The sequence below is a fragment of the Ensifer sp. NPDC090286 genome, from assembly GCF_044769565.1.
Lineage (GTDB): Bacteria > Pseudomonadota > Alphaproteobacteria > Rhizobiales > Rhizobiaceae > Ensifer.
Genome location: NZ_JBIVYF010000001.1, coordinates 1,220,420 through 1,274,758 on the forward strand (window position 1 = coordinate 1,220,420; position 54,339 = coordinate 1,274,758).

Below are 54,339 nucleotides of genomic sequence, written 5' to 3' on the forward strand. Positions count from 1 at the left end.
GTCACCGCATAGGAGACATTCATGGCCCTTGCACAACCGGCTTTCGCGCCCGACCGGCAAGCTGCCCGGCAGGAAGAGGCAGTTATCGTCAGGGCGGTGGTGAAGGCCTGCGACCTCTGGAACCTCACCAACCGGGAGGCGGCCCAGCTCTTCGACGTGCCGATCGCCACCTGGAACCGCATGAAGGCGGGCGACTTCAAGGGCAAGCTCGACCAGGACAAGAAGATGCGCGCAAGCCTGATCGTCGGCATCTTCAAGGGCCTGCGGCTGTTCTTCAACGGGCCGCTCACCTATCAATGGCCGAAGGCGGTCAACACCGGCCCGCTGTTTTCCGGCCGTTCGCCGGTCGACTTGATGATCGAGGGCGGCATTCCCGTGATGATGAAGGTCAGGCGCTATCTCGACGGGTTGCGCGGCGGCCTATGATCGCGCTGCCGGAAATCGACTTCAGCGAGCCGGCAACCGTCCGGCTGATCTCGACCGCCTATATCGACGAGCCCGCGGTCAAGCCGCTCGCCGACGATGACGACGAGATCGAGATCCTCAACCGGCTGGAGGCGATGACCTCGGCGCGGCTGAGCCCGCTCGCCCTGCCCGTCGGCGTCGATCCGGCCGAACTCCTGAACGAGACCTTCGGCTACGGCTGGTCGCTGATCAATGCCGCCTTCTGCCATGCGCGGCCGCCGGGCAACCGCTTCAACGGCGAGGAGCGCGGCGCCTGGTACTGCGCCTTCGGCCCGCGCGCGCTTCAGACCTGCCAGGCGGAAATCGTCTATCACCGCACCCGGGCGCTCAGCGAAGCCGGCAGCTTCCACGATATCGGCCGCTACCGCGAGCTGATCGCCGGCTTCACCTGCCGCGTCCATGACGTGCGCGGCGAAAAGGATGCCGCCTATCTTTCGCCCGATACTGCCGTCGCCTATCCCGCCGGCCAGGCGCTTGCCGCCACCATTCTTGCCGAAGGCGGCAACGGCCTGATCTATCCGTCGGCGCGCGACCCCGAGGGCGAGTGCCTCGCCGTCTTCCGCCCCTCCGTCATCCAGAACGTCCGCCAGGGCCGCACCATCACCCTGGAATGGACGGGCAAGGCCGAGCCGAAGATCGTGGAAGAGACCTGAGCGGCCGACAGGACGGCCGATCCTTTCTTGCCACCGCAATGTTGCGGTAATGCGCCCGTTGGAGAAGGGCTCGCTTTCCGGATTTCGGCGCCTGCAGCGGCCGGGCCGGTACGGCAGAAACTGAAAACGTATAATCAAGTTGTTTTTGACGCTTGGCCAAGCTGGACGCGTGTCCCCGTGCCTCCGGTTCCTTGCCCCCAACTCCCTCGCCCGCTGATCGGGAGAGGGAACGGCAGCGGCCCGGCTCCGCCTACCCTTTGGTTTCCCTGCTCGCCCCGCAGAGGAAACCGCTCGCGCCCCCCGGCGCAGGATGTGGACGCCGAGCATGCTGCAAGGTCGCCTTCTCCCCGCTCGCCCCGCGGGGAGAAGGCGACCGCAGACGGGATTGAACGGAGACCGCCGCGCAAGGCCAAAGCGTCGACCGTGAGGACCGAATGACGATTACACTCCTGCCCGTCGATACCGTCGATGCCGATGTCATCCGAAGGCTCGACGTTCACGAAAACCAGATGGATTTCATCGCCAGCAACGACGAATCTCTCGAAGAACTCGCCGAACGCCCCGAATGCGTCGGCTTTGCCGTGATGGCCGAAGGCGCGCCGGTGGGTTTCGCCATGTATGCGCTCGATCCTGATGACGGCAACCACTGGATCTACCGGCTGATGATCGACGCCGGCCACCAGGGCAAGGGCTATGGTGCCAAGGCGCTCGCGGCCCTGCTCGAGCACATGGCCAAGATCCCCGAATGCGGCGACATCTATCTCGGCGTCTACCCGCAAAACGCCCGCGCCCACGCCCTCTACCACCGCTTCGGCTTCCGCGAGACCGGCATGGTGCTTGGCGAAGAAAAGGTGATGCGGCTCGACCGCAACTAGGCAGCGCGATTGACCCTGTCCCATGAATTCGTTCCGGGTGCTACGATGACACCACCGTCAAGAACCCGGAGCAAGCCACCGTGCCGCTGACCAGTCAGATTTCGGCCTATAATCCGCGATGGCCCGATCTGTTTCTCTCCGAGCGGGAGCGCATCACGAGCGTGTTCGCCAAGGCGCTCGTAATGATCCACCATGTCGGGAGCACCGCCGTCCCCGGTCTTGCGGCAAAGCCGGAAATCGACCTTCTGGTCGAGGTCTCCGAGCATCGCGACGTGGGCGATGTGATAGAACACATGAAATCACTTGGATATGTTCGCGGCACGGACCTTTCGCAGGACCACCACTTCTACCGGCGCGACGTCAATGGCGTTCGAACCCACAAGGTCCATGTCTGCCGATCGGGACATTGGCAGATTGCAAGAATGCTGCGCTTTCGCGATCTCCTTCGGCAGGATCCGGATCTCTGTGCCCGTTATCAAGCGTTGAAGCTGCATCTGGAAGCCACGAACCAGCGTGGCATCGGCGAGTATCTCGCCTTGAAGGCGCCCTTCATCGACGCTGCCTTGGCGATCGAGCAAGGTTGACGTGCGGCACCGATTGCCGACGCCCCGCCAACGGGGCACTATGCCGCCTCGAAACAACAGCGGGAGCGGCCCATGCTCGACGGCTCATGCCATTGCGGCAACGGAAAGTGGACATTGAAGGGCGATCCCGGCCCGATCACCGCCTGCAACTGCACGCTCTGCCACCGCTACGGCACGCTCTGGGCCTATGATTACGAAGGCGAGCGCATCGCGGTCAGCGGCGATCTCAGCGCGTACACGCGGGCCGACGAGAAGGACCCGACGCTCGAAATCCTCTTCTGCCCGACCTGCGCCGGCGTCGTCGCCTGGCGCAGCCTCACGCTCGACCCACAGGGCCGACGACGCATCGCCGTCAACGTCAGGCTGGCCGCGCTGGAGCAGGTCGCCCATCTCCCGATCGACCATTTCGACGGCTTCGACACGTTCGAGGACCTGGCGCCGGACGGCCGCTGCGTGCGCGACATGTGGGCGTAGGAGCTAGCACCACCACGAGATGGCAACCTCAGGCAAGAAGCAGTCAGACGGTTCCGACCTGCACTTCAGTTGTGAATAAAGTATAATAACCCCAATAAGTTGTGACGCATATGTTTGAACAAGCGAAGCCGACACGGGCTCCCAAAATGTCGGGCTACGTCTTCCTCTCATTTATCGGCATTGCTGTCTCGCCGGTTCTGCCGGAACTGTTAGGCCTTCCCTACGTCCCCACGCCCAGTTGGATCGCCTGGAGCGGTTCAGCGGCTATCGTGGTCGGCATTCTCGCGGCAGTCTATTTCTTATGGTTGATCACGCTAGGGGCTGCGCGTAATCGCTTTCAGCGCCTGGGTGCAAAGGCAGTCTTGCTGACTTTTGCCGCGCCATTTGTTGGCTTCTGGCTCGGATACCGGGTCGTGGTACTCGGCGCGCCGATGCTCGTTGCTCTCGCCATCGGAGGCGACATCGAACACACCTTCACAGTCGAGTCGACGGAATCGGCCTTCAGATGCTCGAATAGTATTACGGTCGCCGAACTGCCCTTACTGGCTAACAGGTTCTGCGGTCTTGCCAAGGAATTGGCAGGCTCGCTCGCCCCCGGATCACGGGTGTCAATCACAGGGCGGGGCTGGCGATGGGGTGTCTTTGCCAGCGATGTCAGACGGATCGATTGAGCCTCGACCGCTTTTCGCCAACGTACTTGCCTCTGCCGGCAGCGATTGTTGCGCGGCACCGGTTTCTCCGCTACGAAAGGCCATCCACAAGGACCCGGTGAAACTCCGGGTGGCTCTTCTGGCCGCCGATCCGCCAGACAACACAGCAACGCAACTTCTGTACCCACAGGACCGAGCCCCCCTCGGCCCGTTGCATGCAACTGTGAAATTTTCCCATGCGCGCTTTTTCAAACTACCGTCAGGAGTGGTTCTCCAACATCCGTGGCGACATCCTCTCCGGCATCGTCGTCGCCCTCGCCCTCATTCCGGAAGCAATCGGCTTCTCGGTGATCGCCGGGGTCGACCCCAAGGTCGGTCTCTACGCCTCCTTTGCCATCGCCTGTGTCGCCGCCATCACCGGCGGCCGTCCGGGCATGATTTCGGCGGCGACCGCCGCAACCGCGGTTGTGATGGTCACGCTCGTCAAGGAACACGGGCTCCAGTATCTCTTTGCCGCCACGATCTTGATGGGCATCATCCAGATCGCAGCCGGCTTCCTGAAGCTCGGCCGGGTGATGCGCTTCGTATCGCGCTCGGTCATCACCGGCTTCGTCAATGCGCTAGCGATCCTCATCTTCATGGCACAGCTGCCGGAGCTGATCGGCGTCCCGGTCGAGACCTATGTCATGATCGCCGGCGGACTGGCGATCATCTATCTCTTCCCATACGTCACCCGGGCGGTGCCCTCGCCGCTCGTCTCCATCGCCGTGCTCACCCTCATCGCCTGGTGGACGGGCATGGACCTGCGCACGGTCGGCGACCTCGGCGAGCTTCCCTCGTCGCTGCCCTTCTTCATGCTGCCGCAGGTGCCGCTCACCCTCGAAACCCTTCAGATCATTCTGCCCTATTCGGTGACACTCGCGGCCGTCGGCCTGCTGGAATCGCTGCTGACGGCCCAGATCGTCGACGACATGACGGATACGCCGAGCAACAAGAGCCAGGAATGCATCGGCCAGGGTACCGGAAACATCGCTTCCGCCCTCATCGGCGGCATGGGCGGCTGCGCCATGATCGGCCAGTCCGTCATCAACGTTACCTCGGGCGGTCGCGGCCGGTTGTCGACCTTCGTTGCCGGAGCGTTTCTTTTGTTCCTGATCGTCGTTCTCAACGATCTCGTGCGCATCATTCCGATGGCGGCGCTCGTCGCCGTCATGATCATGGTGTCGATCGGCACCTTCTCCTGGCGTTCGATGCTCGATCTCAGGCGCAATCCGCTGCCGTCGTCCGTCGTCATGCTGGCAACGGTCGCAACCGTCGTCGCAACACATGACCTTGCCAAGGGCGTCATCACAGGCGTGCTTCTCTCCGGCATCTTCTTCGCCGGGAAGGTCGCCAAGCTCTTCAGCGTAACCAAAAGCGAGGAGACCGCCGGCACGACGATCTACCGCGTAACAGGACAGATCTTCTTCGCCTCGGCCGAAAGCTTCATCCAGGCCTTCGACTTCTCGGAAACTGACCCAAAAGTCGTGATCGATCTCAATGCGGCGCACCTCTGGGACATCACCGCCGTCGGCGCGCTCGACAAGGTGGTGATCAAGTTCCGCCGCCTCGGCACCGAGGTCGAGGTGCGCGGCTTCAATGAGGCGAGCGCCGACATGGTCGACCGCTTTGCATTGCACGATAAGGACGAACGGCAAGCCGCAAGCGCCGCGCTGCATTGACCAACGACTGCGGCGATGGACTTTTGAGCGCCGTCAATGCGTCGCAATCACCCGCGCCTCCACCGGCTGGTCGATGCCCTTCAGAGCGAGCAGCCTGGTGCCGGCGCCCGCCGTCAGCGTTGCCGCCTCAAGAGCCGTTTCCGGGGAGATCAGAATTTCCCCGGCCTCGGCCTGGGATTCGAGCCTTGCGGCCAGGTTGACCGTGCCGCCGATCGCGGTGAAATCGCTGCGGAATGTCGAGAACTCGCCGATCTCGACCTCGCCGGTGTGAATGCCGACGCCCACCCCGAGCGGGCGTTCGCCGACATCGTCGAGAGCGAGGCGGCCGAGGGCATCGGCGCAATGCCGCTGGATGTCGAGCGCGGCCCGGATAGCGGCTTGCGCATGGTCCTTGCGCAGGATCGGAAAGTTGAAGATCGCCATCAGCCCGTCGCCCATCTGCTTGTTGACGATGCCGTCATGCGCCCAGATGGCTTCAGCGCAGCGATCCTGGAACAGGCTGACGATCTGGCTCAACCGCACCCGCTCGATCCGCTCCGAAAGGTGGGTGAAACCGCGGATGTCGGCGAAGAGGATGGTGGCGCTTGCCGCAACGTGACTCTGCTTCTTCACGTAGCGGAAGGAGCGCTCGCAGATCGTGCAGATGTTCGGGTTCATTTTGCTGCGGGTGATGCCGAAGGCGCGGAACGGCAGCGCCAAAGGCCCGCGGATCGGGATCGGCACATGCATCTGGTCCCAGCATCCCCGGCAGATGCGGGCATCGTGGCTGGCAGCAGGCTGAATGGAAGAGGCGTCTGTCATGGCTGCTCCGGCTCGCCTGACCCGAGGGCGTCAGCGAAGCTTCGGACATTTGCCGCACTTTAGCAACGACTGGATTGGCACGGGGACGTCCGCCCGCACAGCCCGCGACCGTCACTCGGAAAACAGGTTCGCCGCCATGAAATCGACGAAGGCGCGCACCTTGGGCGAGAGATAGCGATTGGTCGGCCACAGCACGCGGAATGTGCCGGTTTCGCGAAGGTAATCCTCCAGCAGCGAGACCAGCTTGCCTTCCGCCAGTTCCGCCGACACGGCAAAGGGCGGCAGGCAGGTGATGCCGAAGGCGCGCTCCGCAAGAAAAATCAGGGGGTCGAGCGTACTTGCAACCGTCGTCACCGGCAGGTCCAGCTTCACTTCGCGCCCGTCACGATGAAGCGGCCAGGGTTCGAGGCGGCCGGAATTGGCATAACGATGATGCAGGCAACGATGCCCGAGCAGATCCTCCGGCACCTCCGGCCGGCCATGCGTGCCAAGATACTCCGGCGAAGCGACGATCCGGTGCCGGAAGGTCCCGAGCTTGCGGCTCATCAGGCGCGTATCCTTGACGTCGCCGGTGCGGATGACCGCGTCAAAACCCTCCTCGATCACGTCGACCAGCCGATCGGTGAAATCGAGGTCGAGATTGATCAGCGGATAGGCGCGCATGAAGTCCGATATGGTCGGCATCAGCAGCATGCCGGCGAGCGGCAGGCTGACGCGCAGCTGTCCGCGCGGCGTCGCATGCGAGCGCGACAGTTGCGCCTGGGCGGTCTCGAACTCGGACTGGATGCGGCGGCAGGTGTCGAGAAAGAAGCTGCCATCCTCGGTCAGCGCCATGCTTCTCGTCGACCGGTTGAACAGGCGCACGCCCATCTCGTCTTCGAGCCGCGCGATCGCCTTGCCGACGGCCGAGCCCGAAAGCCCGAGGCGATGGCCGGCGGCGACGAAACTGCCCGCTTCTGCCACCTGAATGAAAATGCTGAGCGTTCCGAGCTTGTCCATCGCGCGCCAATTACGGAATTATTTTCCGAAGTGATGAGAATACGCGCTCATTTATCCGCTATTTCTCTGCCGATATCCAGATGCCGTCGCGGCCGATGCGCCGCGACGTTCAAATGGAGAGAAGCATGACCACGATCCCAAGCCCCACATTCTCGGCATCCCCCGTTCCGACGACCTTCGTCGTCAACGTCATTCACGCCCATCCGGGCAAGCAGGAAGAAGCCTTCGCCGTCATCCAGGAAGTCGTGCATTACGTTGCCGAACGGAAGGAAGGTTTTCTCTGGAGCACGCTGTCGAAGAGCACGGACGGTGAGACCGTCGTCAATGTCGAGGCGATCCAGGGCACCGGAAATGTCGACGAGTTCTTCTCCGATCCGGTGTTCGCGGAGAAGTTCCGCAAGCTGGACGAGGTCTCGCGCAGCGAGTTTCACATCTATACGGTCGGCGATCTCGTGCTGCCGAAGCGCTGACGCGGGCCTGATCGCGACACCCTGCGCCTTCACGCGAAGACGCAGGGCCTAGAGCGCCCCTGTCATCCCGCCTTCTTGACCGGCGGGATGACCCAGGAGCCGTCGAGAATGGAGGGTGGGCTGTCATCGGGCCAGTAGAGCCGCATCATCAGGATGAACTTGCCCTTCGGCGCGGGCAGCCAGTTGGCCTCCTTGTCCTTGCCGGGCGATTCATTCTGGATGTAGATCTCCGTCGAACCATCCGGGTTTTCCTTGGGGCTGACGCGGGCGCTGATCGAGTAGCGGTTGAGCGGATTGTCGACGAAGAAGTACTTGTCGTCGTACATGGTGATCGACCAGAAACCGCGCACCGGCGGCAACTGCCCCTTGGCGAAGGTGATGACGTATTTGTTCGACCCGTGATAGGCGCGGGCGATGAGCCCATCCTTGGATTTCAGCGAGGTCGGGTAGATCGCGTCCTGCGGACGATTGGCGCCGAGCCCGATCGCCGTAATCAGCGCGCGCTGCAGATAGTTCGTGCCGTAAATGCCTGTTTTGGTGGTAAAGCCCCAGCCGTTGATGTTCTGCACGTCGCCATCGCTGAACTTGAAATGCAGCATGGTGCGGTGGAACGCCATGGGCGGAATGCGCGAGACGAAGGCGGCGTCGAGCTTGCTCTTGTCGAAATCCTGGCCGGGCACGATGCCGATCTCGGCGAACTTGGCGACCGCTTCGCCATCGGCCGCCGTCGGCGGATTGGTCTTCATCAGCTCGCAAAGCAGGGTGAAATATTCGACCGCATCCATGCGGTTGACCTGCTCGCGCACCGCCGTCTTCATGTCGATCGCCGGATCGACCTTGCCGGCCGGCGGCGTCCAGTCCTTGCCATAGGCGCTGAGCGGGCAGAGCTTGCATTCGTCCTGCAGCGCATGCACCGCCGCATAATCCTCCGGCGTGCCGTCGCAATAGATGCGGCCGAGGATCCAGACGATAGCGGTCGGAGACTTGTATTCGGTCACGCCGTCAGGAAGCGTCCCCTGCCAGCCGGGCCCGGTGATCGCATAGGCCTGCGCGCCGCCGCCGGTCGTGCGCCTGCCCGGCACCTGAAACACCGTCGTCCAGCCGTCGAGCATCGGAAAGAGGAAATAGCGATCCTTCATATCGGGGATCGACAGCACCCAGGGCTCCTTGCCAACGTCGACGAAAGCGGTCGTATAAAGCGTATCGGCGTTCGGCGCCGTCACATCCTTGAACGACGCATCGGGATATTGACGCACCTTGATGATGTTGCCCATCGGGCCCCGGCTGCCTTCAGGCTTTGCCACATTGGTGAAGATCCGCCGGGTCAGCTCCGTCGTCACCAGCGGATAGCCGTAGATATAGGCCTCCACCGCCAGCCAGAATTCATCCACGCCTTCGACCGGATCGATCAACGGCGATTCCAGCGCATTTGCGTGCAGAAATGAAACCGATGTCAGCAGACCGGCACCGCCCAAAACGACGGCACGACGCGTCATATCCATGTTCGCCTCCCCCTTTTTCCCTTGGCGCCGGGAGGTTAGCACACACTAATAAGTACGACCAGACATTGTGCTCGCAACATTCATCGCGCGCACTCCGGTGAAGACGCCGCGCTTGCGCGCCCGACCGCATCCAGCAAATCTGCAACACCCATCCGGAGTTATGCGGCGGCGCTTGACGCCCTTCACGTTGCGTCCTTAGATTTCACACGCGCTCCTCGCATGCTGCGGGTTGCGCCATCAGCAGTCAGTCCGTCTGGAGGCCCCAATGCGCCGAGTCCCGTCTCAAAAGAACCATTTCCGAAATTTTGAGAAGCTGATGGACTATGCGCACATTGAATCTGGGCATCCTCGCCCATGTGGATGCAGGAAAGACTAGCCTTACGGAAAGACTGCTTTTTGACACCGGCGCAATCGACAAGCTCGGCAGCGTCGACAGCGGCAACACCCAGACCGACAGCCTGGAACTCGAGCGGCAACGGGGCATCACCATCGCCGCCTCCGTCGTCTCGTTCAGGCTTGGCGATCTGGTCGTAAACCTCATCGACACCCCCGGGCATCCGGACTTCATCGCCGAGGTCGAGCGGGTGCTGCAATCGCTCGATGCGGCCGTCGTGGTCGTCTCGGCCGTGGAAGGCGTGCAGGCGCAGACCCGCGTGCTGGTGCGGGCGTTGCGTCGTCTCGGCGTGCCCTTCCTGTTCTTCGTCAACAAGATCGACCGTCTCGGGGCGCGTCCCGCCGAGGTCGTCGAAGAGATCGCCGGCCAACTCTCGGTCCGCCCCGTCGTCATGTCGGCGGCGGTCGGGGCCGGCAGCCGGCAGGCGAGAGCCGTGCCGGTCGACCTTGCGCAGGAGCCGCATTTCTCGGCGCTTTCGGAGGCGCTTGCCGCCAACGATGAGGCCTTGCTCGACGACTATGTGCTGGCACCTCAGCGCCTGACCGTCGAGCGGTTGAAGAAGGCTTTGGCGACACAGCTTGCCGCCGGCCTTCTGCACCCGGTCTATTGCGGCATCGCCATGACCGGCGTCGGCGTGCCGGACCTGATCGCCGCCATCGACACGCTGTTGCCGGCAAAGGCGCCCGCCGCCGGCGCACCGGTCGAAGGGCGGATCTTCAAGATCGAGCGCGGCTGGGGTGGAGAAAAGCTCGCCTTCCTCAACCTGACCTCGGGCACCATCGCCACGCGGGACTATCTCGCCCTGCCCGGCGGCGCGGCAAAGGTCACCAGCATCCAGCTCTTCGACCAGGGCCACCTGCAGAAGGTCGAGCAGGTGACAGCCGGCCGCATCGCCAAGATCGGCGGACTTGCTCAAGCCCGCATCGGCGATTGGGTCGGCGTCGGCGGCAGTGCTGCCGGGGCGTTTCACTTCGCCCCGCCGACGCTCGAAACCCTGGTGCGGCCAGTGCGCCCGTCGGACAACACGGCGCTCTGGCTTGCGCTCCAGCAACTGGCCGAACAGGACCCGTTCATCAACCTGCGCACCAGCGACGATGCCAGCGAGATGTTCGTTTCGCTCTATGGCGAGGTGCAGAAGGAGGTGATCGAGGCGACCCTGTTGGCCGATTTCGGTCTCGCCGCGCAGTTCGAGGAAAGCACGGTCATCTGCGTCGAAAGGCCCGTCGGTACCGGCACCGGCATCGAGATCATCTTCCGCGAACCGAACCCGTTTCTCGCAACCGTCGGCCTCAGGATCGAACCGCGGCCGGCGGGAGCGGGCAACAGTTTTGCCCTGGAAGTGGATGTCGGCCAGATGCCGGCAAGCTTCTACCGGGCGGTCGAAGAGGCCGTCGCCGAGACGCTGAAGGCGGGTCTCTTCGGCTGGCAGGTGATCGATTGCCACGTCGCCATGACGGCGGCGCGCCAGACATCGCCGGCGAGCACCGCCGTCGATTTTCGCCGGCTAACGCCGCTGGTGCTCGCCGAGGCGCTGTCTTCGGCCGGCACGGTCGTCTGCGAGCCGATTGACAGCTTCCGCCTCGAAGCGCCCGCATCCGTGGTGACGGCCATCCACACGCTGCTCGCGAAATCAGGCGCATCGACGACGGATGCGCTCATCGAGGGTGGCGTCGCCCGGCTCACGGGAACGATCGCCTCGGCCAACGTCCAGGGCGTCCAGCGGCAGTTGCCGGGGCTTACCAGCGGCGCAGGCGTGCTTGAAAGCGCGTTCGATCACTACGCCCCGATCGCAGGCACAAAACCCGCCCGGCCCCGGCTGGGCGCGAACCCGTTCGATCGGGCCGATTATCTGAGGAGCCTGCGATGACATAAGAACACCGCGCGTCTTTTCAGACGCGCGGTGCCTTTATTCTTTCCTGATGATTGTTCCTGTCCGATCAGAAGGCCAGGCGGTTGCTGGACCAGACCGGGCCGAGGCGCTCTTCTTCCTTGAGCGTCGTCGAACCGTAGGAGAAGCGCAGGCCACCGAAGAGGGTGCTGGTGTCGCCGGAAACCGAGGCGCTCAGCCCTGAAAGCTCTTCGTTGGTGTATTTGTAGCCGGCAAAGAGCGTGACCGGGAAAGCGTCCAGCCGGTAGTTGGCCGTCAGCTTCACGCTGCGCAGGTCGTAATCCAGGTCGTTTTCGCTGATGCGATGCAGCGAGCCGTCGACGTCGAAGCGCAGGTTGTCGGTCGCGTAGATGCGGGCGCCGAGCGAGCCCATGTAATGGTCGGCATCGATGTCGTCGAAGTCTTCCACACTCGCCTGGCCGTAGCCGAGCGCGCCGTGCAGCGTCCAGGTATCGAGGAAATAAGCCGCCTCGACACCACCCATGTAGTCGTTGAGGTCGACGCCGATACCCGGGTCGAGCCGTGCGCCCTGCACGAAGACGCCGGCCGCAAAGAGATCGTTGCGGTAATAGCCGTGCAACGCGCCGTCATAGCTGTTGGTGTCGATATCCTCGAAGGAGGCGCGCGTGTAGCCGAGATCGACCTGCAGGTTCATGCCGGCGCCGGCGTCGAAGTTCACCGCGCCGCGCAGATCCCATGCATCCGCATCGATATCGCCGGGCGAGTCCACGGCCGCGCCATAGGACGTCTCGACATAGCCGACGATGCCGCCCGACGCCTGCTCCACCGGCACCTCGTAGGCGTCCTGCGGCCCCACCAGCGGCCCGTCGATATCGGCAGCCGCCGCGATCGAAACACTTGAAAGAAGAAAAATGACGAAACTGCTCGTCCTGACCATTGCCCCACTCCGGTTCAAACCCCGAAAATAAGGTAAACGAACACGGTTAATACAATCTCTACGGGAAACGGATCAGGCGTCCTGCAAACGTCGACACGATCCGGACATCGCGGCAGCCGTTCATCGCGCCGGCCGTTCGTCCCGCTCGCCGCGCGACACTCTGGAGCCGCACAACACCAGCGGCACCTCGCCTCCCGCGGTGAGGGCGATAAGTGCCCATCCGCCCGATGACCTGTCGGCCACCTTCTCCCTGCATGCGGGGAGGACGCGCGTGGCGCCCGCTCGCCTCGACAACAAGCGATGCAGCTCCACGCCGGTCTCATTTTCACTCTGGTCTCGTTGGCCTGCCTGAACCAAACGCCATTTGGCGCTCGTTGCGACAGCATTCGAAACGCCGCGATCAAGGCTCGTCCCTCTCCCCGCCTGCGGGGAGAGGGTTAGTCCTCGGGTTAACCCCGAGGAGAGGTGCAAGGCCGCCTCAAGCTTCAGCAAAGAGCCCTTACTGGTTGGCGATCTTCTCGCGCAGGCGCTCGTCCTGGGCGGCGATCTCCGGCGTCACCAGGTCGCCGAAATCTTCCATCTCGAAGACCGGGCGGATTTCGATTTCGCTCGGACCCGGCATCGGGTTCGGGCAGCGCTTCACCCAGGCGATCGCCTCGGCCATGTCCTTGACCGTCCAGATCCAGAAACCAGCGACCAGTTCCTTGGTCTCGGCGAAGGGACCGTCGATGACCATGCGGTCCGCACCGTCGAAGGCGACGCGGGCGCCGCGCGACGAAGGATGCAGCCCCTCGCCCGCCTGCATGATGCCGGCATTGACCAGTTCCTCATTGTACTTGCCCATGGCTTCCAGCAGTTCGGTCGAGGGCATGTTGCCCGCTTCGCTGTCTTCGGTCGCCTTTACAAAAACCACTACGCGCATTGTCCATTCTCCTCTGTCACGCCAGTCCCGGTCCTCGTGACCTCAGGGGGTGCCGGCGTGGTGAAACCCAGATAGGTAGAGCAGGTTACGGGCGAAAGACCCGCGCGGATTTTTTTCCTATCCCGCTCCGGTGGAGGAAGCCAGATTGCCTCCCTGCCTAAATGACGAACGGGAAATCACGGTGCCGACAGCGGTGTCGAAATTTTCCGAAAAAAGATTGGCGCGGGGAAACGAAGAGAAAAATGCGCTGTTCGACGAGACCATCGCCGGCGATCCGAATGTGTTCCATTGGCTCAAGCCCCCCCTCCACCTTCATCCGGCGGTTGGGCACGAGGCCGCCCCCTTCCACCCTCATCTGGCGGCTTGGCACGACGCCAGCCGCACCCACCCTCATCTCTGTGCTCGCCACAGAGACCCAGCAGCCGTGCGTCGGCACGGCGGGAAATGCAGTCCTGGCACGTGAACGTCCGGCCTGCTGGGAAAAGTCCCTCGCGCCGCCGACGCGACGCGGCTGGATTCCTGTGACAAGCACAGGAATGAGGGAGGCATTGTTGGCCCGGAATTGTTCATGCTTTCGCTGGCGGCTGGGCACGGGGCCAGCCCACCCACCCTCATCTCTGTGCTCGTCACAGAGATCCAGCAGCCGTGCGTCGGCACGGCGGGAAATGCGGTCCTGGCACGCTGCCTTCCGGCTTGGTGGGAAAAATCCCTCGCGCCGCGGACGCGGCGCGGCTGGATTCCTGTGACAAGCACAGGAATGAGGGAGGTAATGGTGGCGCCACCACAACCCATCGCCTCCCCGACCGTTTGGCACGAGGGAGGTTTGCTGCCCAAAGCCCACGAAAAAGGGCCACGCCGCGCCGGCATGGCCCTCTGTTAACGCTGTGGTGTCTTGCCGAAAACCTCGGCTCCGCTCGCCTACTGCGCCTGCATATGCAGGTCCGCCATCGCCTGCCGCAGATCGTCGATCGGGGTCTGGTTCGCCATCTTCTTGCCTTCCAGTTCCGGCGGCATCTTCCAGCCGGGATCGATGCCTTCCATGTTGGGCAGCTCGTGGGCGATGCCCTTGTGGCAGTCGATGCAGGTGGCCTTGCCCGAGAGCAGATAGCGGGTGTGGATCTCGGCCGCGCGCTGCGTCTGCTTCTGCAGGTCCATGGCAACCGACGAATGGCAGTTGCGGCATTCCAGGCTGTCGTTGGCCTTCATGCGCGCCCATTCGTGCTGCGCCAGTTCCAGCCGCTTTTCGAGGAACTTCGACCGGGTGTTGATCGTGCCGAAGATCTTGCCCCAGACCTCCTTCGAGGCCTGCATCTTGCGGGCGATCTTGTCGGTCCACTGGTGGGGCACGTGGCAGTCCGGACAGGTGGCGCGCACGCCCGAGCGGTTGGAGAAGTGAATGGTGCGCGTCAGTTCCTGGTAGACGTTGTCGTGCATCTCATGACACGAGGTGCAGAACTTCTCGGTGTTGGTGAGCTCCAGCGCCGTATTGAAGGCGCCCCAGAACATGACGCCGCCGACGAAGCCGCCGAGCGTAAGGAAGCCGAGGCCGAGCGTCCCCGCCGGCGTCTTCATGATGCCCCAGGCCCAGAGGATGATTGTCCTGATCCAACCGATCATATCGTCACTCGCTTCCGGCCGGCTTGAAGCCCAGTTCGCTCATGTCCTTGAAATTGCTCGGCACCAGCGGGCTGGTGTCGGCCTGCGGCACGTGGCAGGCGGTGCAGAAGTAGCGCCGCGGCGAAACGTCGGCGATCATCTGCCCGTCGCGCGTCATGTAGTGGGTGACGCTGATCATCGGCGCGCCCGAATCCTGGGTGAACTCGCGCTTGTGACAGGACAGGCACCGGTTGGCATTGACCGAAAGCTCATAGCCCTCGATCGAATGCGGAATGACCGGCGGCTGGTCGGGATAGGCGCGCATCTTGCGCTTGTCGTCGACCACCCATTTCGGCAGCGGTGCTGCCGCCTCCGTCGCCATCTGCGGCGTCGGCCCTTCGAGCTGCGGCACCAGCTTTTCCGCCACTTGGGCGACGGCGGCCGTGGTGACGAACACCATCAGCCCGGCTGCAAGGGCCATCCAGGCGGGCCGGCGCCGGTCAAATCCAGCCGGAGCGCGATGTGGTTTTGCGTCCGGAGTTGCCGCACGAAAAAGCGACACGGCCCGGACCAGCCGTGACCACCCTAGAGGGTGACGGGAAGAATCTTGACCGCGCATTTTTTGAAATCCGTCTGTTTGGAGATGGGATCGGTGGCGTCGAGGGTAACCTTGTTGATCAGCTGGCTGGCGTCGAACCGGGGTACGAAGACGACGCCGGGCGGCATGCGGTTGCGGCCGCGGATGTCGACGCGCGAGCGGATTTCGCCGCGCCGCGAGACGATGCGCACTTCCATGCCCTGGTTAATGCCGCGCTTGCGCGCATCCTCCGCGTTCATGAACACGCGCGCGCCCGGAAACGCCTTGTAGAGCTCCGGCACCCGCATGGTCATCGAGCCCGAATGCCAGTGTTCGAGCACGCGGCCGGTCACCAGCCAGGTATCGTATTCGTCGTCAGGCGATTCGGCCGGCGGCTCGTAGGGCACCGCAAGGATGATCGCCTTGCCGTCCTTGTTGCCATAGAACTTCACGCCCTCGCCCGGCTTCACATAGGGGTCGAAGCCCTCGCGATAGCGCCAGCGCGTCTCCTGGCCGTTGACGACAGGCCAGCGCAGCCCGCGCACCTCGTGATAGGTGTCGTAGGGCGCCAGGTCGTGGCCGTGGCCGCGGCCGAAAGTGGCATATTCCTCGAACAGCCCCTTCTGAATGTAGAAGCCGAAGTCCTTAGCCTCGTTGTTGTCGTATTCGGCGCTGACATCGGTGATCGGGAAGCGATCGACTTCGCCGTTCTTGAACAGAACCTCAAACAGCGTCTTGCCGCGATATTCGGGGCTGGCGTCGAGGATTTCCTTCGGCCACACCTCGTCGGTGGTGAAGCGCTTGGAAAACTCCACCATCTGCCAGAGGTCCGAGCGCGCCTCGCCGCGCGCCTGCACCAGCTGGTGCCAGACATGGGTGCGCCGCTCGGCATTGCCGTAGGCCCCTTCCTTCTCCACCCACATCGCGGCGGGCAGGATCAGGTCGGCGCTCATCGCGGTGATCGTCGGATAGGCATCGGAAACGACGATGAAATTGTCCGGGTTGCGATAGCCCTGCCAGGTCTCGTTGGCGGTGTTCGGGCCTGCCTGAACGTTGTTGTTGACCTGCACCCAGTAGAAATTGAGCTTGCCGTCCTTCAGCATCCGGTCCTGCTGCACGGCGTGATAGCCGGGCTTTTCCGGGATGATGCCGTGCGGAATGCGCCAGATCTCTTCTGCGTGTTTGCGGTGCTCGGGATTGGTCACCACCATGTCGGCCGGCAGGCGATGGGCGAAGGTGCCGACCTCGCGCGCCGTGCCGCAAGCCGAAGGCTGGCCGGTCAGCGAGAACGGGCTGTTGCCGGGCTCGGAGATCTTGCCGGTCAGAAGGTGCAGGTTATAGACCATCTGGTTGGCCCACACACCACGCACATGCTGGTTGAAGCCCATGGTCCAGAGCGACATTACCTTGCGGCTCGGGTCGGCATAAAGCTCGGCCAGTTGCTCCAGGAACTCCGGGTCGACGCCAGTCATCTCGGCGGTCTTCTTCAGCGTGTATTCGGAAACGAACTCCTTGAACGCCTCGAAATCCATCGGCTCGGTCTTGCCCGGATCCTTGGAGTTGGCGGCATTCACCTCGACCGGATTGTCGGGCCTGAGGCCATAGCCGATGTCGGTGACCCCGCGCGCAAACTTCGTGTGCTTGTTGACGAAGTCCTCGTTGACCTTGCCGGTCGTGATGATGTGGTTGGCGATATAGTTGAGAATGACCAGGTCGGTGCCGGGCTTGAAGACGATCGGAATGTCGGCCAGGTCCATGCTGCGATGGGTGAAGGTCGAAAGCACCGCGACGCGCACATGCGGCTGGCCGAGGCGCCGGTCGGCGACGCGGGTCCAGAGGATCGGGTGCATCTCCGCCATGTTCGAGCCCCAGAGCACGAAAGCATCGGCATTCTCGAAGTCGTCGTAGCAGCCCATCGGCTCGTCCATGCCGAAGGTGCGCATGAAGGCAACGGCGGCAGACGCCATGCAGTGGCGGGCATTGGGGTCGAGGTTGTTGGAGCGGAAGCCCGCCCGCATCAGCTTGGTCGCCGCATAGCCCTCGAAGATCGTCCACTGGCCGGAGCCGAACATGCCGAGCGCCGTCGGGCCTTTCTCCTTCAGCACCTTCTTTGCCTGCTCGGCCATCACGTTGAAGGCCTCGTCCCAGCTGACGGGTTCGAACTCGCCGTCCTTGGCGTAGGTGCCGCCGCGCTTCCTCAGGAGCGGCGTCGTCAGCCGGTCGTTGCCGTACATGATCTTGGAGAGGAAATAGCCCTTGATGCAGTTGAGGCCGCGATTGACCTCCGCCTGCATGTCGCCGTGGGTGGCGACCACCTGGCCTTCCTTGACGCCGACCATGACGCCGCAGCCCGTGCCGCAGAAGCGACAGGGCGCCTTCGACCATTTGATTTCCAGCGCGTTGACGCCGCCCGGCACCGGCTGTGCGGCGGCAGGCAGCGCAATGCCGGCCGTGGCGGCGGCGATGCCGGCCGCATGGGCCTTCAGAATGTCACGCCGCGTCAGTTCTCCGCTCATGGCTCCTGCCCTTCCTCTTCCATTTCCACATGCTCGAAAACCATGTTGGCCGAGATCACCCCGTCGAGCAGCGAGATCTGCGTCAGCCGTTCGCCGAGCGCGCCCGTGCTTCTGCCTTCGATGACGACGACGATCTTGCCGCCGCCATGACCATGGATTTCGACGTTTTCCATGTCCGCGAGCGTCGCCAGGATCGCTTCGGTGCTCTGCGGCATCGTGGCGACCACGGCGCTCGAAATGTGATAGGGCGTGCCCGCCTTTGCCGTTGCGGCCTCAGACATGAGCCACCTCCAATTCCAATGCCTTCACCGCGATCGCACTCACCGGGCAGCCGCTGATACAGGCGCCGCAGCCGGTGCATTTCGCCTCGTTGATCTCAGGCAGGAACGGCCCGCCGATGCGCGGGCGAAAACGGATCGCCTGCTCCGGACAGCTTTCGCCGCAGGATTGGCAGGCAACGTAACGGCGCGCGAGACAGCTGTCGGTAACAGCGGCGACATGCGGAAAACGCCGCACGTCGGTCGCCTCGAACACAGGCTCCGGACAGGCTTGCGCGCAGGCGCCACAGAAAGTGCATTCGCCGCCCGAAAAGTCGACGAAGGGAAGACCGTCCGAAAGACGGATTATGGCGGTGGGACATCGTTCCACGCAGGCGCCGCAACCGGTGCAAGAGGCAAGGCTCAGCTCCGAAACACCCGGCGGACGGATGCGGACCGGCTTTGCGACAGCGCGGCCGGTAAAAAGTTCACGGCGTGAAAGAGGTTCGACCTTCATGGCTCGACCTCAATGCCCGGGCGGGCCCGGCGGGCCGAAGATGATTTGCAGCATCCAGACGAGGAAACCATAACCGCCGACGATCCCGACGGCGACGATCGGCCAGATGCCGAAGGCGAGCACGAAGAAGGTGATCAACTCCGCGCGTCGCGAGCGCGGCGGCTTTTCGATCGGCTGTGCCTGAACGACTTCCGGCATTCCTGCGTCCCCCAACACAATCCAAGGTAAGATGCGCCACCGGAAATAAAAATCAATCCCGTGACCGGCCGATGACAGATTTTCACCGGACCTCAGAGTAAATGCGAAACAGAAGGGGTCATTGATCTGTGTCAAATTGGAAGGAAACAGCCGCCGGTTTCGCCAGAAATTCTCAAGCGCCGCTTCAGCGTAACTTGCGGACGCCAATCAGCTTTTATGCAGACCGATATATTTCTAGGAATATATCGCCTCTCGCCTGATCACCAAGGCCCGCCGGATCCTGCGAATTGAACGGCTATCTTGCCCGCGGCAAAGGCAACCTGCCCCGGCGGCAGGACAAGAGACGCCCGCCCTTGCAACCCTGGGCTTTGCAGCCTACTTCTTGGCGCATGACACAGCTCATCGAAATCGGAACCGCGCGCGTCCTGCACTGCGCTGACAATGGCCCCCTGCTTGCAGCCCCGGGCGACGCCAATGATTTTCTGGGCGACGGCTGGGCGCATGAGGCCGACTTGCTGGCGGTCCCGGTGGAGCGGCTGGGCCCCGATTTTCTCGATCTCTCGACCCGCGTCGCCGGCGAAGTGTTCCAGAAATTCGTCAACTACCGCATGCGGCTCGCCATTGTCGGCGATATCAGCGCCCGGCTCGAAGCCAGCAAGGCGCTGACCGATTTCGTGCGCGAAACGAACAAGGGCACATCCATCTGGTTCGTGCCGGATTTCGAAGCGCTTCGCGCCCGGCTCGAGCGCTTGCCGGCCGCCTGACGTTCGGTGAGGGGCCGACATCCAGCCCGGATCGATGGGGAAATCCGTGACCACAAAGCCAACCGCGACGAACACCGGAAATCGCCCCGCGGTCACGCTGGCGACCGATCTTCTCCTCCTGCGCCCGACAACGCCGGCCGACGCTGAGCGCGCCTTCGAGATCCAGTCGGATTGGGATGTCACGCGCATGCTGCGCATGGCGCAGTTCCCTCCCGATCTCGACGACATGACCGGCTGGTTCGGCGAGCACCCGCAGGAGTGGATCGCCGGCACGGCCTTTCGGTTTGCCATCGAACGCAACGGCCGCATGATCGGCCTGGTCGATCTTGACGGGATCGACGGCGAGCAAGGCGAACTCGGCTATTGGCTGGAAAAGCCGAGCTGGGGCCAGGGCTACGCCTTCGAGGCGGCAAAAGCGGTGGTGGCCTTCGCCTTCGAGCAGCTCGGGCTCGCAACGTTGAAAACAGGCCACGCGGCCGACAATCCCGCCTCCGGCAAGGTACTGCTCAAGCTCGGCTTTCACCCGCAGCAGGCCATGCGGAAGACCTCCCGCTCAAGGGGCGAAGAGATCCTGCACCAGAGCTACAGCCTCACCTCGGACGCATGGCGCAATCTGCCGGGTGCCGATCGCTGAGCGGCGCCGTTGCCGATCCCGCCCGACCGGCGGGATCACCGCTCTCCCGCAGGCTGGGCGGTCGCGGCCTGTTGTGTGCGCACTCCGCCGAGCGCCCTGCCCGCAATGGCGATCGCCAGCGCAGCCACGGTCAACAGCCCGGCGACTGCAAAGGTTACCTGCATGCCCCAGGCGACCGCCGCTGGTGCGGCCCCGGCCATGTCGCTTGCCGCAACCGCTGCGGCGAAGACCGCGCCCATAACCGATGCGCCAGTGACGAGGCCGAGATTGCGCGAAAGGTTGAGCAGGCCGGAAACGACGCCGCGCCGGTCGGCGCTGACATCCGCCATGACCGCCGTGTTGTTGGCCGCCTGGAACAGTTGGTAGCCGGGCGTCAGAAGAGCGATCGCCGCGACATAGCCGGCAACGCCAAAGAACCACGGCAGCAGCACGAGCGCCGCGCAGCCCGCAACCATCGCCGCCAGCCCGACCGTGACGACCGAGCCCGCGCCCAGGCGATCGACGATGCGACCGGCAACAACACCCCCGAGGGCCGAGATGACCGGCCCGACCGACAGCACGAGCCCGACCATCGCCGCATCGAGGCCGAGCCCGCGCGACAGATAAAACGGCCCGACCACCAGCGTTGCCATCATCACGGTCGAAACCAGCGCATTGGTCGAGAGCCCGCGGCTCAAAACCGGATCGCGCAACATCGCTGGCCGGATCAGCGGTGAGGCTACCCTGGCCTCGACCAGCAGGAACAGCGCAAGCCCCACGGCAGCGACAGAAAGCAGCGCGACATTGAGCGTCCCGAAGCTGCCCCGCCCCACCGTCATCGCCAACGCATAGGCGCCGAGCGAAAGCGCGAGCAGCAAGGTGCCGGCGCCATCGAAGCGTGGGCGCTCCCTGCCCTCGAAGTTTCGGTCTGCGGGCAGATACCGATGGGCAAGCATGAGCGCCACGAGCCCTAGCGGCACGTTGACGAGGAAGATCGCCCGCCAGCCGGGGCCGGCGAGCAGCGCACCGCCGAGCGACGGCCCGAGCGCCGTGCCGATGGCCGACATGGTGCCGAGCAGTCCCATGGCGCTGCCGGTCTTCTCCTTCGCCACCGCCCCGCCGACAAAGGCCATGGTCAGCGCCATCATGATCGCAGCGCCGATGCCCTGCACGGCCCGCGCCGCGACCAGCAGCGCAAAGCCCGGCGTCAGGCCGCAAAGCGTCGAGGCTGCGGTAAAGAGCGCGATGCCGGCAACAAGCAGCCGCCGCCGGCCGACGATATCGCCGAGCCGCCCGACGCTGACGATCAGCGTGGTGATGGCAAGCAGATAGGCAAGCACCACCCATTGCACCGCCTGGAAGGAGACACCGAAGGCGTCCGCCAGCGCCGGCAGCGCGACATTGGCGCTGCTGGTGCCAAGCGAGGAGAGCAGCATCGACAGCGACAGACTGGCGATCACCCAGCGAACCGGCGCGCCGGAAGCCTTGGCAGGCCCGATAGCGCTCATCGGCTACCTCCCGCGATCGACGCCTTACGATGCCCATTTGCAGTGCGGGAAATCGCGGAAAAACAAGACGATAGCGCGCCTTCATGAATCAAGACATGCGGCAACGACTTCCGGTCAGACGGAAAAATCGGGGCGGGCATTAGCGGGCATGGCATCATCGGAAAACCCTCCAAATTCGGTTCTCCCAAAGATTAGACCTCAGCCTCATACGGCGGAAGGCGCAGCATTTGCACTTCATTCGTGCGTTTGACGCCACATCTCACGAGAACTCGTGTTATGAAGGGTGATGACCAGACCGGATCTCAACCTGCTCGTGACCCTCGACGTGCTGCTTGCCGAAGGCAGCGTCGCCCGCGCTGCAAGGCGCCTGCGGCTCAGCCCCTCGGCCATGAGCCGGGCGCTAGCCCGGCTGCGCGAAGCGACCGGCGACCCGCTGCTGGTGCGCGCCGGCCGCGGCCTTGTTCCGACCCCAAGGGCGCTGGAGCTGCGCGCGCTCACCGGCCCCATCGTCGAAGCGGCCGAAGCCTGCCTTCGCCCGGCCGAGAGCCTGGACCTGAAGACGCTCACCCGCACCTTCACCCTCAGGAACCGCGAGGGTTTCGTCGAAAACTTCGGCGCAGCGCTGATTGCCCGTGTCGCGCGCGAGGTGCCCGGCGTGCGCCTGCGTTTCGTGCAGAAGCTCGACCGGGAAAGCAGCCCGCTTCGCGAAGGCGGCGTCGACCTTGAAACCGGCGTTGTCGGTGAGAACACCGGCCCTGAGTTTCGCGCCCAGGCCCTCTTTCATGATCGTTTCGTCGGCGTGGTTCGCCCGGGGCACCCCTTGACCACAGGCGAAATCACCCCGGCCCGCTACGCTGAAGCCCGCCACATCCACGTCTCACGCCGCGGCAACGACACCGGCCCGATCGACGACGCGCTTGAGGCAGCCGGCCTCAGCCGTCCGATTGCCGCCTCCGTCGGCAGCTTCTCCGAGGCGCTGGCGCTCGCCCGCGCCACGGATCTCGTCGCCAGCGTGCCCGAACGCTACACGGGGACGCTGCGCCAGGATCTCGTCACCTTTCCCCTGCCCGTCGCCCTGCCCGAAATCACCATCTCGCTGCTCTGGCACCCCCGCCTCGACGCCGATCCGGCGCACCGCTGGTTGCGGGCCTGCGTTCGGGAGGTGTGCACCGCTTAGACCAGCGCAAGACGCCAGCCACGCAAACGGGTGTGCAGCGACATCGGCGATGCGTTGTGATGGGTCGGGACCGCCCGCCGCGGTTGCCTGTCGCAGGTCATCGCGGTATCAGCCGAGTCCCGGCCGCGAAGCGCTGCCTCGCCAGCACACGTCAAAACCCGCAGAGGAGAACGCGATGTTCGACCACGTCAAATTCGGTGTCCGCGACTATCCGGCAAGCCTCGACTTCTACCTGAAGGCGCTCGAACCGCTCGGCGTCGCCGTGGTCGATCACGGCGCCCACGGCGTGGAAATGAGCACGGACGGCAAGTCGTCGCTGTGCCTCTACCAGACCGAGGAAACGCCGGCGCACCTTCACCTGGCCTTCGTGGCCGAGACCCGCCAGCAGGTCGACGCTTTCTACCACGCAGCCCTTGCGGCCGGCGGCAAGGACAACGGCGCCCCCGGCCTGCGCCCGCGCTACCACGCCAACTACTATGCCGCCTTCGTCCTCGATCCGGACGGCCACAACATCGAGGCGGTCTGCCACGCGGCCGAGGCCTAGACCTCGCGGACAGCGCGCCCGACGCGCTAAGCGCCTTCCGACAACGAACTCCTGGCGACGGCCGGCGCGGCCTCGTACCAGCCCTTGGACCTGTTCACGATCCAGACGACCGACAGCATCACCGGCACCTCGATGAGTACCCCGACAACGGTGGCGAGCGCCGCGCCCGAGTGGAAGCCGAACAGGCTGATGGCGGCGGCAACGGCTAGCTCGAAGAAGTTCGAGGCTCCGATGAGGGCCGAAGGACCGGCCACGCAATGTTTCTCGCCCGCCAGACGATTCAGCAGATAGGCCAGCCCGGAGTTGAAGTAGACCTGAATGAGGATCGGCAGGGCCAGCAGCGCGATAATCGTCGGTTGCGCAATGATCTGTTCCCCCTGAAAGCCGAACAGCAGCACCAGCGTCGCAAGCAGGGCGACCAGCGATATCGGCTGAACCTTCGCAAGGAATCCGTCGAGACGAGACGACGTCTGACCGGCCGTGAGGTACTTGCGAAGGATCTGCGCGACGATTACCGGAACGACGATGTAGAGCACGACCGACAGGGTCAAGGTCGCCCATGGGACGGTAATTGCAGAGAGCCCGAGCAGAAGCCCGACGATGGGCGCAAAGCCGACGATCATGATCGCATCGTTGAGCGCCACCTGCGACAGCGTAAACAGCGGATCGCCGCGCGTCAGGTTCGACCAAACGAAAACCATCGCCGTACACGGTGCAGCCGCAAGGATGATGAGCCCGGCGATGTAAGAATCGATCTGATCCGCAGGCAACAACGGCCGGAACAGCCAGCCGATGAACAACCAGCCAAGTAGCGCCATTGAAAACGGCTTGATCGCCCAGTTGATGAAGAGCGTCACGCCGATGCCGCGCCAGTGACGCCCTACCCCTGAAAGCGACCGGAAGTCGATCTTCGTCAGCATCGGGATGATCATGAGCCAAATGAGGATCGCGACCGGGATGTTGACCTTGGCGATCTCCGCCGCGCCGATGGCCTGAAACACGCCGGGCAGGAGATGGCCGAGCGCAATGCCAACGACGATGCAGACGGCGACCCAGAAACTCAGATAGCGCTCGAAGGCTGTCATCACGAAGCGCTCCGGGCCGTCGAGCCCTCCATGCTGCCGATCTCCCGAAGATGGCGCTCCAGCGCCATGCGGTCGATCGAAGCCATCGGCAGGTTGATGAAGGCCGTAATCCGGTTCTTCAGGAATCTTGCGGCCTGCGCGAAAGCTCTCTGAACCTCTGCCTCGCTGCCCTGGACTGCGGCGGGATCCTCGATGCCCCAATGCGCCGTCATCGGATGGCCGATCCACACAGGGCAGGCTTCCCCAGCGGCGCTGTCGCAGACCGTGAAAATGAAATCCATCTGCGGTGCCTCGGCTCCGGAAAACACATCCCAGCTTTTCGACGACAAGCCGTCCGTCGCATAGCCGAGAGCGTCGAGCTCGCGAATGGCATGCGGGTTCACCTGCCCCTTCGGCTGGCTGCCCGCCGAGAAGGCGCGGAAGCGGCCCTTTGCCTCCTTGTTGAGGATGGCTTCGCCGAGAATGGAGCGAGCGGAATTGCCCGTGCACAGGAAGAGCACGTTGTAGATACGGTCGGACATGGGTTCAGGGCCTTCAGTTCGAGGGGAGGACGAGCTGCATCAAGGTTGCCGAGGAGGGACAGAGGGACGATGCCTGCCGGGTCTTGAGAATTTCAGCCGGCGCCTGCGAACGTTCGACACGGGTGAAGCCGAGACGCTCGAAGAACGGCACGGCCGTCTCCGTCAGCAGAAACACCGACCTCATGGCGAACCGGTAGTCGTGCCCGAACATGAGAGGCGGTAGGCGGCTCCCGATGCCGCGCCCTCGATACCCCGGCAGGACGACAACGGAACGGAGCAACCCATGCTGGCCGCACTGCTCCATGCCGCCGTATCCGACGACCTCGCCGTCGAGGCTGAAGGCAAAGAACTGGCGCCCCTCCTCTTCAAGATCATCGATCGGGAGATGCGCCTCCGCGAGGGCATTGCGAAGCCCCGGATCGCTACCGGGAATGGGGCGCATGTCGAGTTCCGTCATCTCTCGCCTCCCGAAGGTGCACAGCATGGCGCAACGGCAGCCGCAGACGAACATATCTCCGGATGCCCGCCGCAGCAGTCTTCCATCAGAAAGCGGATCAGACCGCCGAACGCATCGTAATCGGCGCGATAAATGATCGAACGGGACTCCCGCTGTTGCGTGATCAGGCCCGCTCGCTCCAGTTCCTTCAGATGGAAGGAAATGTTGGAGGGCGATACCTCGACCTTCTCCGCCAGCGCGCCGGCCGCCATGCCGCCCGCACCGGCGACCACCAGCAGGCGAACGATCTGCAGGCGGGTCTCCTGTGAAAGTGCCCCGAAGGCAGCGAGGGCTTGACGCTCATCCATATTTCAATAATCCTTGAAACGTTGAAATGAGGATTAACGCAGATGACCGTTCTCGACAAGCCCAAAATCGACGACCACGACCTCACCCTCGCCGACTTGCTCGGCGCGCTACGGATCGCAGGGGATCTGCCGCTGGTGTTTCACTACGACGGCCAAGCGGTGAAACCCGGCTACCACGTCACCGAGGTCAAGGCCGCGCACTTCTCAGGCCTCGATTGCGGAGCCAATCCGGAGGCCTGGGCCGAGATCTTCGTACAGCTCTGGGACGTGGAGGAAGCCGGCCGAACCCACCTCGCCGCCGGCAAATTCTCGGCCATCGTCCGCAAGGTTTCCGAACACGTCCGCCTTGACGCCACCGCCCGCTTGACCTTCGAGGTCGGCGACGGCGTGCGTCCAATGCAGCTCTACTGTGCCGGCGCTCCTGTCGTGAAGGATGGCAGCATTCACGTTCACCTGGCGCCGAGGCCCGCGAGCTGCAAGCCGCGAGATCGCTGGCTTGCCGAAACCAGCCGCCCGACGGCATGTTGCGGCCCCAAAGCTTCGCCCGGCGCCTGTTGCCCTTAAGGCGATCCGTCGCAGGTCAGAGATTGCGGTTATGCTGCCCCCGCCCGGGGACAGGTGGACCGACGCTTAAAACCAATAGCGTTTCATCCGCGCCAGAAATTCGACGGTCACGGAAAAGCCCGAGGCGCTGCCGAAGACGGAATCGATGCCGCAGCGGGGGCAGATCGCCGTGCTGTCGTCGTCGATCCATTCCTTAATCTCGGCCGGCCGGTAGATCTCGCAGCAATAGAAGCAGCCGCAGGATGGGCTTGCTTCGAGTTCCGCGCGGTGGTTGGCGCTATGCTTGTGCGCCCGAATGATCGTCTCGTCCATGCCGCAATCATTGGCGCGCGCATGACGGGTTGTCCAGCGGCCCTCGCCCGCAACGCACGAGCGAAGTTCAACGACATATGCAGGCCGCCTTGATGACCTTTGGCAGCGAATGATGTGACGGCGCAGCCAACGCCTGGCGAAACGCGCCGCCAATGGCCATGATTTTGACAGAGGCGCTTTTGAGCCACGTCCGGTTGAGGCTAAGCTGCCCCGCAGCGACCTTTAAATTGCCGCCTGCCTTTGTCCTTCAGTCGTGCGCGATGTGAGGAGACGGGCAGTCGGCGTCAATCGAACGAGGACCGGACATGATCATTCGCTCTTGGCGCGCCGTTGCCGGCACGGATGAAGTCTTGGACGCCTATGCAAGGCATCTGAAGACAACGACCTTCGCCGAGATGGCGGAACTGCCGGGACACCTCGGCGCGACGCTGGCGCGCAAGGTGAAGGGAAGCCAGAACGAACTCGTGGTCATCAGTCTCTGGGAAGACATGGCCTCTGCCAACCACTTCATCAAAGGCAACTTCGACGACGCCGTCGTCAAGCCGAGCACCCAGGCCCTGCTGCAGTCCTTCGACCTGAAAGTCGAGTTCTTCGAAACCCTCGTTTCAACCGGCATCATCGCCGGCCACGACCACGAGCCTGATGCCGACAGGGTCGTCGGTTGACGGACGCGTCGGTGCTCAAGCGCCCGACGCATCGGCCGCTTACTGCTTGCCGACCTCGATCACCAGCGGATAGCCCTCGTCGTTCCATTCGAGAAATCCGCCAGCGAAATAATAGACGTGGGTGTAGCCCCAGGCGATCGCTTTGGCGCAGGCATAGGCGGCCTGGGCGCAATATCGGCCCTGGCAGTAGAAGACGACCTCGTCGTCCTTTTCAGCCACCCTTGCGAGGCTTTCTTTGGACAGGCCGGTGACGAGCGACAGGTTGATGGCCTTGGGCAGATGGCCGCTGTCGTAGCTGAGCGGCGCCCGCACATCGATGAAGGGCACGCCGCGTGCAAGCAGCGCCTTTGCCTCGGCCACATCGACCTTGATGGTTCGCTCGACGCTCATTTCGCCTTTCGTCAGCGTCATCAGCTTCACATAGTCGTCCAGCGCAAGATCGGTGCCCGCCCCCTCGGGCAATCCGGCCTTGCGCAGGCCCTCCTGCAGGTGGGCGATATAGGGCCTGTGGTAGCCGAATGCGCTGCCATACCAATCGAAAGCGCTTTCCTGAACGGTGAGCGAATCGATAAGGGCGGACGTGGCGAGCCTGTTGTATTGATCGATCAGCCGCGGAATGCCACCCGTGCGTCCGAGATGGGCGTAACTCGCGACCAGCGTTGCATAGTCCGCCAGAAGGTCGGGCTTTTCCTCGATGAGCCGCTCGAAGGCATCGGCGGCTTCCTGGTCTCTTCCTTGCGAAAACAGCGCAATGGCGAGCATGCGCAGCGTTGCCCGCGGCGGATGCGGATCAAACCGCATCGCCAGGCGCGCCTCCTGTTCCGCCTCGCTTGCACGCCCCGTCGCGTTGAGGATGCGCGCCATGCCGACATGGTTGTCAGGGTCGTTCGGCGCAAGCGTCAGCGCCCGGTCGATGGCGGCGAATGCCTCGCCATAGCGCCCCTGCTGCGCAAGCACCTGCGCCGATATCGCGTAGGCGAGCGGCGTCGGCTTCTCCATCGCCTTTTCCAGATTTCTGAACAGGTTCTTCGAGGCGGTCTCGCGTCGGTAAAAATCCCAGGACAGGATGCTCGAACGCCAGTTCGCGGCCGCCAGCGACGCATAGGCGCGACTGTAGCCCGGATCGAGCACGATCGCCTTCTGGAAGAAATCGGTGGCCGCGACCGTTTCCGCTTCGCTGTCGCGACGAAGGTGTTCCCACCCCTTGAGCAGGGTATCGTAGGCCTGCGGATTGGTCGTTTCCGGCACCGCCGCGACGCTCTTTTCGGCCTTCGTCAGCTTGATCGAAAGCGTCGAGACGATCTGGCCGATCACCCTGTCCTGCAGGCCGAAAACGCTGCTCATTTCGCCATCGTAGCGCTCGGCCCACAGATGGTGCCCGTCGATCGCGTCGATCAGCTGGGCATTGACCCGGACATGGCTCCCCTCTCGACGCACGCTGCCCTCGAGGATGTAGTGAACGCCCAGTTCCTCGGCCACCTGCTGCGCCTTGGTCGGCTTGCCCTTGTAGGTGAAGGTCGAATTGCGCGCGATCACGAAGATGCCCGACAGTTTCGAGAGCTCGGTGATCAGGTCGTCGGTCATTCCGTCGGCGAAGTAGTTCTGCGCCGCGTCGGAGCTGAGGTTCTCGAAGGGCAGGACCGCGATCGACGGTGTTTCCGGCAATGAAAGGGCCCGCTGACCAACGGGTGCGGTATCGGCACGCTCACGCTCCAGAACGATCCATGCCACGGCAAGTCCAAGCAAGACAGGGGCGGCCAAGGCGGCTACCAGTCCCCAGCCAGGCATACGCTGGCGGTGGAGGCGGCGCGGCCGGGCATTTCCCTGAAACTCCACCCGGTAGACGCGCACGGGCCGCTGGATGTTCTTCACGTGCTGCTCGCCGATAAACTCCAGCGGCAATTCGAACTTGCCCTGCAAATGGTCGAAAGCAGTACCCGATACGAACAAGCCTCCCGGCTCGCACATCTGCTCCAGCCGGGCGGCAACATTGACGCCGTCGCCGAGCAGGTCCTCCCCTTCGACGACGACATCGCCAAGATTGATGCCCATGCGCAGCAAAAGCCGATGCTCGGCAGGCACGTCCGCCTGACGGGCGGCGAGCTTGCTCTGCGACGCGACCGCACACGAGACGGCGTCGACCACGGAGCCGAATTCCACGATCGCACCGTCGCCCATGAGCTTGACGATGCGCCCGTGATAATCGTTCAGAAGCGGATCGAAAATTTCGGATCGCCACGTCCTGATGGCGGCCAGCGTGCTCGCCTCGTCGGCTTCGATCAATCGCGAATAGCCAACGATGTCGACGGCAAGAATGGCGACCAGCCGACGTTCTGCGCGAACTGCTTCCATGACCACCTCTCCCGAAGGTGTCGAAGTCCTCGCGGCTGCCTGTTGCCTTGTTTTACCGCGCGCGGACCGGCCGTCACCCCGCCCCCGCCTTCTTGAGCCCCTCGCGCAGGTGCTCGGTGTCCGCCTCCTGCGCATAATGCATCGTTGCCAGAAGCGCCTCGACGTCAAACGATGGACACAGCGCCCTGACCTTGGCGATATGCGCGCCCGCCGCGATCGCATCGCCGCGCCAGCCGTGGCAGGCGGCGACGAAGGCGTGCTGGGTTTCGTCCATCGAGGTCAGGTGCATGAAGGCCTCGATCGCCTCGCCATATCGGCGCGCAGCAAAGTGAGCCTTGCCGAGGTGGCTCCAGAAGCGCTCGGGATGATGGGGGTTGAGGCGCATCGCCTTCAGGATCCATTCCGCCCCCTCCTCCGGCCGGCCAAGCCAGGTGAGCAACTCGCCCTGCTGCACCACGACGAGGTCGTAATTGGGGTTGAGGAACAGCGCCCGCTCCTGGTGATAGCGCGCCGTCGTCAGCGCGTTGGTGTTGACGTTGACGGCGGCAAGGATGCGATGCACGTCGGCGTCGTTGTCGTCGAGCGCAAGCGCCCGTTCGAGCTCGGCATTGACTTCGGCCCAGGTCGCCTCCTTGTCGGCACACCAGCCATAGACCCAGGATTGCCCGAGGATGCAGGCGCGCCAGGCATGGGCGTGGGCATAGCCGGGATCGAGCGAAACGGCCCGGTCGATCAGCGCCTGCGCCTGCCTGTTGTCCTCGGCGCTGCTGCGGTGGTGCAGCACCTTGGCGGCGAGCGCGCATTCGTAAGCCGCCATGTTGGCCGGCTTGGTGCGCGAAAGCTGGTCGCGCTGGGCGGCCTCCAGCCGGCCGGGCACGGTCGCGGCGATCGCCGCCGTCACCTCGTCCTGAATGGCGAAGATGTCGTCCAGCTGCCGGTCGTATTTGTCGGCCCAGATATGGGCGTCGTTGACCGCGTCGATGAGCTGCACGGTGACGCGCACCCGCTCGCCGATCTTGCGCACGCTGCCTTCCACCAGATATTGCGCCCCGAGGCTGGCGGCCACCTCGCGCACGTTTACCGACTGGTTCTTGTAGACGAAGGAGGAGTTGCGCGAGATGACGAAGAGCTCGTGCCGCCGCGAAAGCTCGGTGATGATGTCCTCGGTCAGCCCGTCGGCGAAGAACTCCTGGTCCGGATCGCCGCTCATATTGTCGAAGGGCAGCACCACGATCGTCGGCTTGCAGACGCCGGTTTTCGCCTCGCCGTCCCCCATGGAACTTGAAAGCCCGAGGCTTTCGAGCCCGATGCGATAGAGGCGCACCGGGCGGCTGATGTTCTTCAGCGTCTTTTCGCCGAGATCGTCGATCGGCAGTTCCAGCCGGTCGGCCACCTGCGTTGCCACCGCCGCCGTCACGCAGATGCCGCCGACTTCGGCCAGTTGCTCGGCGCGCGCGGCGATGTTGACGCCGTCGCCGAAGATGTCGTCGTCCTCGAAGATGATGTCGCCGAGATTGATGCCGATGCGAAACTCGATCCGCCGGTCCTCCGGCACGTCGGAGTTCCGCCTTTTCATGCGCTGCTGGATCTCGACCGCGCATTTGACCGCATCGGTCACGCTCTGGAATTCCACCAGCAGCCCGTCGCCGGTGGTCTTGATCAGCCGGCCCTTGTTCTTGGCGATCGCCGGGTCGATGAGCTCGATGCGGTGGGTGCGAAGCCGCGCAAGCGTGCCCGCTTCATCGGCCTCCATCAGCCTGGAGTAGCCGGCCATATCGGCCGCCAGCACTGCAGCTAATCTCTGCTCCATGGGCTTGCCAACACGTTGAAAAGCGGCCCGTTCCGGTCTTCCGGACCAAGGAGATGTCCGATCCGATATTATCGCAGCACGAAACGATCTCCTACCTAAATTAGCAAATGCAAACTGAAAGGGGTCCATACGCGCCGACTCTCGGCGGCCGGCCATCCAGTAGGCCTCAGCGCATTGCGACTTGACAATACTTGCCTTAGGCAACTAATTACATGATCAAAGCAAATTCATAAGGACATCCCATGTCTCCTCAGCACATCGACGACCGCGCCCAGACGGTGCGGCGCTTCAACCGCTTTTACACCCGCCTGATGGGGTTGCTGCACGAGCACCTGCTTGCCAGCGCCTATTCGCTGACGGAGGTTCGCATTCTCTATGAGCTCGCGCATCGCTCCGGTCTGACCGCGAGCGACCTCTGCCGCGAACTCGGCCTCGACGCCGGGTATCTGAGCCGCGTCATTGCCGGCTTCGAGAAGAAGGGGCTGATCGAAAAGAGCCGTTCGCCGGACGACGGCCGGGTCACGCAGCTCACGCTGACGGATGCGGGCCGCGCGATCTTCCAGCCGCTGGAGGATGCGTCGCAGCGCGAAGTGGTCGCCATGCTGCAAAAACTGTCGGTGCCGGAACAACGGCAACTGGTGGGCGCCATGGGCGAGATCGAGAGCCTGCTTGCCGACGAGCGCACGCCGGGCTTCATCCTGCGTGAACCGCAGCCGGGCGACATGGGCTGGGTGATCCACCGCCAGGGCGCCCTCTATGCTGAGGAATATGGTTGGACCACCGCGTTCGAGGCGCTGGTCGCCGAGATCGTCGTCAAATACATGCACGACTACGATGCGAAGTCGGACCGCTGCTGGATCGCCGAAAAAGACGGCAAGGTCGTCGGCTCGGTGTTTCTCGTCCGCCATGACGAGACGACGGCGAAGCTGCGCCTGCTCTATGTCGAGCCGAGCGCCCGGGGCCTCGGCATCGGTCGGCGGCTGGTCGAGGAATGCATGCGCCACGCCCGTCTTCTCGGCTATATCAGGATGATTCTCTGGACCAATGCCGGCCTCGATGCCGCCCGCCACATCTACGAGAAAGCCGGCTTCGCGCTGATCGAGGAAGAACAGCACCACAGCTTCGGCAAGGATCTCACCGGCCAGATTTTCGCGCGGAATCTCTGAGAACGGCCGCCAACGCATCGCCGCCCGGGGGCGCAGCTATTGCGGGAACGGTGGCGGACTCCAGCTGCCGGCCGGTCGATACGGTGACGAGGTTGAACGCCCCGTCACTGAGACGATAGAACCCATCCTGCGGCACCGGCAGTTCCAGCATTTCCCGCCGGGAGAGGTCGGCATAGACGCCGCGCAGCAGCCGGCCGAACAGCCCATGGGAAATCGCGACCGTCGGCCGCCGGATATCCGCAAGCCAGCTTTTCGCCCGGGCGCAGGCGGCATCGAAGCTCTCCCCATCCGGCGAGCGGAAATACCAGTCGAAGACATCGGAACCGTCGAGCCGACCCGGATACTCCATGTCGATCTCGAACTTGGTCATGCCATCCCACGAGCCGACCGAAACCTCCATCAACCGCGCATCCTGGCGGCTCGCCAGCGGCAGCACCCGCTGAACCCTTTCAGCGGTTTCGCGGGTCCGTCCGAGCGGGCTGACATGCATCTCGAACGACTGCACATCTTCACCGATCTCGGCGCTCAGGAGGTGGGCGACGGCGTCCGCCTGCGCGACGCCAAGCCTCGTCAGCGGCGAATCCAGCTGCCCCTGGAACCGACCGAGCGTATTCCAGACGGTTTCGCCGTGGCGCAGAAGATAGATCAAGAGCTGGCCTTCCTTGAAAACTTGTGGCTATCGATCGCTGTCGTTCGAACCGGCGTTCAAAGATGCCGTCCACTCCGGCTCCGGCGATGGCACCCATCATCACTGGATGATGCAGGTTCCCGGCCAATCCCGGCAGGAGTTCCGCGCGCAGCTTCCCAGAGACATGCCGGCAATCAGAACGCAGACGATGACGGCAATCTTTCGCGACATTACGCTACCTCAAGTTTCGGTCCCTCGTTTCTCACCCGTTCCCATCATGGCGTCAACGCGTTTCCCCAGCGGGAACAAGAGAAAGTCCATGAAGGTGCTGACGCCACCCTTCGTGATGCCGTGTCGCCCTCAATCCACCGGATCCAGAATGTCAGGCGTATCGTTCTTCGGCGAACCGACCTTGCTGCCGATCTTCCACATGATCATCAGCTCAGGCGGAAACGGCTTCATCAGGTCGGGCGCTTCCGGCTCGGGCGAGAGCCAGCGCTCGTAATCGTCGGGGTTGAGGATGACAGGCATGCGGTCGTGGATGTCGGCCATCATCGCGTTGGCGTCGGTGGTGACGATCGCGAAGGTGCGGATGTCCTCGTCGGTTGCAGGGTTGCGCCAGCTCTCCCAGATGCCGGCGAGGCAGAAGGGCTCGCCCGTCTTCATGGCGATCGCGTAGGGCTGCTTGTCCTTGCCGGTGCCGTGAATGTCCTTCCACTCGAAAAAGCCGTCGATCGGCACCAGGCAGCGGCGGCGTTGATAGGACGAGCGGAATTTCGTCGCGATCGTGTCGGAGCGCACATTGACCAGCGGCCTGCCCGCCCCAGGGTCCTTCGTCCAGCTCGGGATCAGCCCCCAGCGCGCCGAAACGAAAACCGGGCCGAAGAGATCGGGATCGCGGATCACGTCGCGGATGATGATCGGATAGATCAGCGTCGGCGCACCGTTATAGCGCGGAAACTGGTTGGCAATCCCTTCGATGCTGCCACGCTCGGCAAAGCCAAAGGCGCGCAGCAGCCCCTCGAGATTGGTCTTCAGATAGACGCGTCCGCACATATTGCCGCTCCCGCACATCTCTCCAACGTCAACTCTATATATAAGAAGGCAGGAATGTGGGATTTCAACCGGCAACGGCGGGCCCAGCGAAAGGGCCGCCCAAAAGCGGCTCCCTGTCGCCATGATGGCCCTACTTCACCTCTTCGAAATCCGCCGGCTTCCAGCTGCCGTCGAAGGCCGGGCCATCGGGTCCGTAGATGCGGATATAGGCAAACCAGCCGCGGCCGGGCACGGTCTTGATCCAGCGGTTGTCGCTATCCTTTGGCGCCTCCGGGCCGAAATAGAGATCGACCGGCTCGGTTCCCTTGACGTCCTTCAGTTCGAAAAGCGAGCGCAGCGCTGCCTTGTCCTGATCGGTCTGCACCTCCGAGCGGGTCTGGGCGTCATAGGCCGTCACCGACCAGAAGAGCTTACCGGGAACCGGCTGCGGAATGGAGAGCTTGTAGGTCTTGCCGCCGTCGAGATAGGTGCCGGTGCCGTCGCGCGCCGCCAGCCAGTAGAGCGAGCCGGCGCCGGCCGTGCGGCGGAACATCGCCGGTGAGGTCACGATCGCCTGGGCGAACCAGCGGTCGCGGGCTTCGAGGTCGACACCGGCAGGCGTCTCGAACTGGGCGCTGCCGGGCACCAGCCCCACCCATTCCCACTTGCGGTCCGGCCAGGCGAGCCGGTCCGGCCGATCGCTGTCGAAGGCGGAGACGAGCAGCTGGTCGCGACCGTCGCGCGCCGCCTTTTCGAGGATCGCCGTCATGCGTTCGTCGGGCTTGAAATCCTTGCCCCTCTCGATGCCGAGCGCGGAGAGCAGCCCGTACATCGGCAGGTATTTTTCGACGATCGGCTCCTGCTGGATGATCTCGTTCAGCTTCTGCCAGAACTGGATATTGTCCTCCCATTTGAGCGAGGTGCTATCCATCGCCATTTCCGTCGTGTCGACCACCTTGATCGGCTTGGGATTGGCCGCTTCAGCGAGCGGATAAATCCTGACCGCCTTCAGCGCTTCCAGCGCCTTGGCCTGGTCGCCGCCGACGGGCAGCGCGCGCACGGCGAGCAGGTTCTTGTAGGTCGGCGTATGGCCGACGAGATAGCCTTCGGGGATGGCATCCTTGTAGTCCGGCCCGACGATCAGGTGCTTGCCGCCCTTGCCGGCGTCTGGGCCGGGAATGCCCATGTCCTGCACCCAGCCCTGGTTGTGGTCGTTGACGAGGCCGATATAGGCGCCCGGCGGCAGCTCGATCACCATGGGACCCTTGGAAACGTCGATCGTCGCCGAACCATAGGGCGTGTCGGAGTTGAGCGTGAAGCCCACCTGGCGCGGGCCGGCCGCCGCCGCCCCCATCGCTTCGTTGTCGTTGATTCCGATCGAGCGGTTGCCGTTGAAGATGCCCTCGACGGAAACGGTCGGATACCAGAAGCGATAGGCGGTCATCGCCCGCTGCAGGTCGGCATCGTCATAGGCCTTCGCGCTGGTTTCGGCCGTCGGGTAGCCCTGCTCGAAGGTGTAGCCGGACGTGCCGTTCGCCAGCGCCGGCAGCGTGTGAATGAGGCTCACGGAGGCCAGGGCGGCAAGGATGAACAGGCTCTTGGGTTTGCATTGCATCAGGCTCGTCTCCAAATCGGTTCGTCTGGGAGTGCTTTTCGGCAGCGAAGACATTCGCGCGGCGGCCGTTGCCGCCCCGCCCCTATCGGTCACGGCAACTTCTCGACATCAGGCAGTTTCCAGGTCTTTTCAAACAGCGGCTTTTCCGGCCCGTAGAGCCGGAAGAGCAGCTCGAATTTCCCCTTGGGATCGACCGGAACCCAATTGGCTTCCTTGCCAGCGGGCGCCTGGGCGCCGAAATAGACATCCACCGAGCCGTCGGCGTTCTTCGCGACGCCCTTGCCGATCGAGGCGACGCTGGCCTTGTCCAGGTTGCGCACCAGCGCATGCGTCTCGCGGTCGTAGACCGTCACCGACCAGTATTGCTTGACCGGCGCATCCTTCGGCACGACGAGCTTGTAGTTGGCGGCCCCGTCGAAGGCATTGCCGTCCTTGTCCTTGTTGGCCATCAGGTAGAACTGTGCAGTGCCGATGCGCTTGATGCCGGTAAAGCCGAGCGTGTAGGTTACGCCGCGCGCATCCACCGGATAGGCATCGGGATCGTCGTAGCCGCCCTGCGCCGCCTTCACCATGTCGGCCATCGCCGCCGGGAACCAGCGGATGCCCTCGTTGATGACCGGGAAACCCTGGTCGTAACGCTGCGACAGGATCGCGTGCGCCTCGCGGGCCGATGCGTCGAGGATCGCCCTGGTCTCGGGTTTCGGCTGGTAGGGCTTGCCCTTCTCGATACCGAGCGTCTTCAGCTGGTCGATCATCACCCGGTCGCGGTTGAGCCAGGGCTCGGTCTGCACGACGCGATTGAGGTTCTCGAAGAAGCTCGCATCATAGCGAATGGTGGCGTCGAACAGCACGTCATAGGCATCGGTGAAAACCGTCGCCGGCGGGTTGTCGGTCACCGGCATCGGGTAGATCTTGATCTTCTTGCCATAGGCGACCGACTTTTCGACATCGGCCACATCGTGGCTCTTGAGGTTGGAGCGCAGCAGCGCAAAGCCGGTGAAGGTATCGGAGCGCAGCGGAATGTAGCCCTCCGGCACCTCGCCCATATAATCAGGCGGCAGGATCAGGTATTTGCCGCCCTTGCCCTCGTCTGCCCCTTCGGGCCCCGCATCTTCGAGCGGCATCTGCCAGGCGTTGACGATGTTGCCGGCGATCGACCCGCCTTCGGCCGGCGGGATCTCGATGACGATGGGCCCGTCCTTCACGTTCCAGAACGACATGAAGTAGATCGAATCCGGGTTGGGCGTCAGCGTCTGGTTCTTCCAGTTCACCGGCTTCGACCAGTAGACGATCTCGTTGACCTTGGCCTTGGTGGTCGAAAGCATCGCTTGCAACATCAGGTCGGCATTGACCGCCGGCATCGCCCAGATCACCGCTTCCACCGCCCGGCGCTCGATCGCGCGCTTTTCGAGGTTTTCGGGTGAAAGGTCCTGGGCCGAAAGGCTGATGGTTCCGGCAACGAGCGCAAGGGCCGTGAGCGAAACGCGGAGCATCTGTTTTCTCCTATTGCGGGTTGGCGCGCCGGGTCACTTGACCTCGACGAAATCCTCGAGCTTCCACGACTGGTCGAACCAGGGCGTCAACGGGCCATAGAGCCGGAAGATGGTGAACCAGCTTTTGCCCGGGATCGTCTGGATCCAGTTCGGATTGTCGGCCGGCTTCGTCGGCGAGAAGATGATGTCGGTCGAGCCGTCGGCATTCTGCTTCAGGTTCTTTTCGCTGGAAAGGCTCGGAAACTGCTGGTCCGTCTGCAGCATGGAGCGGGTCTGGGTGTCGTAGACCACCACCGACCAGAAGTCCTTGGCCGGCGCATTGGCGGGCACGTGCAGCCGGTAGGTCTTGGCGCCGTCGAAGGGCTTGCCGTCCTTGTCGAAATTGGTCGCCGCATATTGCGAGCCGATGCCGGGCATGGCGACCGCCATCGCCGGCGTGTTGATCGTCGCGGCATAGAAGAACAGGGTGCGCGCATCGAAATTGCGCCCGCCGTCCTTCAGCCATTCGTAGCTGCCGCCGATGAAGGGCGTCGTCCATTTGCGGTCGGGATAGATCAGCACCGCCGGATCGCGCGGGCGGAAATCGATGGCGCGCGCCGTCGCGTTGCCGACGGCAACCGCGTCGGTCAGGATCTTCTCCATGCGCTGATCGGGCTTGAAGGGCTTGCCCTTCTCCATGCCGATCGCCGTATAAATGCCGGTCATATCAGGCCCATAGGCGCCGGCCGGCTCCTCCTGGATGATCTGGTTGACCTCCTCGAAGAACTTCATGTTGTTGGCGTGAACCGTGTTCATCGCCTTGCCCGAGAGATTGATGAAGGTGGTCTCCGGCGGCTGGTCCTTCTTCTCATAGGGATAGACCCGCAGGTTCTTCTTCAGGCTCGCGACACCCGGGGCCGGATCGCCGTCCTTCATGAAGGCGCGGCCGAAAAGCAAGTTGCCGTAGGTCGGGCTTTCGAAGACGAAATAGCCCTCGGGCTTCTCGCCCTTCCAGCCCGGCGGCACGAAGAGATACTTGCCGCCCTTGCCCTTGTCCGGCCCGGCATTGCCGAGGTCGGTCACGTAGCGGAACCAGAAATCATCGACGACGCCGAGGATTCCCGGTGGGCTTTCGACGACGACCGGGCCGTCTTTCAGGTCCATCCAGTTCCAGAAATAGACCGTCTCGGAGTTCGGTGTCAGGTAGAGCGATTTGGAATCCATCAGCGTCTCGAAGACGCCGATCGTGCTGCCGACGGCGCCGACCTCGCGAAGTCCGGTGCGGATCGCCACCATCGACGCGCCGGGAATGCCGTTCAGAAACGCCTCGATGCCGCGGCTGAAGTCGAGCTGGTCCCAGACCTTGCTCGCCGTCTCCGCGGTCGGCACGCCGTCGTCGAAGGTCAACGTGCCGATGCGCGTGTCGACGCTGCCGGGCGTCAGGATCTCCTCGGGTATGTCGGTCGTCATCTTGAAGCTGTCGGCAAGAGCCGTGGTACCCGTCACCAGAACGGCAATCCCGAAAAGCGCGGACCGCATCGCCATTGTTATCATTTCAGCTGCTCCAACCATAACTGCTCTCTGCGACGCTCCAAGAAGCGATCGATGTCGAGCGATGGGAGAGAGCTTAAAAAGCCGCCGCTAAATGGGAAAGAACGTAACAGTTACGATCGCGTATCGTCGGAAACGCGCGGTGCGGAGCGCCAACTCCGCCGGATGCGCACGACAACGCCTAACGTTCTCCAAAGTGTGCGATCATCCGCTCGGCGAGCGCCACGCCGCCGTCAGTATTGAACCGTCCCGCGGGCGGAGCATGACCGTCTCATCGCCGTCACTGGTCGCGCTATCATGACATGAGGCACGCCTGACAGGGCGAGTGCCTGTGGTCAAGGCCGACACCCGCTCACACCATCGGCAGAGGCTTGCCTCCGCCGGTTTCCATCTCCGTCCACTTGTCTTCGATCATCCGCGTGAAGCTTCGTGGATATCCCCTCGGAAACACATGAGACTTGATGAACTCGCGGTCCGAATAAAGAATATTGATGGTGTTGTTCACGGTGGACGTGGCCAGCTTCTCGTCGACGTGAAGCGCGCTTCCGGACCAACTGTTGAAAGCGAGATTGAGCTTCAGGAAATAGGAATACATCCGCTTCGTCTGCTCTGAGGAGATTTCCCCGAACGGATGCATGTCTGCTTCCATCTCGAGAAGATAATTGTCGGACATGATGATCTGATTGTGAATCTGCCACTCTGTCTGGATCTGAGCGCTGGATTCGAAAATCTCCCTTTTCCTGGTGTAGTCGAAGATGAACCAGGAAATAGCGACCGTTGCGCCCGCAGCCACTATTTCCGCCACATTGGCAAGTACTTCCAAGGTCTCCATTTCGCCCCTCCCCGGACTGCCTCCGGATAAACAATGCGCGAGCGGTTCATCGCCCGCAATTGACCCATTTTCATTACAGAATGCCGGTTTTCGATCGCTGCGGCGCAAGCGCTGGCGTCAATCGCTCCCTTGCGCGCAGCGCTTCATGTCGGGCGCAGGCTTGACAAATCCTGCAATTAGGTAGATCGGTCTACATAATTGCAGGAGAAAGCCATGAGCGAGAAAGCACCGGCGCGCGAGCGCTTGCTGAAGGCGGCAGCCGAACTCTTCTATCGGGACGGAGTCGGCGCCACGGGCATCGATGCGATCACCGCGCATGCGGGCGTCGCCAAGATGAGCCTCTACAACAACTTCTCGTCCAAGACGGATCTGGTGAACGCCTATATCGAGGCGCGCCACCGGGAATGGCAGGACCTTTACCGTGAGCGCCTGGCCCACGCGGCAACGCCGCGCGACCGGGTGCTGGCGATCTTCGACAGCTATGTCGACCATGCCGAAATGGCCTATTCCTGGGGCTTTCGCGGCTGCGGGCTCTTGAATGCCGCAGCCGAACTCTCCGTCGGCGATCCCGCCCGCGACATCGTCGCTTCGCAGAAGGACGAGGTCGAAACGCTGTTCAAGCAGTATCTCCGGGAGATGAGGCCCGACGCCGGTGCCGCCATCGACGAGACGGCGGAGCACCTCTCCTTCCTGCTCGAAGGCGCCATGTCGCGCGCCGGCCTCGACGGTCATGACGCCCGGCTGAAGACCGCGCGCCGGATCGCCATCTCGATCATGGACCAGCTATGACCTCCAGGACCTCCGCAAGTTTCGTCGGCTTCGCCTGCGTGCTGACCGCCTCCGCCCTTTGGGGCACGACCGGCACCACCGCTACCCTTGCTTCAGGTGTCAGCCCGCTCGGCATCGGCGCCGTCGCCATGGGCCTTGGCGGCCTGCTGCTCGCGCTGACGGCGCTGCGCTCGATCGTGAAAAGCCGGGCAAAGCTTACTGTGCAGTGGCCGATGCTGTTGCTCGGCTCGCTCTCGGTCGCGATCTATCCGCTCGCCTTCTATTCCTCCATGCACCTGGCCGGCGTCGCCATCGGCACCGTCATTTCCATCGGCTCGGCCCCGCTCGCAGCCTCGCTGATCGAGCGTTTCTTCGACGGTCAGAAGCTGACCACTCGCTGGCTTCTGGGTGCGGCCGCCGGCCTTGGCGGCGCCGTGCTTCTCACCTTCTCGGAAAGTCACGGCAGCGGCGGTGCCGCCGACCCGACGGCTGTGCTCTACGGCATCCTGCTCGGCCTCGTCTCCGGCCTGCTCTACGCGCTCTATTCCTGGGTGGCACGGCGGTTGATGCAGGCGGGCATTCCGCCGCGCGCCGCGATGGGCTCGATCTTCGGCCTCGGCGGCATGGCGCTCCTGCCGGTGCTCGCCTTTACCGGCGCACCGCTGCTCGCCTCCACGACCAACATCGCCGTCGGCATCTACATGGCGCTTGTGCCGGTGCTGGTCGCCTACGTGCTCTTTGCCTATGGCCTCGCCCGCGTGTCGGCCACCATGGCGACGACGCTGTCGCTGCTCGAACCGGTCATCGCCGCCGTCCTTGCCGTCGTCATCGTCGGCGAGCGCCTGCCAGCCGAGGGCTGGGTCGGCATCGGGCTGATCGTCGGCTCGCTCTTCATCCTCACCCTGCCGATGCCGGGCCGGCGCCGCCGAACCAGGTCATCCGATGCCGCGATCGATGCGGCCCTTTCCACCCGCTGACGCCGGACCCTTGCCATGAGCGACGTCGCTGCGCTGCCCTCCCGCCGTCCAAACCGTGTGTGGGCGGTCTTGATCCTGATCCTGCTCGAGGCAGCGCTTGTCGTCTCCTGGAGCGCCGGTTTCGTCGGCATCCGCTTTGCCATCGACCACGCGCCGCTGTTCCTGATCCTTCTCTGGCGCAGCCTCGTCTCCGGCCTCATCCTCCTGCCCTTCGCCCTGACGATCGGGCCGAAGATCCGCGTGAAGGACGCCATGCCGCAGATGCTCTTCGGCGCGCTTGCCATGTCCGGCTATCTCGCGGGCTTTGCGCTGGCGATCTCCCATGGCGTGCCGACGGGCCTCGTGGCGCTAATCACCGACATGCTGCCGCTTGCCGTCGCCATTCTCTCCTGGCCGGTCCTCGGCCAGGCGCTCACCGCCCGCCAGTGGCTCGGCTCCTTCATCGGCCTCACCGGTGTCCTGATCGCGTCCGGCTGGTCGCTCGATATCGGCAACGTGCCGCTCTGGGCCTATGGCCTGCCGGTTCTCGGCACCCTGTCGCTGGCGCTGGCGACACTGCTGCAGAAGCGCAGCGCGGCGGGCGCCATGCCGGTGCATCAGAGCCTCTGCATCCAGTGCCTTTCGGCATCCGCCGTCTTCGCGCTCTTTGCCTGGCACGAGGGCAGCGTGCTGCCGGTGCTCGATCCGGGCTTTGTCGGCGGCATCCTCTGGCTGGTCTTCGTCGCCACTTTCGGCGCCTGGAGCCTCTATTATCTCGCGCTCAAAAAATCCTCGCCCGCCCGCGTCACCGCCATCCTTTATTTGAGCCCGCCGGTGACGATGATCTGGGCCTTTATCATGTTCGGCGAGCCCCTCTCCTGGGCGATGGCCGCCGGCCTCGTCGTCTCGCTCGCCGGCATTGTCATCGTCGCACGGGGGCAAAGCCAAACGCACGTTTAGGAAAGCCATCCACTGACCGCTTGCATCTTGCGGTGGTGTCTGCGACAGCTTCGCTCCAGACCACTGGGGAGCGGCCATGAGTTTTTCCGAAGTCAAGCCACGTCACGTGCTCTGCCTGCTCGGCGGGCAGACGCCCTTCTCTAAGCTTTGTGAAACCATCCAGTCGGCGATCGATAGTTTCGCGCCGGGCTTCGAGATCGATGACACCTTTTCCGAGGACGCGCCCGACGACCGCATGTCTATGTCCTTCGAGGTCTGCCGGGATCGCGTCCACAAGGGCGCCTGGAGCGAAGCGGATGAAGAGGCCGTCGGCGACCATCGCTCGGTCATCTATGTGCTCGGCCCGCCGATGACGGCGGAGGATGCCGTCCAGAATTCAGCCATCGCGCTTCGGCTGGTCGCCCACACCCTCGATAACGGCATCGTCGCCGCCAAGGGCGAGAGCGCCGGCGTCGCCCACGGCGTCGATAGATGGAAAGCGCTGGCACGTGAGGCAGACGGCCAGGCCGGCGCGGCGCTTGCCCGCCCCTGCCGCCTCGCCTTTGCCAAGCGGCCGATCGGCACGGACGAACATCTCTACAGCGTCGGCTTCCACCTGGTCGGCATACCCGAAGTCTACGCGCCGAAAACCCTCTCCGACGACGAACTGGCCCTGAGCGCGTTGATCGACACCGTTGCCGACGAGGTCGTCACCGACGGCGTCGATCAGGTGCTCAAGCGCCGCGGCGCCAGATTGCTGCCCATCGACGCCTACGGCGAGGACGAGTTCAAATACAATCCCTACGGCGCCATTCACCTGGCGTCCTAGTCAGGGTGGCGGATATCGCCTCATCCCTGTGTCACGGGGATGAGGCAGCGCTGCGCCTGCGGTGCGAAAGAGTCTTTTCGACCCAAAGACTTGGGCTGGCTGGATTCCTGTGACAGGCACGGGAATGAAGGCTGCGGAGATGGCTTGCACACCCCGTGACTTGCAATCGCGAGCCGGCTCCCAATCGACGGCCGGACCGACCGCCCACCACGCCCTCTTGCATCACACTTCGATTCGTAATAATTGAAGTTACATGAAAAAAGACAGCCGCCTTTCCTCCGTCCTGCACGCGCTCCTGCACATGGCCGAGCGCGGCGAACCCTTGACCTCGGACGAGCTTGCCATGTGCATGCGCACCAATCCGGTGGTCGTTCGTCGCACCATGGCTTTCCTGCGCGATGCCGGCATCGTTTCCTCCGCCCGCGGCCATGCCGGCGGCTGGGCGATCACCGCGGACCTGAAGACCGTTACGCTTCGGCAATTGCATGAAACACTCGGCGAGCCCGCGATCTTTGCCATCGGCAACCGGCAGGAAATGCCGGAATGCCTTGTGGAGCAGGCGGTCAACGCCGCCCTCGACACCGCCTTTGCCGAGGCCGAGGCGCTGCTGCTCGAGCGTTTCGCCCACGTAACCCTTGCCGACCTCGCCGACGATTTTGCCCGGCGGCACCGGCTCCGATCGCAATGACAGCAGCCGATCGATCCGTCCTGACGTGATCGATCCCGACACATCCGGCCGCCCCGGAACCGCATAAGCGGTTTTCCGGCCGGAACCCTATTGCCCAAAGCCCGGGTCGAGACACTGGTTGAAGAAACCGGTGGGCTGGCCTGCGCCCAACCGAAAGGACTATCCCCATGCAACAGGACGTCATCATCATCGGCGGCAGCTATGCCGGCATGGCCGCCGCCCTTCAGCTTCTGCGCGCCCGCCGCCGCGTGACGATCATCGACGAGGGCATTCGCCGCAACCGTTTCGCCAGCCACTCCCACGGCTTCCTCGGCCAGGACGGCATCGACCCCGGCGAGATCGCGGCGACCGCCCGCAAGCAGTTGCGCGCCTATCCCACCCTCACCTGGATCGACGGCCGCGCCGTGACCGCAAGCGGCAAGATCGACGGTTTCGTCGTCACCACAGCCGACGGCGCCGCCCTCGAAGGCCGGCGCCTGCTCTTTGCGACTGGCGTCAAGGACGGCCTGCCGGACATCGAGGGGCTGACCGAACGATGGGGCAAGAGCGCCTTCCATTGCCCCTATTGCCACGGCTACGAGTTGAACGAGGGCCAGATCGCCGTCATCGCCGCAAGCCCGATGTCGATCCACCAGGCCCAGCTCATCCCCGAATGGGGCAAGGTCACCTTCTTCACCAATGGTGCGATCACGCTCGACACCGAAGGCCGTGCCGACCTCATCCGGCGCGGCGTCACCATCGACGAGACCCCGGTCGCGCGCCTAGAGAGCCATGCCGACGTGGTGCTGGCGGATGGCCGCCGCCTGCCCTTCGCAGGCCTCTTCGTCGCCACCCGCACCACGCCCGCAAGCGACATCGCCGAACGCTTCGGCTGCGCGATCGAGGAGACACCGATGGGCCTGCAGATCCGGGCCACGGCCGCCAAGGAAACCACCATTCCCGGCGCCTATGCCTGCGGCGACGTCGGCCGCGTGCCCCATTCCGTGTCGCTTGCCATCGGCGACGGCGCCTGGGCCGGCGCGCAACTGCACCGCTCGCTGGTGTTCGGTTAAGCGACCGGCACTGGCCGGCGCACCGCAGTGGCCTGACGGGAACCGAACGGACGCAACCGCTTTGCGCCGTTCGGCTCCCGGCCTTGCCAAATCGTCGGCGTCCGTGCTTCGTTCGCTGCGAACGCGAACCGGAGCCGCCACCAATGCCCCTTGCCCTCACCTGCTTCCAGGGTCGCGCCGGCGATCACAACGACCTCGGCATTCCCGGCGCGAAGTCCGTTGCCGCCCATCTCGCCCGAAAGCTCGACCTCGAAACCGTCACGATCGGCGAGCCGGAACCGGCGCTGAACGGCCACTGGACGGTCGAGCTCGAGGCCGCGATGCCGACGCTCCGGCGCATGCGTGATCGGTTCGAAACGGTCTACACCGAAGGCTCGGTCTCGCTGGCCGCGACCAGCCGTTGCGCCGTCTCGCTGGCAACGCTGCCCGCCGTCGCCAGGCACCACGCGGATGCGGTCGTCGTCTGGTTCGACGCCCATGGCGACCTGAACACGCCCGAGGCCAGCAGCACCGGCTATCTCGGCGGGCTGGCGCTGTCAGGCCCCTGCGGCCTCTGGCAGTCCGGCCTCGGTGATGGGCTCGCAATCGAAAATATCGTGCTCGTCGGCCAGCGCGACCTCGATCCCTTCGAAGCCGAACTGATCGCGGCGAAGCGCATCCCGCATATCCGCCCCGGCACTGATCTCCCGCAAAAGCTGACGGAGGCCGTCGCCGGCCGGCCGGTCTACATCCACCTCGACTGTGACGTGCTGAACCCCGGCATCGTGCCCACCGACTACCAGCACGAGGACGGCCTGTCGCTCGATGACCTGCACGCGGCCTGCATGGTTCTTGCCAAGAGCAAGGTCGTCGGGCTGGAAATCGCCGAGTTTCAGGATGTCTGGGAGGACGGCGGCGAGCCGGTGTCACCCGGACCGTTGATCGAAGCGCTGGACCCGCTCTTGCCGAAGCTGCGCGGCTGACCCGACCAGAGACTGGCGGCCTGCTGCCTGACCGCAGGGCGCCCGGTCGGCGTTGATCCATCGACAGTACCTCGCATTGCACGCAACCGGTTTGGGCGTAGCATGGATATCCCGCTCGCCTTCGGTATCGGCTGCCATGAAGCACGGATCGGTTCTTCTTGCCTGCGCCTGCCTGGTCTGCGGAAGCGCCTCCGCCGAGCCGCTGAGGGTCGATCTCGAACTCGTGCTCGCCGTCGACGTCTCCTATTCCATGGAACTCGATGAGCAGCGGCTGCAGCGGCAGGGTTATGTCGCCGCCTTTCTGGAGCCCGCCCTCATCGAGGCGATCGAGAACGGCCCCTTCGGCCGCATCGCCGTCACCTATGTCGAATGGGGCGGCTCGGCGGTGCAGATCACGCCGTGGACGCTGATCGACGGCCGCGGCACCGCGGCGCAATATTCCGAGCTGCTACGGCGCCAGCCGATCCGCCGCATCGCCTTCACCTCGATCTCCAACACGCTGGCCTTCACCCGGCGCCTGTTCGACTACAGCCCCTTCCAGGGCAGCCGCCGCGTCATCGACATCTCTGGCGACGGTCCCAACAATTCGGGCGTGCCCGCCCCCGTCGCCCGCAACTCCACCGTTGCCCGCGGCATCACCATCGACGGCCTGCCGATCATGCTGGAGACGCACGCCGCCCGGGACTCCGCCGCAATCCCCGACCTCGACGCCTATTACCGCGAATGCGTGATCGGCGGCGACGGCGCCTTTCTGGTGAAGGTAACCGATAGCAGCGAGTTCGCCCGCGCCATCCTTCGCAAGCTGGTCACAGAAATCTCCGGCCTGGAGATAAGCCGCCTGTCGCCCGCCGTCGTGCGCCCCGCCCGGTTCGGCGAGGGCTACAATTGCTTCGTCGGCGAAGAAATGCAGGAGCGGATGATCGGGCGTTAGGGCAAGTCTGCCGCCCCATCCACAGCCAACTAGCAAGAAGCCGTTGACTAAAGTTAGGCGCCTTATTATATGTCGCCTTATGACAATGCTGGAACAAAAACACCGGGCCCTGCTGCAGGAAGCCGAGCGTCGGGCAGTCGCCGAAACAGGCAACATGCGCGCCTGCTTCGAACTGCTGGCGCTGTCGGGCGCGATCGACCGGGACTGCGCCGCAAGACTGGCGCCCCACCGGCTTTCGGAAGGCAAGTTCGTTATTCTCTTCCTGCTCAACGATCAACCCGAGGGCCTGTCGCCGCACGAGCTTGCCGATCGCGCCGGCGTGACGCGCGCCACCATCACCGGGCTGCTGGACGGGCTGGAGCGCGACGGCTTCGTCGAGCGCCGCTCCGGCCTCAATGACCGACGCAAGATCGCGGTCGTGCTCACCGAAACCGGCCGCAAGACTGCCGGCGATCTGCTCGGTGAACACAGCGCCTGGATCGCTTCGCTCTTTGCCGGCTTCAGCGCCGAGGAACACCAGACGTTCCACACGCTGCTTCAGCGCATCTGGCGCAATCTCGAGGCCGGCGCCAAGCCCAGGAACACGCCGGAAACACAGACGTGAGCGGGAGCAGGACCAAGGAACGCGGCGTCAGCGCCATTGGTGCCGAGCGCCTGGCGCAGCTGAACGCCGGAGCGGAAGCGACGACCCTGACCGAGTGCCTGGCTGTCGATTTTGCGGCGCTGATGGAGAGCATCATTCCCGGCATCGGCTGCGACGCTCTGGCCGAAATGAAAGCAGCCGGCTCGGCCGGCATCTCCCGGCGCATGCCGCTTGCGGCAAGACTGATCGCGGATCGCCTCGGCCCCTCCGCCTTCGAGACGCTTGCGCATCATTCCTCGGACACGGTGCGTGGCTGGGCCTGTTTCATGGTCGCGGCCGCGGCTGACATGTCCCTCGCCGAGCGGTTGGCCGCGATCCGGCCCCTCGCCGACGATAGTCATTTCGGTGTGCGCGAATGGGCCTGGATCGCCGTTCGCCCGCATCTCGCCACAAATCTGGATCAGGCGATCGCCTTGCTTGCGGCCGACTGGACGCCGGATCCATCCGAACGCGTCCGCCGTTTCGCCTCCGAATCCATCCGCCCGCGCGGCGTCTGGTGCGCCCATATCCCAGCGCTGAAGAAGGAGCCCGAACGCGCGCTGCCCGTGCTCGAGCCGTTGCGTGCCGATCCTTCGCCTTACGTGCAGGATTCGGTCGGCAACTGGCTGAACGATGCAGCCAAGGATCGGCCTGCGTGGGTTCAAGCGCTCACGGCACGCTGGTCCGCCGAAAACCCAGGCCCCGCGACGGCGCGCATCTGCCAGCGCGCGCTGCGCTCCATCGCCACGAAATCCAGTTCCGGAACCGCTTGAGAGCGCCCGGACTTCGATAACCTCAGACTGACAACAAGAAAGCAGACCATGCCTCACTACCTGACCGAACTTTACAGCGCCAAGCCGGCGTGGCTCGCCCTTCCCCGCCAGGGGCGCCAGCAGTTCCTGGCCGCGATCGGCTCCGCCATGCCGGGCCTGTCGGCGCTGGGCGTCGAGCTCATCACCTTCGGCAAGGTCGACCAGTCTAAGCTGCATGCGGCATCGCAGACCTTCTTCGCCGTCTGGCGCTGCCCGGACGCGACCGCACTAGAAGCCCTCGTCGCCGGCATCGCCCAATCGGGCTGGCATGAATATTTCGACACGATCAACGCCGCCGGCCGCGGCACCGATCTCGCCGGCCACCTCGCCGAGCTGGGTGCGGCGGCCTAAGGGCTGAGCTCAGAAGGTCGCGGGCACTGTCCGCGCCTTCCCGCTGACGATCACGCCTTGCCCGGCCGCGGCGCACAGTAGAAAACGACCTCCGGATCGTTTTCGTCGAGATTGTCGATCGCGCCGCTCAGCTTGAAACCGGACTTCACGAAAAGCGCCTGCATCGCCCGGTTCGACAGGTTGGTCGAACTGAAGAGCTTTTCCCGCGCCGCCATCGCCTGGAAATACGCAATCAGCGCCGCGCCAAGCCCGCGCCGGCGATGGTCCGGGCCGACCATCAGCATCTCGATGAAGGCGTGCCCGAAGAAATGCCGGGTGAAAACGCCATAGGCAGCGACCACGCCGTCGATCTCGACCAGATGGCATTGCCCCTGATCGATCCACGAAGCGATCTCGTCGCGCCGCTTCGGCTCGCTCACGGCAATCGTGTCGATGGCTGAAAGCGCTCGATGGTCGCCGGTAACGGCAGGTCGAATGCGCATGAGTTCGTTGCCCGCAAGTTTCGCCGGAAACTAGAGCCAACCAACGCGCGGCGCAATCCGCCAGCGAAAAACGACCCGTTGCACCGCACCGCCGTTACGCCCTCATTTACAGTTACGTAGCACCAGCGGGGGAGCGCTCGGGTTGAACAGCTTCCGGGCACATGCCACAGTCCCTCGGCAAAGAGGCAGGCACATACTCCCAAGGGTGGCAGGGATCATGGTCGCGATGCATCAACCGGAAGCCTGGACCGCGATCCCGATTGCGCGGATCGAGGATCTGAAGGACGGCGTCTACGGCGCCGGGCTCGACGCGACGCAGATGTCGTCGGCGCCGCTTTCCGGCAACCTCGCCTTCACCCAGCATGACGGCATACTGTATAGCAGCGGGCTGATTCACGGCCAGGTGGCGCTTCACGGCCCGCTCTCGGGTGACCATCTGACCGTCGGCGTCGGTCTTGGCATGGGTGCCGGCACGCGCCATTGGCTCGACGAAACGCGGTCGGGATCCGTCGGCGTCTTCCACGGCGGCGACGAGCACGACGCCTTCTACACACCTGGCTCGCTCTACGCGACCGCCACGCTGACCATCGAACGGCTCGAAGAGCTTGCGGCGCGTGAAGGGCTGGTGCTCGACAAGCCGGTCCTTGGCGGCACCGGCATCTACCACCGCCCCCTCCCGGCAGAGACAACCGAGCGGCTGAAGCTTGCCTTCGAGCGCATCCACCGCGGCCGTCCCGCCGCCTGGCCGGGAGAGGGAAGCGTCGGCGAAGCCCTGCTCTGGACGATCATCCACCACATCGCGCGTGAACCCTTTTGTCGCAATCAGCAGGGCGGTGCGCAGGGCCACGCGCGGATCGTTGCGCGAGCGCGCGCCTATATCTTCGAGCATCTGGAGCAGCCGATCGCGCCGGACGAAATCGCCAGAGCCGCCTATACCTCCCGTCGCACGTTGTTTCGCGCTTTCGCCGACATTCTTGACGACACGCCGCAAGGCTATGTGCGGCGCCTGCGCCTGCACCGCATCCGCCATGATCTTGCAAGCCACGAGGAACGCGCCTGCACCATCGCGCTGATCGCCAACCAATGGGGCATCAGCGAGCTTGGCCGCATGGCAAGCTGGTACCATGAACTGTTCGGAGAAAAGCCGAGCGATACGCTGAGCAGGCCGATCGTGCCACCCGCAAAGTCGCACCATTAAACCTTGTCGCGCAAAGGTTCGCGGCAGTTTTGCGACTACGACATGCGACAAATCAAGGACTTAAGACGCGCAGAGCGGATCTGAAAGATCGCGGAACGCATAGACACCGTCAGCCCAAGGGGTCGCTCAGCCGCCTCTCTTTGACCTTTCAGATCTGTCTATCCCAGCAACCGGCGGCGAGACGAAAGATGCACACAATTGGCACGCAACGCATAGCCAGCCCATGCGCCAAGCCCCTACTCTGCCCGGGTTCAAAGGCGATGTTCAGCGTTCTTTCAATGCGAGGCGATTTCCCTTGGCAGAGGCGGCCCGAGACCAATTGACGTGGCAGCGGTTCGACATCCGGCGGATCGAGGACCTAAGCAACGCCGTCTTCGGCGCGCGACTGGAAGCGACCCAGATGGCGGGGCCGCCGCAGGGGAGCCTCGCCTTTGCCGCAGGCAACGGCATTATCTTCAGCAGCGGCCGGATCGCCAGCAAGATTGCGCTAACAGGCACGCTGTCCGACGATGCCGTCACGCTTGCCGTGGGGCTGCCCTTCGCACCTGGCTCGCGGCTCTTTCTCGACCGCGCCGGCTCCGGTGACGTCGCCCTTATCCGCCCGGGTGGGACGCTCGACGCCGTCCTCTCGGTGGGATCGTTCTACCTTGCCGCGACGCTCCCGGAAGAGCTCCTGCATCAGGCCGCTGCGCGAAACGGGCTTCAAATCGGACGGCGAATGCTGGCCGAGACCAGGCTTATACCGGGCCAAGGCGTAGACCCGGCCCTCGCCGCCTTGCACGAGGATCTGGTGCACCTTCACCGCGGCGGCCGCGCGCGCGCAGACCGCGCCATCGGCAACGGCCCAGCCCTGCTTCGGGCGCTGCTAAAACATTGCGTGGAACACGGTGCTGCCGAAAGCCGCCTGCCCCGCCTGGGTCACGAACGCATCGTCGCTCGCGCGCGGAACTACATCTGCGCCAACCTCGCTGAGCCCTTGCCGCTGGATCAGATCGCGGCAGCCGCCGGCACATCGCGCCGCACGCTTATTCGCGCTTTTACTGATGTGCTCGAGGAAACGCCGGCTGCCTACGTAACCCGATTGCGGCTGCATGGCGTTCGTCGCGCGCTCATCGCCGAGGCCGGCACGATCGGTACGATATCGCGCATCGCACACCGCTGTGGCATGCGCGAGCCCGGACGCATGTCGGCGCGCTACCACACGCTTTTCGGCGAATACCCGAGCCAGACGCTGCTGGCCATCCGGCAGAAGCGCCGGCTCGGCGCTGAACGCTGCTAGCCAAGTTTGGCACGATCTGCATAGCCGCCGCCAGTTGAGCGGCGTCTAATGCGCCAGTCAAAGAGGTGCTGCCAGGAACGGCCGATCTTCAGGCCCACGAGCAGCCCACCAGCTAAAGGAGAGTCCGATGACCAGAGCTTTCGTTTATCTTGCGGCCGCAACGGCGCTCAGCACCGTCGTCTTCACAGCACCGGCGATGGCTCAGGAGGCCAAGGCCCCGCCGCTCGTCGAGCAGATCAACAACGGCAAGTGGCTGGACAAAGCCGAGGCCGACAGCCTGCTTGATGAGCTTTACTACCAGCGCGCCATCCACGCCTACATGACCATGCTGCCGGCGCTCAACGTCATCGGCATGCGCGACGGGTCGGAGGCCGAGTTCGGCAAGGGCTACAACGTGCTGCCGGTCTGGAAGGATCGCATGGATGCGCGCGCCTGGGTGCCGACGCCCAATGCCGACGTCATCTATTCGATGAACTATCTCGACCTCAAGGAAACCGGCCCGCTGGTGATCGCCGCCCCGCCAAACGTCATTGGCATGTTCACCGATTTCTTCCAGCGCACCATCACCGATGTCGGCGCGATCGGGCCGGACGAGGCCCGCGGCGGGCTCTATCTGCTGCTCCCGCCCGGCTATGACGGCGAAGTGCCGAAGGGCTATTACACCTTCACCTCAAGCACCTACAACGTCTTCCTGTTCTTCCGCACCGTCATGGGCAAGGGCGAAAACGGCCCCGACCCGAAGCCCGCCGTCGAAAATGCCGAGCGGACCCGCATCTATCCGCTGTTTGCGACCGAGAAGGACGCCAAGCCGATGGAATTCCCGAACGGCTCAGGCAAGCGCATCAACATGATGTATCCGGTCGACAATGCCTATTGGACCAAGCTCAAGGCTTTCGTCGATTATGAGCCTGTTTCGGCCATCACGCCGGAACTGCGCGGCGTGCTCGCCTCGATCGGCATCGTCAAGGGCCAGCCCTTTGAGCCGACGGCAAAACAACAGGAACTCCTGAAGAAGGCGGTGGAAACCGCGCCACGGATGATCATGGCGCTTAGGCAGACCGGCCGCCCCGATGGCCGCAATCTCTACTACAAGGACCGGCAATTCGAGAACGTCTGGGCCGGCGGCACGGCCGAGTGGTTCCAGGACAGCTATCTCGACGTCAACCAGCGTGCCGGCTTCTTCCAGGTCGCCTACTCCTCGGCCCCGGCCATGGTCATGCACACGCTCGATGCGGGCTCGAAGTACCCGACGGCACTTCGGGATGCCGACGGCGATTTCCTCGACGGCGGAAAGAGCTACAAGCTGCATCTGCCGCCGAACCCGCCAGCCAAGCTCTTCTGGGCAGTGACCGCCTATAACGTCACCGACGGCACCATGGTCGAAACCCCGCAGCTGCTGCCCTCCATCAACGCCTTCAACAAGGTTAAGACCAATAGCGACGGCTCCGTCGATCTCTATTTCGGCCCGAGCAAGCCTGCGGACGCCGATGACAACAACTGGATCCAGACAGCACCGGATCACAACTTCATCGCGACACTGCGCCTCTATGGCACCGGCGCGGAATTCTTCGACCAGAGCTGGAAGCCGGATGATCTGGTAAAGGTGAAGTAGCGGTCAAGCCAACGAGTGGGAGCCGCGCATCGACAGGATGATGCGGCTCCGTTTCCGTCGACAACCTGCGCGCAGGTCCATCCCGCCGACATCACTGCGGCGCGTTGCTCCCGCTGAACCCCTGCCGCGTCCACTGATAGACGGACGTATCCGTGCGGAAGTTGCCAACCCTTGCCGAGGCAAGATCGAGGATGTTGACGATGATCGAGGTCCAGACCAGCGTGAGCAGCACGATCAGGAAGCGCACCGGCCTTCCCTTGAGGCCGAACTGGTAGCCGAGCGCGCCCATGCTCAGCACCATCACCCCGATCAGCAGCCAGAAGATCTGCCATGGCAGGCGGATGCCGAGCGCGTAGCGTTCGGCCGTGCTGGCGTCGAAGGTCTCGTTGACGGCCGACATCAGCGATGCCGAGACGGCGTCCGGGTCCTGCTGGACGATCGTCGTTACCCGCTGCCAGATCTGCTGCTGCAAGGCAGACGTGTCGCTGTTGGCCTTGGCAAGCGCATCGCTGTTGCGCCCGGCGCGCACGAAGTCCTCGCGCGCCTTGGTATAGTCTTCGAGCAGCTTGGCGATATCGAGCGCCTCCGGCGTGCCGATCGCCTTGGCGCGCAGCCAGGCCGTGCCGATGGCGTTGGCTTCAGCCAGCGTGCCCTGCCGGCGCTCGGTAAAGCGCGTCGTCGAAAAGGACAGCGTCAGCGCCAGCACGAAGGCGAGCAGCCCCAGCATGCCGGCAACGACGACCCCGACATTTTCGATCTGGCCGCCCGCTCGCTCCTTGCTGCGCACGCCGAAGCGATAGCCGATTTCGTGGGCGGCAAGCTGGATAACGAGCAGAGCGGCTGCAAAGGCCAGGATGCTGACTTCAGCAAGCGATATCAGAAA

The 54,339-nt window shown here is 63.9% G+C and carries 57 protein-coding genes and 1 other annotated feature (1 of these 58 running past the window's edge); of the genes, 30 read left to right on the top strand and 27 right to left on the bottom strand.

The annotated features are described in order from the left end of the window. The first annotated feature begins 21 nt into the window (after positions 1 to 21). From ACIQUG_RS06070 to ACIQUG_RS06100, 7 genes are all read left to right on the top strand, one after another. Entirely contained in the window at positions 22 to 426 is a 405-nt protein-coding gene (locus ACIQUG_RS06070; protein ID WP_402318558.1) for an antitoxin Xre-like helix-turn-helix domain-containing protein, read from the top strand. Next, positions 423 to 1,118, top strand: a complete 696-nt coding sequence (locus ACIQUG_RS06075; protein ID WP_402318560.1) for an RES family NAD+ phosphorylase — start codon at positions 423 to 425, stop codon at positions 1,116 to 1,118. The genes ACIQUG_RS06070 and ACIQUG_RS06075 overlap by 4 nt, the downstream gene beginning before the upstream one ends. Positions 1,119 to 1,552: 434 nt before the next feature. After that, positions 1,553 to 1,993: a GNAT family N-acetyltransferase gene (locus ACIQUG_RS06080; protein WP_205238462.1), complete on the top strand. Its 441-nt coding sequence runs from the start codon at positions 1,553 to 1,555 to the stop codon at positions 1,991 to 1,993. 80 nt (positions 1,994 to 2,073) lie between these two features. After that, on the top strand, positions 2,074 to 2,577 hold the full coding sequence (locus ACIQUG_RS06085; RefSeq protein WP_402318563.1) for a GrpB family protein: 504 nt from the start codon (positions 2,074 to 2,076) through the stop codon (positions 2,575 to 2,577). A 72-nt stretch (positions 2,578 to 2,649) separates the two neighbouring features. Then, positions 2,650 to 3,051 carry a GFA family protein gene (locus ACIQUG_RS06090; RefSeq protein WP_192446571.1) on the top strand — a complete coding sequence of 134 codons (402 nt, stop codon included), beginning with the start codon at positions 2,650 to 2,652 and terminating at the stop codon, positions 3,049 to 3,051. 146 nt (positions 3,052 to 3,197) lie between these two features. After that, positions 3,198 to 3,722, top strand: a complete 525-nt coding sequence (locus ACIQUG_RS06095; RefSeq protein WP_205238460.1) for a hypothetical protein — start codon at positions 3,198 to 3,200, stop codon at positions 3,720 to 3,722. Between the two features lie 87 nt (positions 3,723 to 3,809). Next, positions 3,810 to 3,865: a sequence feature (sul1 is cis-regulatory element that is thought to sense ions involved in sulfur or methionine metabolism; They are found in Alphaproteobacteria), on the top strand. A gap of 72 nt (positions 3,866 to 3,937) precedes the next feature. Beyond that, positions 3,938 to 5,422, top strand: coding sequence for a SulP family inorganic anion transporter (locus ACIQUG_RS06100; RefSeq protein ID WP_402318567.1), 1,485 nt, complete (start codon positions 3,938 to 3,940; stop codon positions 5,420 to 5,422). A 33-nt stretch (positions 5,423 to 5,455) separates the two neighbouring features. Here the strand turns inward: ACIQUG_RS06100 and ACIQUG_RS06105 are convergent, their stop codons facing one another. After that, positions 5,456 to 6,223: an adenylate/guanylate cyclase domain-containing protein gene (locus ACIQUG_RS06105; protein WP_402318569.1), complete on the bottom strand. Its 768-nt coding sequence runs from the start codon at positions 6,221 to 6,223 to the stop codon at positions 5,456 to 5,458. Between the two features lie 111 nt (positions 6,224 to 6,334). Next, positions 6,335 to 7,222: a LysR family transcriptional regulator gene (locus tag ACIQUG_RS06110; protein ID WP_402318571.1), complete on the bottom strand. Its 888-nt coding sequence runs from the start codon at positions 7,220 to 7,222 to the stop codon at positions 6,335 to 6,337. Positions 7,223 to 7,347: 125 nt separating this feature from the next. Here ACIQUG_RS06110 and ACIQUG_RS06115 point away from each other — a divergent pair, with 125 nt between their 5' ends. Continuing rightward, entirely contained in the window at positions 7,348 to 7,692 is a 345-nt protein-coding gene (locus tag ACIQUG_RS06115; protein ID WP_402318573.1) for an antibiotic biosynthesis monooxygenase, read from the top strand. A 62-nt stretch (positions 7,693 to 7,754) separates the two neighbouring features. On the opposite strand, the gene ACIQUG_RS06120 is transcribed toward ACIQUG_RS06115, so the two are convergent. Continuing rightward, positions 7,755 to 9,194 carry a DUF1254 domain-containing protein gene (locus ACIQUG_RS06120; protein ID WP_402318575.1) on the bottom strand — a complete coding sequence of 480 codons (1,440 nt, stop codon included), beginning with the start codon at positions 9,192 to 9,194 and terminating at the stop codon, positions 7,755 to 7,757. 323 nt (positions 9,195 to 9,517) lie between these two features. Between ACIQUG_RS06120 and ACIQUG_RS06125 the strand changes: the two genes are divergently transcribed. Then, positions 9,518 to 11,455: a GTP-binding protein gene (locus ACIQUG_RS06125; RefSeq protein ID WP_402318577.1), complete on the top strand. Its 1,938-nt coding sequence runs from the start codon at positions 9,518 to 9,520 to the stop codon at positions 11,453 to 11,455. Between the two features lie 70 nt (positions 11,456 to 11,525). On the opposite strand, the gene ACIQUG_RS06130 is transcribed toward ACIQUG_RS06125, so the two are convergent. The 8 genes from ACIQUG_RS06130 to napE all read right to left on the bottom strand — a co-directional run bounded on the left by ACIQUG_RS06130 (position 11,526) and on the right by napE (position 18,957). Further along, the gene (locus ACIQUG_RS06130) at positions 11,526 to 12,374 is read right to left on the bottom strand and encodes a hypothetical protein (protein WP_402318579.1); all 849 of its coding nucleotides are present in this window, start codon (positions 12,372 to 12,374) and stop codon (positions 11,526 to 11,528) included. Positions 12,375 to 12,873: 499 nt separating this feature from the next. After that, on the bottom strand, positions 12,874 to 13,296 hold the full coding sequence (locus tag ACIQUG_RS06135) for a YciI family protein (RefSeq protein ID WP_402318582.1): 423 nt from the start codon (positions 13,294 to 13,296) through the stop codon (positions 12,874 to 12,876). A gap of 918 nt (positions 13,297 to 14,214) precedes the next feature. Continuing rightward, positions 14,215 to 14,913, bottom strand: a complete 699-nt coding sequence (locus tag ACIQUG_RS06140) for a NapC/NirT family cytochrome c (RefSeq protein WP_402318585.1) — start codon at positions 14,911 to 14,913, stop codon at positions 14,215 to 14,217. Positions 14,914 to 14,917: 4 nt separating this feature from the next. Continuing rightward, positions 14,918 to 15,373 (bottom strand): nitrate reductase cytochrome c-type subunit, encoded by a 456-nt coding sequence (locus ACIQUG_RS06145; RefSeq protein ID WP_192446579.1) that lies wholly within the window; start codon positions 15,371 to 15,373, stop codon positions 14,918 to 14,920. Positions 15,374 to 15,477: 104 nt separating this feature from the next. Then, positions 15,478 to 17,985 (bottom strand): periplasmic nitrate reductase subunit alpha, encoded by a 2,508-nt coding sequence (gene napA / locus ACIQUG_RS06150; protein ID WP_402318588.1) that lies wholly within the window; start codon positions 17,983 to 17,985, stop codon positions 15,478 to 15,480. Continuing rightward, a complete protein-coding gene (locus ACIQUG_RS06155; protein ID WP_402318591.1) occupies positions 17,982 to 18,266 on the bottom strand; it encodes a chaperone NapD in 285 nt (94 codons plus the stop codon). The genes napA and ACIQUG_RS06155 overlap by 4 nt, the downstream gene beginning before the upstream one ends. Then, complete coding sequence (gene napF / locus ACIQUG_RS06160; protein ID WP_402318594.1) at positions 18,259 to 18,759, bottom strand: ferredoxin-type protein NapF; 501 nt, start codon at positions 18,757 to 18,759, stop codon at positions 18,259 to 18,261. The genes ACIQUG_RS06155 and napF overlap by 8 nt, the downstream gene beginning before the upstream one ends. Before the next feature lie 9 nt (positions 18,760 to 18,768). After that, positions 18,769 to 18,957, bottom strand: coding sequence for a periplasmic nitrate reductase, NapE protein (gene napE, locus ACIQUG_RS06165; protein WP_034793129.1), 189 nt, complete (start codon positions 18,955 to 18,957; stop codon positions 18,769 to 18,771). Between the two features lie 389 nt (positions 18,958 to 19,346). On the opposite strand from napE, the gene ACIQUG_RS06170 reads away from it, so the two are divergent. Then, positions 19,347 to 19,721 carry a DUF4180 domain-containing protein gene (locus tag ACIQUG_RS06170; RefSeq protein ID WP_402318598.1) on the top strand — a complete coding sequence of 125 codons (375 nt, stop codon included), beginning with the start codon at positions 19,347 to 19,349 and terminating at the stop codon, positions 19,719 to 19,721. A 46-nt stretch (positions 19,722 to 19,767) separates the two neighbouring features. Next, positions 19,768 to 20,355 carry a GNAT family N-acetyltransferase gene (locus ACIQUG_RS06175; protein ID WP_402318601.1) on the top strand — a complete coding sequence of 196 codons (588 nt, stop codon included), beginning with the start codon at positions 19,768 to 19,770 and terminating at the stop codon, positions 20,353 to 20,355. Between the two features lie 35 nt (positions 20,356 to 20,390). Here ACIQUG_RS06175 and ACIQUG_RS06180 read toward each other — a convergent pair whose 3' ends face one another. Next, positions 20,391 to 21,842, bottom strand: coding sequence for an MFS transporter (locus ACIQUG_RS06180; RefSeq protein WP_402318604.1), 1,452 nt, complete (start codon positions 21,840 to 21,842; stop codon positions 20,391 to 20,393). 286 nt (positions 21,843 to 22,128) lie between these two features. Here ACIQUG_RS06180 and ACIQUG_RS06185 point away from each other — a divergent pair, with 286 nt between their 5' ends. Both ACIQUG_RS06185 and ACIQUG_RS06190 read left to right on the top strand, forming a co-directional pair. Then, positions 22,129 to 23,019 (top strand): LysR family transcriptional regulator, encoded by an 891-nt coding sequence (locus tag ACIQUG_RS06185; RefSeq protein ID WP_402318606.1) that lies wholly within the window; start codon positions 22,129 to 22,131, stop codon positions 23,017 to 23,019. Positions 23,020 to 23,194: 175 nt separating this feature from the next. Next, positions 23,195 to 23,563, top strand: coding sequence for a VOC family protein (locus tag ACIQUG_RS06190; RefSeq protein ID WP_402318608.1), 369 nt, complete (start codon positions 23,195 to 23,197; stop codon positions 23,561 to 23,563). Positions 23,564 to 23,589: 26 nt separating this feature from the next. Here the strand turns inward: ACIQUG_RS06190 and arsB are convergent, their stop codons facing one another. Genes arsB through ACIQUG_RS06210 form a run of 4 tightly spaced genes read right to left on the bottom strand, consistent with a single transcriptional unit; the run spans position 23,590 to position 25,973 of the window. Continuing rightward, a complete protein-coding gene (arsB, locus tag ACIQUG_RS06195; RefSeq protein WP_402320590.1) occupies positions 23,590 to 24,648 on the bottom strand; it encodes an ACR3 family arsenite efflux transporter in 1,059 nt (352 codons plus the stop codon). Further along, positions 24,648 to 25,169, bottom strand: a complete 522-nt coding sequence (locus ACIQUG_RS06200) for an arsenate reductase ArsC (protein WP_402318611.1) — start codon at positions 25,167 to 25,169, stop codon at positions 24,648 to 24,650. The genes arsB and ACIQUG_RS06200 overlap by 1 nt, the downstream gene beginning before the upstream one ends. Positions 25,170 to 25,182: 13 nt before the next feature. Beyond that, positions 25,183 to 25,626, bottom strand: a complete 444-nt coding sequence (arsN2, locus tag ACIQUG_RS06205) for an arsenic resistance N-acetyltransferase ArsN2 (RefSeq protein ID WP_402318614.1) — start codon at positions 25,624 to 25,626, stop codon at positions 25,183 to 25,185. After that, a complete protein-coding gene (locus ACIQUG_RS06210) occupies positions 25,623 to 25,973 on the bottom strand; it encodes an ArsR/SmtB family transcription factor (protein ID WP_402318617.1) in 351 nt (116 codons plus the stop codon). The genes arsN2 and ACIQUG_RS06210 overlap by 4 nt, the downstream gene beginning before the upstream one ends. A 42-nt stretch (positions 25,974 to 26,015) precedes the next feature. On the opposite strand from ACIQUG_RS06210, the gene ACIQUG_RS06215 reads away from it, so the two are divergent. Further along, positions 26,016 to 26,537, top strand: a complete 522-nt coding sequence (locus ACIQUG_RS06215; RefSeq protein ID WP_402318619.1) for a DUF6428 family protein — start codon at positions 26,016 to 26,018, stop codon at positions 26,535 to 26,537. A gap of 66 nt (positions 26,538 to 26,603) precedes the next feature. On the opposite strand, the gene ACIQUG_RS06220 is transcribed toward ACIQUG_RS06215, so the two are convergent. Then, a complete protein-coding gene (locus ACIQUG_RS06220) occupies positions 26,604 to 26,849 on the bottom strand; it encodes a cytoplasmic protein (RefSeq protein WP_402318622.1) in 246 nt (81 codons plus the stop codon). A gap of 305 nt (positions 26,850 to 27,154) precedes the next feature. On the opposite strand from ACIQUG_RS06220, the gene ACIQUG_RS06225 reads away from it, so the two are divergent. Continuing rightward, positions 27,155 to 27,514 carry a hypothetical protein gene (locus tag ACIQUG_RS06225; protein WP_402318625.1) on the top strand — a complete coding sequence of 120 codons (360 nt, stop codon included), beginning with the start codon at positions 27,155 to 27,157 and terminating at the stop codon, positions 27,512 to 27,514. Positions 27,515 to 27,553: 39 nt separating this feature from the next. On the opposite strand, the gene ACIQUG_RS06230 is transcribed toward ACIQUG_RS06225, so the two are convergent. Both ACIQUG_RS06230 and ACIQUG_RS06235 read right to left on the bottom strand, forming a co-directional pair. Beyond that, the gene (locus tag ACIQUG_RS06230) at positions 27,554 to 29,866 is read right to left on the bottom strand and encodes a rhodanese-like domain-containing protein (RefSeq protein WP_402318628.1); all 2,313 of its coding nucleotides are present in this window, start codon (positions 29,864 to 29,866) and stop codon (positions 27,554 to 27,556) included. 73 nt (positions 29,867 to 29,939) lie between these two features. After that, entirely contained in the window at positions 29,940 to 31,676 is a 1,737-nt protein-coding gene (locus ACIQUG_RS06235) for an adenylate/guanylate cyclase domain-containing protein (protein ID WP_402318631.1), read from the bottom strand. A gap of 242 nt (positions 31,677 to 31,918) precedes the next feature. On the opposite strand from ACIQUG_RS06235, the gene ACIQUG_RS06240 reads away from it, so the two are divergent. Further along, positions 31,919 to 32,842 carry a GNAT family N-acetyltransferase gene (locus ACIQUG_RS06240; protein WP_402318634.1) on the top strand — a complete coding sequence of 308 codons (924 nt, stop codon included), beginning with the start codon at positions 31,919 to 31,921 and terminating at the stop codon, positions 32,840 to 32,842. On the opposite strand, the gene ACIQUG_RS06245 is transcribed toward ACIQUG_RS06240, so the two are convergent. The 6 genes from ACIQUG_RS06245 to ACIQUG_RS06270 all read right to left on the bottom strand — a co-directional run bounded on the left by ACIQUG_RS06245 (position 32,811) and on the right by ACIQUG_RS06270 (position 39,975). After that, positions 32,811 to 33,491, bottom strand: a complete 681-nt coding sequence (locus ACIQUG_RS06245; protein WP_402318637.1) for a histidine phosphatase family protein — start codon at positions 33,489 to 33,491, stop codon at positions 32,811 to 32,813. The two genes, ACIQUG_RS06240 and ACIQUG_RS06245, sit on opposite strands and share 32 nt — an antisense overlap. Before the next feature lie 339 nt (positions 33,492 to 33,830). Continuing rightward, positions 33,831 to 34,526: an SOS response-associated peptidase gene (locus ACIQUG_RS06250; protein ID WP_402318640.1), complete on the bottom strand. Its 696-nt coding sequence runs from the start codon at positions 34,524 to 34,526 to the stop codon at positions 33,831 to 33,833. Between the two features lie 130 nt (positions 34,527 to 34,656). Further along, positions 34,657 to 36,120: a DUF1254 domain-containing protein gene (locus ACIQUG_RS06255; RefSeq protein WP_402318643.1), complete on the bottom strand. Its 1,464-nt coding sequence runs from the start codon at positions 36,118 to 36,120 to the stop codon at positions 34,657 to 34,659. A gap of 89 nt (positions 36,121 to 36,209) precedes the next feature. After that, complete coding sequence (locus ACIQUG_RS06260) at positions 36,210 to 37,613, bottom strand: DUF1254 domain-containing protein (RefSeq protein ID WP_402318646.1); 1,404 nt, start codon at positions 37,611 to 37,613, stop codon at positions 36,210 to 36,212. Between the two features lie 33 nt (positions 37,614 to 37,646). Next, complete coding sequence (locus tag ACIQUG_RS06265; protein ID WP_402318648.1) at positions 37,647 to 39,137, bottom strand: DUF1254 domain-containing protein; 1,491 nt, start codon at positions 39,135 to 39,137, stop codon at positions 37,647 to 37,649. A 358-nt stretch (positions 39,138 to 39,495) separates the two neighbouring features. Continuing rightward, positions 39,496 to 39,975: a hypothetical protein gene (locus tag ACIQUG_RS06270; RefSeq protein WP_402318651.1), complete on the bottom strand. Its 480-nt coding sequence runs from the start codon at positions 39,973 to 39,975 to the stop codon at positions 39,496 to 39,498. 213 nt (positions 39,976 to 40,188) lie between these two features. Here ACIQUG_RS06270 and ACIQUG_RS06275 point away from each other — a divergent pair, with 213 nt between their 5' ends. The 11 genes from ACIQUG_RS06275 (at position 40,189) to ACIQUG_RS06325 (ending at position 48,885) form a co-directional block, all read left to right on the top strand. Beyond that, positions 40,189 to 40,764, top strand: a complete 576-nt coding sequence (locus tag ACIQUG_RS06275) for a TetR/AcrR family transcriptional regulator (RefSeq protein ID WP_402318654.1) — start codon at positions 40,189 to 40,191, stop codon at positions 40,762 to 40,764. Then, positions 40,761 to 41,720, top strand: a complete 960-nt coding sequence (locus tag ACIQUG_RS06280) for a DMT family transporter (RefSeq protein WP_402318657.1) — start codon at positions 40,761 to 40,763, stop codon at positions 41,718 to 41,720. The genes ACIQUG_RS06275 and ACIQUG_RS06280 overlap by 4 nt, the downstream gene beginning before the upstream one ends. A 15-nt stretch (positions 41,721 to 41,735) precedes the next feature. Next, on the top strand, positions 41,736 to 42,659 hold the full coding sequence (locus ACIQUG_RS06285) for a DMT family transporter (RefSeq protein WP_402318659.1): 924 nt from the start codon (positions 41,736 to 41,738) through the stop codon (positions 42,657 to 42,659). A 76-nt stretch (positions 42,660 to 42,735) separates the two neighbouring features. Next, positions 42,736 to 43,467 carry a hypothetical protein gene (locus ACIQUG_RS06290; RefSeq protein WP_402318662.1) on the top strand — a complete coding sequence of 244 codons (732 nt, stop codon included), beginning with the start codon at positions 42,736 to 42,738 and terminating at the stop codon, positions 43,465 to 43,467. 253 nt (positions 43,468 to 43,720) lie between these two features. Next, positions 43,721 to 44,155 (top strand): Rrf2 family transcriptional regulator, encoded by a 435-nt coding sequence (locus ACIQUG_RS06295; RefSeq protein ID WP_402318664.1) that lies wholly within the window; start codon positions 43,721 to 43,723, stop codon positions 44,153 to 44,155. Between the two features lie 167 nt (positions 44,156 to 44,322). Further along, positions 44,323 to 45,207 (top strand): NAD(P)/FAD-dependent oxidoreductase, encoded by an 885-nt coding sequence (locus ACIQUG_RS06300; protein ID WP_402318666.1) that lies wholly within the window; start codon positions 44,323 to 44,325, stop codon positions 45,205 to 45,207. Between the two features lie 143 nt (positions 45,208 to 45,350). Further along, complete coding sequence (locus ACIQUG_RS06305) at positions 45,351 to 46,169, top strand: arginase family protein (protein ID WP_402318669.1); 819 nt, start codon at positions 45,351 to 45,353, stop codon at positions 46,167 to 46,169. Between the two features lie 136 nt (positions 46,170 to 46,305). Further along, complete coding sequence (locus tag ACIQUG_RS06310) at positions 46,306 to 47,100, top strand: DUF1194 domain-containing protein (protein ID WP_402318672.1); 795 nt, start codon at positions 46,306 to 46,308, stop codon at positions 47,098 to 47,100. Between the two features lie 79 nt (positions 47,101 to 47,179). Next, positions 47,180 to 47,704, top strand: coding sequence for a MarR family winged helix-turn-helix transcriptional regulator (locus tag ACIQUG_RS06315; protein ID WP_402318675.1), 525 nt, complete (start codon positions 47,180 to 47,182; stop codon positions 47,702 to 47,704). Continuing rightward, positions 47,701 to 48,495 (top strand): DNA alkylation repair protein, encoded by a 795-nt coding sequence (locus ACIQUG_RS06320; protein ID WP_402318678.1) that lies wholly within the window; start codon positions 47,701 to 47,703, stop codon positions 48,493 to 48,495. The genes ACIQUG_RS06315 and ACIQUG_RS06320 overlap by 4 nt, the downstream gene beginning before the upstream one ends. 48 nt (positions 48,496 to 48,543) lie before the next feature. Then, complete coding sequence (locus ACIQUG_RS06325; RefSeq protein ID WP_034793040.1) at positions 48,544 to 48,885, top strand: DUF6616 family protein; 342 nt, start codon at positions 48,544 to 48,546, stop codon at positions 48,883 to 48,885. Between the two features lie 50 nt (positions 48,886 to 48,935). Here the strand turns inward: ACIQUG_RS06325 and ACIQUG_RS06330 are convergent, their stop codons facing one another. After that, on the bottom strand, positions 48,936 to 49,367 hold the full coding sequence (locus ACIQUG_RS06330; protein ID WP_402318683.1) for a GNAT family N-acetyltransferase: 432 nt from the start codon (positions 49,365 to 49,367) through the stop codon (positions 48,936 to 48,938). A gap of 217 nt (positions 49,368 to 49,584) precedes the next feature. Between ACIQUG_RS06330 and ACIQUG_RS06335 the strand changes: the two genes are divergently transcribed. The 3 genes from ACIQUG_RS06335 (at position 49,585) to ACIQUG_RS06345 (ending at position 53,456) form a co-directional block, all read left to right on the top strand. Beyond that, positions 49,585 to 50,565, top strand: coding sequence for a helix-turn-helix domain-containing protein (locus tag ACIQUG_RS06335; RefSeq protein WP_402318686.1), 981 nt, complete (start codon positions 49,585 to 49,587; stop codon positions 50,563 to 50,565). A gap of 319 nt (positions 50,566 to 50,884) precedes the next feature. Next, on the top strand, positions 50,885 to 51,844 hold the full coding sequence (locus ACIQUG_RS06340) for a helix-turn-helix domain-containing protein (protein WP_402318689.1): 960 nt from the start codon (positions 50,885 to 50,887) through the stop codon (positions 51,842 to 51,844). A 127-nt stretch (positions 51,845 to 51,971) separates the two neighbouring features. Continuing rightward, positions 51,972 to 53,456, top strand: a complete 1,485-nt coding sequence (locus ACIQUG_RS06345; protein WP_402318691.1) for a DUF1254 domain-containing protein — start codon at positions 51,972 to 51,974, stop codon at positions 53,454 to 53,456. Positions 53,457 to 53,547: 91 nt separating this feature from the next. On the opposite strand, the gene ACIQUG_RS06350 is transcribed toward ACIQUG_RS06345, so the two are convergent. Beyond that, positions 53,548 to 54,339 carry the 3' portion of a hypothetical protein gene (locus ACIQUG_RS06350; RefSeq protein WP_402318694.1) on the bottom strand. Its footprint extends 6 nt past the window's final position, so 792 of the gene's 798 nt are visible here — the last part of the coding sequence; its start codon lies beyond the right edge, outside the window; it ends in the stop codon at positions 53,548 to 53,550.

Excerpts from the sequence above, each read along its gene's own strand:
- ACIQUG_RS06210 (WP_402318617.1), bottom strand. The coding sequence starts at position 25,973 with ATGGATGAGCGTCAAGCCCTCGCTGCCTTCGGGGCACTTTCACAGGAG.
- ACIQUG_RS06275 (WP_402318654.1), top strand. The coding sequence starts at position 40,189 with ATGAGCGAGAAAGCACCGGCGCGCGAGCGCTTGCTGAAGGCGGCAGCC.
- ACIQUG_RS06240 (WP_402318634.1), top strand. The coding sequence starts at position 31,919 with ATGTCTCCTCAGCACATCGACGACCGCGCCCAGACGGTGCGGCGCTTC.
- napF (WP_402318594.1), bottom strand. The coding sequence starts at position 18,759 with ATGAAGGTCGAACCTCTTTCACGCCGTGAACTTTTTACCGGCCGCGCT.
- ACIQUG_RS06235 (WP_402318631.1), bottom strand. The coding sequence starts at position 31,676 with ATGGAGCAGAGATTAGCTGCAGTGCTGGCGGCCGATATGGCCGGCTAC.
- ACIQUG_RS06315 (WP_402318675.1), top strand. The coding sequence starts at position 47,180 with ATGACAATGCTGGAACAAAAACACCGGGCCCTGCTGCAGGAAGCCGAG.
- ACIQUG_RS06120 (WP_402318575.1), bottom strand. The coding sequence starts at position 9,194 with ATGGATATGACGCGTCGTGCCGTCGTTTTGGGCGGTGCCGGTCTGCTG.
- ACIQUG_RS06140 (WP_402318585.1), bottom strand. The coding sequence starts at position 14,913 with ATGATCGGTTGGATCAGGACAATCATCCTCTGGGCCTGGGGCATCATG.
- ACIQUG_RS06310 (WP_402318672.1), top strand. The coding sequence starts at position 46,306 with ATGAAGCACGGATCGGTTCTTCTTGCCTGCGCCTGCCTGGTCTGCGGA.
- ACIQUG_RS06115 (WP_402318573.1), top strand. The coding sequence starts at position 7,348 with ATGACCACGATCCCAAGCCCCACATTCTCGGCATCCCCCGTTCCGACG.
- ACIQUG_RS06225 (WP_402318625.1), top strand. The coding sequence starts at position 27,155 with ATGATCATTCGCTCTTGGCGCGCCGTTGCCGGCACGGATGAAGTCTTG.
- arsN2 (WP_402318614.1), bottom strand. The coding sequence starts at position 25,626 with ATGACGGAACTCGACATGCGCCCCATTCCCGGTAGCGATCCGGGGCTT.
- ACIQUG_RS06135 (WP_402318582.1), bottom strand. The coding sequence starts at position 13,296 with ATGCGCGTAGTGGTTTTTGTAAAGGCGACCGAAGACAGCGAAGCGGGC.
- ACIQUG_RS06290 (WP_402318662.1), top strand. The coding sequence starts at position 42,736 with ATGAGTTTTTCCGAAGTCAAGCCACGTCACGTGCTCTGCCTGCTCGGC.
- ACIQUG_RS06105 (WP_402318569.1), bottom strand. The coding sequence starts at position 6,223 with ATGACAGACGCCTCTTCCATTCAGCCTGCTGCCAGCCACGATGCCCGC.
- ACIQUG_RS06110 (WP_402318571.1), bottom strand. The coding sequence starts at position 7,222 with ATGGACAAGCTCGGAACGCTCAGCATTTTCATTCAGGTGGCAGAAGCG.
- ACIQUG_RS06130 (WP_402318579.1), bottom strand. The coding sequence starts at position 12,374 with ATGGTCAGGACGAGCAGTTTCGTCATTTTTCTTCTTTCAAGTGTTTCG.
- ACIQUG_RS06335 (WP_402318686.1), top strand. The coding sequence starts at position 49,585 with ATGGTCGCGATGCATCAACCGGAAGCCTGGACCGCGATCCCGATTGCG.
- ACIQUG_RS06145 (WP_192446579.1), bottom strand. The coding sequence starts at position 15,373 with ATGGCCCTTGCAGCCGGGCTGATGGTGTTCGTCACCACGGCCGCCGTC.
- arsB (WP_402320590.1), bottom strand. The coding sequence starts at position 24,648 with ATGACAGCCTTCGAGCGCTATCTGAGTTTCTGGGTCGCCGTCTGCATC.
- ACIQUG_RS06285 (WP_402318659.1), top strand. The coding sequence starts at position 41,736 with ATGAGCGACGTCGCTGCGCTGCCCTCCCGCCGTCCAAACCGTGTGTGG.
- ACIQUG_RS06090 (WP_192446571.1), top strand. The coding sequence starts at position 2,650 with ATGCTCGACGGCTCATGCCATTGCGGCAACGGAAAGTGGACATTGAAG.
- ACIQUG_RS06265 (WP_402318648.1), bottom strand. The coding sequence starts at position 39,137 with ATGGCGATGCGGTCCGCGCTTTTCGGGATTGCCGTTCTGGTGACGGGT.
- ACIQUG_RS06220 (WP_402318622.1), bottom strand. The coding sequence starts at position 26,849 with ATGGACGAGACGATCATTCGGGCGCACAAGCATAGCGCCAACCACCGC.
- ACIQUG_RS06230 (WP_402318628.1), bottom strand. The coding sequence starts at position 29,866 with ATGGAAGCAGTTCGCGCAGAACGTCGGCTGGTCGCCATTCTTGCCGTC.
- ACIQUG_RS06180 (WP_402318604.1), bottom strand. The coding sequence starts at position 21,842 with ATGAGCGCTATCGGGCCTGCCAAGGCTTCCGGCGCGCCGGTTCGCTGG.
- ACIQUG_RS06075 (WP_402318560.1), top strand. The coding sequence starts at position 423 with ATGATCGCGCTGCCGGAAATCGACTTCAGCGAGCCGGCAACCGTCCGG.
- ACIQUG_RS06070 (WP_402318558.1), top strand. The coding sequence starts at position 22 with ATGGCCCTTGCACAACCGGCTTTCGCGCCCGACCGGCAAGCTGCCCGG.
- ACIQUG_RS06190 (WP_402318608.1), top strand. The coding sequence starts at position 23,195 with ATGTTCGACCACGTCAAATTCGGTGTCCGCGACTATCCGGCAAGCCTC.
- ACIQUG_RS06125 (WP_402318577.1), top strand. The coding sequence starts at position 9,518 with ATGCGCACATTGAATCTGGGCATCCTCGCCCATGTGGATGCAGGAAAG.
- ACIQUG_RS06100 (WP_402318567.1), top strand. The coding sequence starts at position 3,938 with ATGCGCGCTTTTTCAAACTACCGTCAGGAGTGGTTCTCCAACATCCGT.
- ACIQUG_RS06155 (WP_402318591.1), bottom strand. The coding sequence starts at position 18,266 with ATGTCTGAGGCCGCAACGGCAAAGGCGGGCACGCCCTATCACATTTCG.
- ACIQUG_RS06295 (WP_402318664.1), top strand. The coding sequence starts at position 43,721 with ATGAAAAAAGACAGCCGCCTTTCCTCCGTCCTGCACGCGCTCCTGCAC.
- ACIQUG_RS06260 (WP_402318646.1), bottom strand. The coding sequence starts at position 37,613 with ATGCTCCGCGTTTCGCTCACGGCCCTTGCGCTCGTTGCCGGAACCATC.
- ACIQUG_RS06215 (WP_402318619.1), top strand. The coding sequence starts at position 26,016 with ATGACCGTTCTCGACAAGCCCAAAATCGACGACCACGACCTCACCCTC.
- ACIQUG_RS06330 (WP_402318683.1), bottom strand. The coding sequence starts at position 49,367 with ATGCGCATTCGACCTGCCGTTACCGGCGACCATCGAGCGCTTTCAGCC.
- ACIQUG_RS06305 (WP_402318669.1), top strand. The coding sequence starts at position 45,351 with ATGCCCCTTGCCCTCACCTGCTTCCAGGGTCGCGCCGGCGATCACAAC.
- ACIQUG_RS06270 (WP_402318651.1), bottom strand. The coding sequence starts at position 39,975 with ATGGAGACCTTGGAAGTACTTGCCAATGTGGCGGAAATAGTGGCTGCG.
- ACIQUG_RS06185 (WP_402318606.1), top strand. The coding sequence starts at position 22,129 with ATGACCAGACCGGATCTCAACCTGCTCGTGACCCTCGACGTGCTGCTT.
- ACIQUG_RS06250 (WP_402318640.1), bottom strand. The coding sequence starts at position 34,526 with ATGTGCGGACGCGTCTATCTGAAGACCAATCTCGAGGGGCTGCTGCGC.
- ACIQUG_RS06095 (WP_205238460.1), top strand. The coding sequence starts at position 3,198 with ATGTCGGGCTACGTCTTCCTCTCATTTATCGGCATTGCTGTCTCGCCG.
- ACIQUG_RS06255 (WP_402318643.1), bottom strand. The coding sequence starts at position 36,120 with ATGCAATGCAAACCCAAGAGCCTGTTCATCCTTGCCGCCCTGGCCTCC.
- ACIQUG_RS06280 (WP_402318657.1), top strand. The coding sequence starts at position 40,761 with ATGACCTCCAGGACCTCCGCAAGTTTCGTCGGCTTCGCCTGCGTGCTG.
- ACIQUG_RS06080 (WP_205238462.1), top strand. The coding sequence starts at position 1,553 with ATGACGATTACACTCCTGCCCGTCGATACCGTCGATGCCGATGTCATC.
- ACIQUG_RS06170 (WP_402318598.1), top strand. The coding sequence starts at position 19,347 with ATGACACAGCTCATCGAAATCGGAACCGCGCGCGTCCTGCACTGCGCT.
- ACIQUG_RS06325 (WP_034793040.1), top strand. The coding sequence starts at position 48,544 with ATGCCTCACTACCTGACCGAACTTTACAGCGCCAAGCCGGCGTGGCTC.
- ACIQUG_RS06200 (WP_402318611.1), bottom strand. The coding sequence starts at position 25,169 with ATGTCCGACCGTATCTACAACGTGCTCTTCCTGTGCACGGGCAATTCC.
- ACIQUG_RS06345 (WP_402318691.1), top strand. The coding sequence starts at position 51,972 with ATGACCAGAGCTTTCGTTTATCTTGCGGCCGCAACGGCGCTCAGCACC.
- napA (WP_402318588.1), bottom strand. The coding sequence starts at position 17,985 with ATGAGCGGAGAACTGACGCGGCGTGACATTCTGAAGGCCCATGCGGCC.
- napE (WP_034793129.1), bottom strand. The coding sequence starts at position 18,957 with ATGCCGGAAGTCGTTCAGGCACAGCCGATCGAAAAGCCGCCGCGCTCG.
- ACIQUG_RS06300 (WP_402318666.1), top strand. The coding sequence starts at position 44,323 with ATGCAACAGGACGTCATCATCATCGGCGGCAGCTATGCCGGCATGGCC.